At 60.8% G+C, this 40,496-nt stretch carries 43 protein-coding genes (1 of these 43 only partly in view); 23 read left to right on the forward strand and 20 right to left on the reverse strand.

The window, feature by feature from the left end; translation table 11 throughout:
- Nucleotides 1-582, forward strand: the 3' end of a protein-coding gene (locus tag AC2FFD_RS14820) for a BCCT family transporter (RefSeq protein ID WP_170346692.1). The gene continues 1,020 nt to the left of window position 1, outside the view; only the last 582 of its 1,602 coding nucleotides appear in the window; the start codon falls outside the window, past its left edge; it ends in the stop codon at nucleotides 580-582.
- A gap of 342 nt (nucleotides 583-924) precedes the next feature.
- Complete coding sequence (locus AC2FFD_RS14825; RefSeq protein ID WP_496873456.1) at nucleotides 925-1,677, forward strand: class I SAM-dependent methyltransferase; 753 nt, start codon at nucleotides 925-927, stop codon at nucleotides 1,675-1,677.
- Nucleotides 1,678-1,838: 161 nt separating this feature from the next.
- Here AC2FFD_RS14825 and rpsO read toward each other — a convergent pair whose 3' ends face one another.
- The 6 genes from rpsO to rbfA all read right to left on the reverse strand — a co-directional run bounded on the left by rpsO (nucleotide 1,839) and on the right by rbfA (nucleotide 5,980).
- Nucleotides 1,839-2,108 (reverse strand): 30S ribosomal protein S15, encoded by a 270-nt coding sequence (gene rpsO, locus AC2FFD_RS14830; RefSeq protein ID WP_152459381.1) that lies wholly within the window; start codon nucleotides 2,106-2,108, stop codon nucleotides 1,839-1,841.
- A gap of 143 nt (nucleotides 2,109-2,251) precedes the next feature.
- A complete protein-coding gene (locus AC2FFD_RS14835; RefSeq protein ID WP_496873457.1) occupies nucleotides 2,252-3,265 on the reverse strand; it encodes a calcium-binding protein in 1,014 nt (337 codons plus the stop codon).
- A gap of 94 nt (nucleotides 3,266-3,359) precedes the next feature.
- Nucleotides 3,360-3,863 carry a DUF1643 domain-containing protein gene (locus AC2FFD_RS14840; protein ID WP_170346689.1) on the reverse strand — a complete coding sequence of 168 codons (504 nt, stop codon included), beginning with the start codon at nucleotides 3,861-3,863 and terminating at the stop codon, nucleotides 3,360-3,362.
- A gap of 21 nt (nucleotides 3,864-3,884) precedes the next feature.
- Nucleotides 3,885-4,790: a tRNA pseudouridine(55) synthase TruB gene (truB, locus tag AC2FFD_RS14845; RefSeq protein WP_496873458.1), complete on the reverse strand. Its 906-nt coding sequence runs from the start codon at nucleotides 4,788-4,790 to the stop codon at nucleotides 3,885-3,887.
- A gap of 60 nt (nucleotides 4,791-4,850) precedes the next feature.
- Nucleotides 4,851-5,588 (reverse strand): phosphodiester glycosidase family protein, encoded by a 738-nt coding sequence (locus tag AC2FFD_RS14850; protein ID WP_170346687.1) that lies wholly within the window; start codon nucleotides 5,586-5,588, stop codon nucleotides 4,851-4,853.
- Nucleotides 5,585-5,980, reverse strand: coding sequence for a 30S ribosome-binding factor RbfA (gene rbfA, locus AC2FFD_RS14855; protein WP_152459376.1), 396 nt, complete (start codon nucleotides 5,978-5,980; stop codon nucleotides 5,585-5,587). The genes AC2FFD_RS14850 and rbfA overlap by 4 nt, the downstream gene beginning before the upstream one ends.
- A 91-nt stretch (nucleotides 5,981-6,071) precedes the next feature.
- Here rbfA and dapB point away from each other — a divergent pair, with 91 nt between their 5' ends.
- Both dapB and AC2FFD_RS14865 read left to right on the forward strand, forming a co-directional pair.
- A complete protein-coding gene (dapB, locus tag AC2FFD_RS14860) occupies nucleotides 6,072-6,881 on the forward strand; it encodes a 4-hydroxy-tetrahydrodipicolinate reductase (RefSeq protein WP_170346686.1) in 810 nt (269 codons plus the stop codon).
- A gap of 39 nt (nucleotides 6,882-6,920) precedes the next feature.
- Nucleotides 6,921-7,604, forward strand: a complete 684-nt coding sequence (locus tag AC2FFD_RS14865) for a DUF2306 domain-containing protein (RefSeq protein ID WP_257599495.1) — start codon at nucleotides 6,921-6,923, stop codon at nucleotides 7,602-7,604.
- On the opposite strand, the gene AC2FFD_RS14870 is transcribed toward AC2FFD_RS14865, so the two are convergent.
- The 3 genes from AC2FFD_RS14870 to tmpA are packed head-to-tail and all read right to left on the reverse strand — an operon-like array spanning nucleotide 7,591 to nucleotide 9,979.
- Nucleotides 7,591-8,259, reverse strand: coding sequence for an ureidoglycolate lyase (locus AC2FFD_RS14870; RefSeq protein ID WP_496873459.1), 669 nt, complete (start codon nucleotides 8,257-8,259; stop codon nucleotides 7,591-7,593). The two genes, AC2FFD_RS14865 and AC2FFD_RS14870, sit on opposite strands and share 14 nt — an antisense overlap.
- Nucleotides 8,256-8,846, reverse strand: coding sequence for a (R)-1-hydroxy-2-trimethylaminoethylphosphonate oxygenase (tmpB, locus tag AC2FFD_RS14875; protein WP_171117191.1), 591 nt, complete (start codon nucleotides 8,844-8,846; stop codon nucleotides 8,256-8,258). Before tmpB ends, AC2FFD_RS14870 begins: the two co-directional genes overlap by 4 nt.
- On the reverse strand, nucleotides 8,843-9,979 hold the full coding sequence (tmpA, locus tag AC2FFD_RS14880) for a 2-trimethylaminoethylphosphonate dioxygenase (protein WP_496873460.1): 1,137 nt from the start codon (nucleotides 9,977-9,979) through the stop codon (nucleotides 8,843-8,845). Before tmpA ends, tmpB begins: the two co-directional genes overlap by 4 nt.
- A gap of 99 nt (nucleotides 9,980-10,078) precedes the next feature.
- Between tmpA and AC2FFD_RS14885 the strand changes: the two genes are divergently transcribed.
- Entirely contained in the window at nucleotides 10,079-10,933 is an 855-nt protein-coding gene (locus AC2FFD_RS14885; protein ID WP_496873461.1) for a LysR family transcriptional regulator, read from the forward strand.
- A gap of 4 nt (nucleotides 10,934-10,937) precedes the next feature.
- Here the strand turns inward: AC2FFD_RS14885 and AC2FFD_RS14890 are convergent, their stop codons facing one another.
- Nucleotides 10,938-11,120, reverse strand: coding sequence for a DUF1674 domain-containing protein (locus AC2FFD_RS14890; protein WP_496873462.1), 183 nt, complete (start codon nucleotides 11,118-11,120; stop codon nucleotides 10,938-10,940).
- An 88-nt stretch (nucleotides 11,121-11,208) separates the two neighbouring features.
- Here AC2FFD_RS14890 and AC2FFD_RS14895 point away from each other — a divergent pair, with 88 nt between their 5' ends.
- The 7 genes from AC2FFD_RS14895 (at nucleotide 11,209) to AC2FFD_RS14925 (ending at nucleotide 19,681) form a co-directional block, all read left to right on the forward strand.
- Complete coding sequence (locus tag AC2FFD_RS14895) at nucleotides 11,209-12,468, forward strand: RsmB/NOP family class I SAM-dependent RNA methyltransferase (RefSeq protein WP_496873463.1); 1,260 nt, start codon at nucleotides 11,209-11,211, stop codon at nucleotides 12,466-12,468.
- Nucleotides 12,469-12,558: 90 nt separating this feature from the next.
- On the forward strand, nucleotides 12,559-14,298 hold the full coding sequence (locus tag AC2FFD_RS14900) for a heparinase II/III family protein (RefSeq protein ID WP_496873464.1): 1,740 nt from the start codon (nucleotides 12,559-12,561) through the stop codon (nucleotides 14,296-14,298).
- Nucleotides 14,299-14,320: 22 nt separating this feature from the next.
- Nucleotides 14,321-15,910, forward strand: a complete 1,590-nt coding sequence (gene purH / locus AC2FFD_RS14905) for a bifunctional phosphoribosylaminoimidazolecarboxamide formyltransferase/IMP cyclohydrolase (protein ID WP_257599489.1) — start codon at nucleotides 14,321-14,323, stop codon at nucleotides 15,908-15,910.
- Nucleotides 15,910-16,386, forward strand: coding sequence for a signal peptidase II (gene lspA, locus AC2FFD_RS14910; RefSeq protein ID WP_170346676.1), 477 nt, complete (start codon nucleotides 15,910-15,912; stop codon nucleotides 16,384-16,386). The genes purH and lspA overlap by 1 nt, the downstream gene beginning before the upstream one ends.
- Before the next feature lie 50 nt (nucleotides 16,387-16,436).
- The gene (locus tag AC2FFD_RS14915; protein WP_170346675.1) at nucleotides 16,437-16,952 is read left to right on the forward strand and encodes a DUF3035 domain-containing protein; all 516 of its coding nucleotides are present in this window, start codon (nucleotides 16,437-16,439) and stop codon (nucleotides 16,950-16,952) included.
- A gap of 81 nt (nucleotides 16,953-17,033) precedes the next feature.
- On the forward strand, nucleotides 17,034-18,374 hold the full coding sequence (locus AC2FFD_RS14920; RefSeq protein WP_170346674.1) for a M16 family metallopeptidase: 1,341 nt from the start codon (nucleotides 17,034-17,036) through the stop codon (nucleotides 18,372-18,374).
- Nucleotides 18,371-19,681 (forward strand): M16 family metallopeptidase, encoded by a 1,311-nt coding sequence (locus AC2FFD_RS14925; RefSeq protein ID WP_171726087.1) that lies wholly within the window; start codon nucleotides 18,371-18,373, stop codon nucleotides 19,679-19,681. The genes AC2FFD_RS14920 and AC2FFD_RS14925 overlap by 4 nt, the downstream gene beginning before the upstream one ends.
- A 22-nt stretch (nucleotides 19,682-19,703) precedes the next feature.
- On the opposite strand, the gene AC2FFD_RS14930 is transcribed toward AC2FFD_RS14925, so the two are convergent.
- From AC2FFD_RS14930 to deoC, 3 genes are read right to left on the reverse strand one after another with little or no spacing between them, the layout of a single operon-like run.
- Nucleotides 19,704-20,513, reverse strand: a complete 810-nt coding sequence (locus tag AC2FFD_RS14930) for an SDR family oxidoreductase (RefSeq protein ID WP_496873465.1) — start codon at nucleotides 20,511-20,513, stop codon at nucleotides 19,704-19,706.
- Between the two features lie 24 nt (nucleotides 20,514-20,537).
- A complete protein-coding gene (locus AC2FFD_RS14935; RefSeq protein ID WP_496873466.1) occupies nucleotides 20,538-22,871 on the reverse strand; it encodes an aldehyde dehydrogenase family protein in 2,334 nt (777 codons plus the stop codon).
- 11 nt (nucleotides 22,872-22,882) lie between these two features.
- A complete protein-coding gene (gene deoC / locus AC2FFD_RS14940; RefSeq protein ID WP_496873467.1) occupies nucleotides 22,883-23,881 on the reverse strand; it encodes a deoxyribose-phosphate aldolase in 999 nt (332 codons plus the stop codon).
- A 201-nt stretch (nucleotides 23,882-24,082) separates the two neighbouring features.
- Between deoC and AC2FFD_RS14945 the strand changes: the two genes are divergently transcribed.
- The 6 genes from AC2FFD_RS14945 (at nucleotide 24,083) to AC2FFD_RS14970 (ending at nucleotide 31,391) form a co-directional block, all read left to right on the forward strand.
- A complete protein-coding gene (locus tag AC2FFD_RS14945) occupies nucleotides 24,083-25,036 on the forward strand; it encodes a metal ABC transporter solute-binding protein, Zn/Mn family (RefSeq protein WP_171117221.1) in 954 nt (317 codons plus the stop codon).
- Nucleotides 25,037-25,039: 3 nt separating this feature from the next.
- Complete coding sequence (locus AC2FFD_RS14950) at nucleotides 25,040-25,843, forward strand: metal ABC transporter ATP-binding protein (RefSeq protein ID WP_496873468.1); 804 nt, start codon at nucleotides 25,040-25,042, stop codon at nucleotides 25,841-25,843.
- Nucleotides 25,844-25,846: 3 nt separating this feature from the next.
- The gene (locus tag AC2FFD_RS14955; protein WP_496873469.1) at nucleotides 25,847-27,052 is read left to right on the forward strand and encodes a metal ABC transporter permease; all 1,206 of its coding nucleotides are present in this window, start codon (nucleotides 25,847-25,849) and stop codon (nucleotides 27,050-27,052) included.
- Nucleotides 27,049-27,978 (forward strand): metal ABC transporter permease, encoded by a 930-nt coding sequence (locus AC2FFD_RS14960; protein ID WP_496873470.1) that lies wholly within the window; start codon nucleotides 27,049-27,051, stop codon nucleotides 27,976-27,978. Before AC2FFD_RS14955 ends, AC2FFD_RS14960 begins: the two co-directional genes overlap by 4 nt.
- Before the next feature lie 263 nt (nucleotides 27,979-28,241).
- The gene (mutL, locus tag AC2FFD_RS14965) at nucleotides 28,242-30,104 is read left to right on the forward strand and encodes a DNA mismatch repair endonuclease MutL (RefSeq protein ID WP_496873471.1); all 1,863 of its coding nucleotides are present in this window, start codon (nucleotides 28,242-28,244) and stop codon (nucleotides 30,102-30,104) included.
- Between the two features lie 57 nt (nucleotides 30,105-30,161).
- Nucleotides 30,162-31,391, forward strand: coding sequence for a DNA recombination protein RmuC (locus tag AC2FFD_RS14970; RefSeq protein WP_224858362.1), 1,230 nt, complete (start codon nucleotides 30,162-30,164; stop codon nucleotides 31,389-31,391).
- Between the two features lie 3 nt (nucleotides 31,392-31,394).
- On the opposite strand, the gene AC2FFD_RS14975 is transcribed toward AC2FFD_RS14970, so the two are convergent.
- The 3 genes from AC2FFD_RS14975 to AC2FFD_RS14985 are packed head-to-tail and all read right to left on the reverse strand — an operon-like array spanning nucleotide 31,395 to nucleotide 33,163.
- The gene (locus AC2FFD_RS14975) at nucleotides 31,395-31,799 is read right to left on the reverse strand and encodes a hypothetical protein (protein WP_170346663.1); all 405 of its coding nucleotides are present in this window, start codon (nucleotides 31,797-31,799) and stop codon (nucleotides 31,395-31,397) included.
- Nucleotides 31,800-31,845: 46 nt separating this feature from the next.
- Nucleotides 31,846-32,496, reverse strand: coding sequence for a ChrR family anti-sigma-E factor (locus AC2FFD_RS14980; protein ID WP_496873472.1), 651 nt, complete (start codon nucleotides 32,494-32,496; stop codon nucleotides 31,846-31,848).
- Between the two features lie 10 nt (nucleotides 32,497-32,506).
- The gene (locus tag AC2FFD_RS14985; protein ID WP_425080001.1) at nucleotides 32,507-33,163 is read right to left on the reverse strand and encodes a sigma-70 family RNA polymerase sigma factor; all 657 of its coding nucleotides are present in this window, start codon (nucleotides 33,161-33,163) and stop codon (nucleotides 32,507-32,509) included.
- 146 nt (nucleotides 33,164-33,309) lie between these two features.
- Between AC2FFD_RS14985 and AC2FFD_RS14990 the strand changes: the two genes are divergently transcribed.
- The 4 genes from AC2FFD_RS14990 (at nucleotide 33,310) to AC2FFD_RS15005 (ending at nucleotide 35,217) form a co-directional block, all read left to right on the forward strand.
- Nucleotides 33,310-34,128 carry a DUF1365 domain-containing protein gene (locus AC2FFD_RS14990; RefSeq protein ID WP_496873473.1) on the forward strand — a complete coding sequence of 273 codons (819 nt, stop codon included), beginning with the start codon at nucleotides 33,310-33,312 and terminating at the stop codon, nucleotides 34,126-34,128.
- 41 nt (nucleotides 34,129-34,169) lie between these two features.
- A complete protein-coding gene (locus AC2FFD_RS14995; protein WP_152459349.1) occupies nucleotides 34,170-34,487 on the forward strand; it encodes a DUF3775 domain-containing protein in 318 nt (105 codons plus the stop codon).
- Between the two features lie 238 nt (nucleotides 34,488-34,725).
- Nucleotides 34,726-34,953 (forward strand): YjiS-like domain-containing protein, encoded by a 228-nt coding sequence (locus tag AC2FFD_RS15000; protein ID WP_496873474.1) that lies wholly within the window; start codon nucleotides 34,726-34,728, stop codon nucleotides 34,951-34,953.
- A 60-nt stretch (nucleotides 34,954-35,013) separates the two neighbouring features.
- On the forward strand, nucleotides 35,014-35,217 hold the full coding sequence (locus AC2FFD_RS15005; protein ID WP_257599476.1) for a DUF1127 domain-containing protein: 204 nt from the start codon (nucleotides 35,014-35,016) through the stop codon (nucleotides 35,215-35,217).
- Between the two features lie 91 nt (nucleotides 35,218-35,308).
- On the opposite strand, the gene AC2FFD_RS15010 is transcribed toward AC2FFD_RS15005, so the two are convergent.
- From AC2FFD_RS15010 to AC2FFD_RS15025, 4 genes are read right to left on the reverse strand one after another with little or no spacing between them, the layout of a single operon-like run.
- The gene (locus AC2FFD_RS15010) at nucleotides 35,309-36,451 is read right to left on the reverse strand and encodes a saccharopine dehydrogenase family protein (protein ID WP_496873475.1); all 1,143 of its coding nucleotides are present in this window, start codon (nucleotides 36,449-36,451) and stop codon (nucleotides 35,309-35,311) included.
- Between the two features lie 3 nt (nucleotides 36,452-36,454).
- On the reverse strand, nucleotides 36,455-37,510 hold the full coding sequence (locus AC2FFD_RS15015; RefSeq protein ID WP_496873476.1) for a saccharopine dehydrogenase: 1,056 nt from the start codon (nucleotides 37,508-37,510) through the stop codon (nucleotides 36,455-36,457).
- Between the two features lie 14 nt (nucleotides 37,511-37,524).
- A complete protein-coding gene (locus AC2FFD_RS15020) occupies nucleotides 37,525-38,139 on the reverse strand; it encodes a glutathione S-transferase family protein (protein ID WP_496873477.1) in 615 nt (204 codons plus the stop codon).
- 18 nt (nucleotides 38,140-38,157) lie between these two features.
- A complete protein-coding gene (locus AC2FFD_RS15025) occupies nucleotides 38,158-38,808 on the reverse strand; it encodes a histidine phosphatase family protein (RefSeq protein ID WP_170346653.1) in 651 nt (216 codons plus the stop codon).
- A gap of 136 nt (nucleotides 38,809-38,944) precedes the next feature.
- On the opposite strand from AC2FFD_RS15025, the gene AC2FFD_RS15030 reads away from it, so the two are divergent.
- Entirely contained in the window at nucleotides 38,945-40,132 is a 1,188-nt protein-coding gene (locus AC2FFD_RS15030; RefSeq protein WP_480685896.1) for a Zn-dependent hydrolase, read from the forward strand.
- The last annotated feature ends 364 nt before the right edge of the window (nucleotides 40,133-40,496 follow it).

Below are 40,496 nucleotides of genomic sequence, written 5' to 3' on the forward strand. Positions count from 1 at the left end.
TATTTCCACGGTTGGACGACCTTCTACTGGGCGTGGTGGATCGCATGGTCACCGTTTGTTGGCATGTTCATTGCCCGCATCTCGAAGGGGCGAACTGTGCGCGAGTTCATAATCTGCGCGCTGCTGGCGCCGACAGCCGTCTGCGCCCTGTGGATGTCAACCTTCGGCGGCGCCGCCATCGACATGTTGAACGCAGGCGGAGCGGAAGGCGTCCGCGCGACCGTGATTGACAGCTACGCCCCCGAGGGAGCGTTGTTCGGCTTCCTGAAGGAACTGCCGCTGTACAGCATCGTAGCCCCGATCGCGCTTGTCCTGATCGTCATCTTCTTCGTCACTTCGTCCGATTCAGGGTCGTTGGTGATCGACACGATCACCGCAGGCGGCAAGATGGACGCGCCCGTGGTTCAGCGTGTGTTCTGGTGCACATTGGAAGGCCTGGTTGCCATCGCATTGCTGTTGGGAGGCGGACTGTCCGCATTGCAGGGCGCGGCGGTTTCAACCGGCATCCCCTTTACGCTGGTGGTTCTGATGATGTGCTACTGCCTGTGGCTGGCGTTGAAATCAGAAAAAGCGAAAATGTGAAGGCGCGCATTCTTCCAGGATCGAGGCGCCCATCGATTGGTGGGCGCCTTCGGTTTTGTGAAGCCAGCGTAAGGTGAAATGATCTGCGCGGTGTCTTGACCGCAATCATACACCCGCCAGCGCGAACAAAACCGCAAGGGTCGGGCGCAGCGTTGGATGCCGGATGCCGAACACCCGGGCGCAGGTTGTCATTGAAGCCGGGAAGCTGCCAACTTTGCGTTGACCGGGAAAATGCCCGCTTTGCCGCGTGTTCCGGGACGCTGCTATTGCGTTGACATTGAATACTCAGAATAGGACGTTCACGCGAAGAAAACCGCTTTCAGCCACCCTTCGGAGGAACAAGTGTCAATTGTTGATGTCCTGGCTGCGCGCCTGATCGAAGATGTCAAATCCAATTACCTGTCAGGACGCTTTCTGATGCTGGGGCGGCAGGATTGGATCGGTGCGCGCCGGTCTACGTCCGCCGCATTGTTCAGGGAAACCTTGCAGAAATACCTGCCCGGAGTGGCCGAAGCTGACCTTTGCAACCCGGATGATGGATACTCGGAAACATTCTTTCGAAAACTTGGATTCTCGGAAGTGGATTCGCTGGATTTTTCGGACTTCGAAGGTGCGAGCATCGTTCAGGATCTCGCGGGGGATTTGCCTGAAAATCTGGTTGGTCGGTTTGACGTTATCTATGACGGTGGAACCTGCGAGCACGTGTTCGATTTGCCGACCGCCTACCGGAACATTGACAAGATGCTGAAGCCCGGGGGTGTGTTTATCGCACATTCGCCATCGAACAACTGGATCAATCACGGCTTCTATCAGATTTGCCCAGAGATCGTGTACGGCTTTTGGGTAAACGCCATGAACTATGAGGCTCTGAAATGCGTGTGGCAGCCATTGAGGCCATACGCTGCTCGTGACGTGGTGAAAATGACGGACCCCAACAAGACAAAGAAACGTCCGCGACCGCTGGGAACTTTTGGTCCGGGATTGCCTGTTCTTCTGGATTATGTGGTTCGAAAACCTGTTGCCGGCACCAAGACAAGTGCAAGTGTGTCGCAAAGTGACTATGCCACGCGTTGGGAAAACACGCAGAAAGCCTAAAACCAAGTGCCGCAACGGACATTCCCTGACCGTCGGGGAATGTCCAGCTGCTCTGGCAAGTTAAGGGGGGTATCGCTTGCGGTGGATCCAACGGAAAACGCCCGCCGGTTGGCGGGCGTTGAACCGGAATACCCGGTTTCATGTCATCTGCAAAAAAGCGTTTAGCGGCGGATGCCCAGCTTTTTGATCAGGTCCTGGTAACGTGCTTCTTCTTTGCCTTTCAGATAGTCCAGCAGCTTACGGCGCTGGGCAACCATCTTCAGCAGACCGCGACGACCGTGGTTGTCTTTCTTGTGGGTCTTGAAGTGCTCGGTCAAAGTGGTGATGCGCGAGGTCAGGATGGCAACCTGTACTTCAGGCGAACCGGTGTCGCCCTCTTTGGTTGCGAATTCTTTCATGACGCGTGCTTTTTCTTCAGCAGTGATCGACATCGGGGTCTCCTTCAAAGGTTAGAGTTGATGGCGCAGGCCGGGATGTCGTCCAGCACAGGCCCATGGAGAATACCGCACCGATTCCGATGCGGATGGGCGCGTATAGGCGCATTTTCACCAAATGGCAAAGGGAATTTGCGGGATCAGACCATCTGCCCGTACTGGGCCAGTTGCGCTTCGGTGATCAATTGAATGTCGGCCACCGACATACCTTCGGCCCCGTATACCTGCGCCACTTCCTGACCGTTGATCATGACCCGCGTCAGGTTGGCATTTTCCGCGTCGGGTTCCACCTCAATCTCCGGGGCGGCCTCATCCTCCCAGGTGACAAGCAGCTTGTCCTCGCCGGGTTGGAAGCCCATGACGGTGACGTCTTCGTCACCCGGGCTCAGCACGATGTCATCGGCGCCCTGCCCACCGGTCACCACATCCCCGCCGCCTGCCACAATGGTGTCGTCACCGTCGCCGCCGTTCAGGAAATCCTTTTCGGCTGCGCCCTCTTCGATGCCAAAGACAAAGTCGTCGCCGTCGCCGCCAAAGACCGTATCTTCACCTGCGCCACCGTTCAGCGCATCGTCTCCGAACCCGCCCTGCAACGCGTCATCATCGGCCCCGCCCGTCAGAGTATCGTCACCCTGACCGCCGTAAAGCTCGTCTTCGCCTTCGCCGCCATCCAGGGTGTCGTCCCCGAAATGGCCGAACAGGGCGTCGTCCCCCTGATTGCCGAACAGAAAGTCGTCATCCGCCTCTCCGTGCAGAACATCATCACCCTGACCGCCCGCAATCGTGTCCGTACCGCCGCCCCCGTGCAGAACGTCGTCGCCCTGGCCGCCGTCGATGGTGTCATCGCCGCCAAACCCGTTGACCTGGTCGACACCGTCCTGACCGGTGATCTGGTCCGGGCCATTGCTACCGGCAATCACGAGATCTCCTTCGAATTCAGAGATTACGGTTCCAGTGGATGGGGTTTCGATGTCGGGGTTTACCGGGTCTTCGACGTTTTCGCCAATCTCAAGAAACTCTCCGGTGTCGGGTTCAGTTTCTGCGTCATCATTGGGGTCGTCCTCTGATACGTCCTCGTCTTCGATCAGCATGTCGCTCATCGCGTACGCGGCACCGCCGATGGCGGCGAGTCCGATCAATCCGGCCAGAAACATGACACCTCTCCGATCGCAGAATGCTCCGAGGGTGAACATCCCACGCAATCGGCGGTCGGGTCAAAGTCAAGTTATTGAAATGGTTAATACTTTATCACCATTGCTCGGGCTGTTGGCTGTAGGCGATATAAAGCGGGTGCTTGGGGTGGCCGTCTTTGGTCAAGCCCAGATGGAACAGCGGCTGGCCGGTCCGGCGCAGCAGGGTTTCCACCGCCGGGCCCCGGTCCAGATGCGCACCATGGGTGCCCCAGGCGGCGATGACCTGATCGGCCCACCGAACACCTTCCAGAATGGCGGCGTCATTTTCCGGGCCTACCGGATCGGCAGCGGCACGCATCTTGCGCGGATCGGTGTCGCGCCAGGCAAAGATGTTGGTCACCTGAAACGCGCCGAACCCCAGCGCCCGGGCACGGCGTTCGCAGCGTTCCACCGTCGGGTCGTTCTGCACTTCGGTCGCGGTAGACGGGTTCAACATGACAAACAGCGCCTTGCGCCCTGCCGGGTCCCACACACGGGTCAGGCTATAGCGGTATTTCTCGCAGTCGGAATAGATGGCGGTCGAGGGCGCATCGCCCTTGGTGTGCGTTCGGGTGATCATGCTTTTCGCCTAACACGTGGTTCAGGCGGCGAACACCCGGCTGGGATGCAATTCGCCCGATTTGTAAACCCCCACGGCCACGGCCTTGCCATCCAGCGAGGCCCATGCCTCGTCGCCGTATTCAACATCCGAGGCCAACACCATACCCGGGTTGCCATTGCGCAGGCGGGTTGCACCTTCGGGGGTGCATTTGAGCTCGGGCAGGTCCGACAGGCCGGCTTCCAGCGGGTGCAGATAGTCGTCCAGCGCCGTGGTCTTTGCCATTTCGTCGATCTGTTCGATGCTCAACCCGTCTTCGGCCTCGAACGGTCCGGACCAGATCCGGCGCAGTTCCCGGACGTGGCCGTGGCATCCCAGCGCTTCACCCAGATCGCGGGCGATCGAGCGGACATATCCGCCCTTGCCGCAGGTCATCTCCAGCACCACGTGATCTGCGTCGGGGCGGTCGACAAGGATCAGTTCCTCGACCCAAAGGGGCCGTGCTGTCAGTTCAACGTCTTCGCCATCGCGGGCCAGTTTATAGGCGCGCTGGCCGTCGATTTTCACGGCGGAAAACTTGGGCGGAACCTGCATGATGTCGCCCAGAAACGGGGTCAACGCCTGCTTGATGTCTTCATCTGACGGACGCGCATCGCTTTCGGCAATCACTTCGCCCTCGGCATCGTCAGTGTTGGTGGACTGACCCAGACGGACAGTGAAGGTGTAAGCCTTCAAAGCATCCGTGATGTAGGGAACGGTCTTGGTCGCCTCACCCAGGGCCACGGCCAGAACGCCGGTGGCCTCGGGGTCCAGCGTGCCCGCATGGCCTGCCTTCTTGGCATCCATCGCCCAGCGCACCTTGTTGACCACGGCGGTCGACGTCATGCCCGCGGGCTTGTCCACCACCAGCCAGCCGGAAATGTCGCGACCCTTGCGTTTGCGTCCCATAAAGCACCTTCAATCTTGCTGAGGCGCGCGACCTAGCGGATCGCCATCGCCCTGTCAATTTCAAGGTGCGTCTTCGACCACACCCACGATCGGTCCCAGCGAAAACCCGACATCGGACCGATTGTTCGCGCGGTCATACATGCGAGAGATATTGCCGTCGAAGAACAGCGCATTCGGAGTTTCCAGCACGTCCCGGAACAGGCGGCCGAATTCGTGGAATGTGACGTAATCTTCGGAAATCGCAAACACCGCCCGGGTGCCATCGGCGCTGGTGCCCACCCCGTTGCGCACATAGTGCGAGGTCGAATCGGGCAGGAACCGGGGATGCAACTCGCCATCGATCACCAGCATCGGGCCGGATTGGCTGGCGAACCGGCAGTCGGGGGCCTGATCGAGGAAATCCAGCGTCTCGAACACATCAGCCCGGCCCTCGCGGATGCAGAACACGCCGTTGGGCAGCAGGCCAAAATTGCCGGGGCCGGGGTTGGAGATCACCCGCATGACCTCTTTGCCGTTCTCGACATAATGGCCGACGGGCGACCGGTCATCGTGATACATGCCCGCGTTCATGGCAAAGGCCAGACGCTTGCCGCCGGGGGCCAGCGCCTCGTTCACCGACGAGAAATGCCCCAGCAGATCCCCGTTTTCGTCGTTGAGAAACAGGCGCAGGTCTTCGTTTGCCGCGTCGACTTCGCAGACGGTATAGCGCTTGTCATCATAGGTCAGCTTTTCGCAAGTGACCGCAGAGGCTTGCGCGGCCCAGACAACCGCGCCCAATGTGACAAGTGCCCGGATCACTCGTCCAGATCGCGGCGCACCGCGTCCTGTTCGAACATGCGGCGGGTGTCGTCCAGACGGTCGAACGTGTCATCAAGGCGGAACCGCAGATCGGGCGAGAATTTCAGGCCGACCTTCTTGCCAACCATGCGCCGAAGTTCACTTTTGTTGCGGGCGAGCAGATCGATCACGTCCTCCTGCCCCTTGCCGCCCAAGGGCAGCACATAGGCGGTGGCGATTTTCAGATCGGGCGAGGTGCGTACCTCACCCACTGTGATCGACATGCGGTTCAGGTCGGGGTCGTGGACATCTCCGCGCGCCAGAACCTCGGACAGGGTGCGGCGGATCAGTTCGCCGACGCGCAGCTGTCGTTGGGACGGGCCGGGGCCATCGTGGAATTTGTTCTTTGCCATAATCCCCGATCTAAGCGCAAACCGGGGCTTTGCCAAGCGGGCGCGAACGGGGTAGGAGGCTTTGAGCAGTTTGCAGCAAGGGAATACCGCCATGACCCATATTCCGGGGATCGTCATCACAGGGGCTTCGGGCCGTATGGGGCAGATGCTGATCAACACCGTAACCGACAGTGATCAGGCGCGTCTGGTCGGCGTGGTCGAGCGCACGGGGCATGACTGGGTCGGTCAGGATGTGGGCGAAGCCATGGGTGGCCAGGCGCTGGGCGTCAAAGTTACCGATGACCCGCTGGAAGCCTTCGCGCAGGCACAGGCGGTGATCGATTTCACCGCACCCGAGGCGACGCTGGGCTTTGCCGCTTTGGCCGCGCAGGCGCGTTGCGTGCATGTAATCGGGACAACCGGCATGACGGATGAGCAGATCGCCGCGCTGGAACCGGCCTCGCGCCACGCGGTGATCGTGCGGGCAGGGAACATGAGCCTTGGCGTCAATCTGCTGGTGCAACTGACCAAGAAAGTCGCGGCTGCACTGGATGAGGATTTTGATATCGAAATCATCGAAGGGCATCACCATCACAAGGTGGACGCACCATCCGGCACTGCTCTGATGTTGGGCGAGGCCGCTGCCGAGGGACGCGGCGTCAAACTGTCGGAGGTGTCCGACCGGGGTCGCGACGGCATCACCGGTCCCCGCAAACGCGGAGATATCGGTTTTCATGCCATACGCGGCGGCGACATCGTTGGTGAACATGACGTCCTGTTTGCCGCACCCGGAGAGCGCATCGTCCTGCGCCATCTGGCCAGCGACCGCGCGATTTTTGCCCGTGGTGCGCTGAAGGCGGCGCTGTGGGGGCAGGGGAAGGCGCCGGGCCAATATGACATGGTGGATGTGCTGGGGCTGTGAGCCATAGACGAAGCGGTCGCCGACGCTAAGCTTTGATTCATGAGGATTCGGCGCTCTGGACTGGCAACCGGCATTTTGCTTGCGGTGTTCTACCTGACACTGCTGCCTTTCGTTGCGCATGGCGTTGGAATGATCGGCGATGGCCTGTCGCAGGACGCCGCCCGGCGCAGCTATCTGTTCGCTGATGGCGAGAATGTCGGCAATGCCGCGATGTTGGTGCACATTCTGGCAGGTAGTTTTCTGGTCGTACTCGTCCCGCTTCAACTGCTGAAGGGGCTGCGGCTCAAGTACAATCGGTTTCACCGCGTGATGGGAGCCTGTCTGGTGGCGCTGGCATTGATCACCGGGCTGGCAGGCATGAGTTATATTCCCCTGCGCGGAACCATCGGCGGGCCGCTGATGTCTGCCGCCTTCTTTCTGTACGGGCTGTGTCTTTTCACGGCCGCGCTGATGGTGGCGCGCAGGGCTTTGGAAGGGGATCGCGCAGGACATTGGGCATGGGGATTGCGGCTGTTCTGGCTGGCGCTTGGATCCTGGCTTTACCGCGTGCATTACACATTGTGGTATCTGCTGACCGGCGGGTGGGGGTCAGAGCCCGATTTCTCGGGCCTGTTCGATCTGATTCAGAATTTCGCGTTCTTTGTACCGTATCTGCTGGTCGTACAAATCTGGATCGCCCGCAACCGTGCCACTCATCAAAATGCCCTGGTCACAGGTTCCTGATCTTGTCGGCCCGCAGGGGACACGCGAGGTAGACGCCGAATTCTGTGCCGATATCGGCGCTGACCCGCGCGTGGACCCGGCTCTGACGATCCAGAAAACGCTGGTTGTCCTCAACCGGGAAAATCCCTTCGTGCCATATGCCGGGATGGATATAGAGCCCCCTTGATCCGTCACACCAGAACGCGACCACCTTGTCCGGGGTCAGATTGTCGCCGGGCAGGGCCACAGGCACGATGAAGGGCTTGTTGTCCAGCGGCCAGAACATCTGCCCGCCGTCGGGGTGATAGTTCATATGCCACAGCAACACTTGATCCCGCGGTGCTGTTTTCCGGTCGGTTTGTGCCTGTTGGGGGTCGGCGGACCAACCCAGCACGTAGTGGCCTTTGACCGCATCGTTCTCACCGTAAAGCACGTCACCCTGCCAGTCGCATTTGAACGTGCCTTCAACCCAGCCGCCTTCGTCACCCGTGCCGTCGTCAATCGGTCGCCAGCCCTGCTGCGGCCAGCGTACGATCTCGATTTCAAAGGTTTCGGGGTCGTCGACCAAACAGCCGTACCCCTTGACCGATGTGTCCGTCGCACGGATCAGGGGAACTTCGTGCCACGGCAGCGAGGGTTTCGAACTGGCCTCGAAGATGTACTCGGGTGCGGTCATGATGCACCCAGATGCTTGTCGACCATGCGCTGAACCATCGGTGCAAAATGGGCGAAATCCGGTGTCTCCATATCCGCGCGTTTGCCGGCCTCATCCAGATACCGGACCTGAATGATCTCTTTCAGGTTCGGATTGGATTCGAACGCGGCGACTTCTTCGGCGCTCATCGGGCCGCCTTGCAGCTCCAGGGTATGGACCGAGGCGGCGGAGAGGCGGTTGAAATATTCGGGCTTGGTGGCGCAGAGATACCGCTTGGCGGCCACGTGATATCGACAGCAATCGGTGATGACCGAAGGGAAGAACTGCTCCAGCACCTCAGCACCCGCATCCTCGTGGTGGCGGTCTTCGGTATCATCGGGGTGGTAGGTTCCGAATTCGGACGTGAAATGGCCGATATCATGCAACAAGGCACCGACGATGATCTCTTCAGGCTGGCCGTTCTGTTCGGCGATGGTGGCGCCTTGCAGCATGTGCTGGGCCATGGTGACGGGTTCGCCAAGATATTCCTCACCGCCGCGGCGTTCGAAGATATCCCCGATGAAGGCGACGATATTGTCCCGGTTCAGTGTCGAGAAATCGGGCTTCATTCCGCTGCCTCCGGTTGTGTCATCTCCATCGCCGCCAAAGTCGACAGCAACCCGTCCTTGTCGGCGTAGCACCCCTGCAACCAGCGCGACCCCGCACCGGAATAGCCCAGCCTTGCATGCAGAACACGGGTGTTGTCGACGATGAAACTTTCGCCCGGCTCCAGTTTGAACGACACGCCCATGGCCGGGTCGTCGATGATCTCGCCCAGTTGGCGGTAAGCCGCATAGTAGGCTTCCATCCTGTCGAAAGGCACGTCCACGAAAGGCGCGGAGGAGCGGTTGTTGAACCGGATCCCGACCAGTTCGCCATCCGGCGACAATTCGATCATCGGACGGCGAGATCGCAGGCAGACACCGTCAGACCCCTTGTATTCAAACCGCGCCGGGTAGCCTGCCAGCAGCGCAAAGCCTTCGGGGTTCTGCGCACGCAGCTTTTCGGCAGCGCGAAAGCCGTCGACAACGATCGAGTCGCCCCCTTCGGCGCTGTTTTCCAGACAATAGAGGATTTGCAGCGTCGGCACAGGGTCGCGATAGGGGTTGTCGGTGTGGGCCTGCAAGCCAAGCCCGGTATAGGCGAGGTTGGTCGGGTTCACTTCCGTCCGAACCTCGAAATAAGGGCCATAATTGGTTTCGCGGACATAGCCGAACAGGGCGGCCACTTTCAAAAGCGACTCTGGTTCGGTTGGCCCGCCCGTCAGCCTGGCAAAGCCGTAACGCGCCACAGACGCCAGCCAGTTGCGTTTGGCCGCAGGGCTGGCATGAACCTCGTTCCAGTCGCCAGAGGGTGCGGCGATCCCGCCTTCCCAGGTGATGATGCCGGGGCCGGTGCGGCCCAGCGTATCGTCCCGTTCGCAATCATAGTTGTGTTCGGCCAGCCATTCGGCTGGGAAGGTAACGGTTTTGTCTTCGGGCTGGAACGTGACCTGAAGGCCGCCCGCGACAACCTCGGCTGAACTGACCGAGATGTCAGCAGGGATATCGCCGATGGTGATCAGCCGCTGGCCGTTGCCCGGGGCACGGGTTTCCGGGTCCAGCGCGTTGTCGCGCAGCCAGATGGCGTGAAAGCGGGCTTGCGTTCCTGTGTCGAACGCGACGGTGACGACCGAACTGTCATGGGTGGCGGTGCGCAGCATTTGGGGTCTCCTGTTCGGCGCGAGCTTTGGTTGAGCAGATACGCTGTTCATGGCATTACGACAATTAATCCTTATTTCGGCTGAGGCTTGGAAAATCTAATGGCTAAGAAAAAGATCGGTCTACCGCCGTTGGACTGGTTGCGCGTGTTCGAGGCAGCCGGGCGTCTTGGTGGGTTCTCGGCAGCAGCCAAGGAGTTCGGGCTGACGCAGGCCGCTGTCAGCCAGCGGATCGGCAATCTGGAAGCCTGGCTGGGCCGATCCCTGTTCGTGCGCGAGGCGCGGGGCGTGTCACTGACGGTTGAAGGTGAAAGCTATCTGCCTTTGGTGCAGGACAGCCTTCGCGCGCTGGAGCGCAATACCGAGGATCTGTTTGGCAAATCCCCGCGTGAGCTGCGCGTGGCCGGGTTGTCGTCGAACATCCACGCATTGGTTCTGCCGGCGCTGACCCGGTTTCACGACATGCAGCCCGGGGTTCGGGTGATGACCGACTCGGTCGCGCGCCGGTCGTCTTTGGACGAAGAACGAACCTGGCTGCAAATCCGATATGGTCGGGGCATCTGGGCCGGGCGTGATGCCGCCCTGATCGCACCCGAGGTCCTTGCCCCCATGTCGCCGCCGGGCGTCGACTGGGGTGACCCATTGATCGATCTGCGCGGAGAACGCCCCGGCTGGAGAGAGTGGAGCCAGAAGAACGGCCAGCAGGACCTGCCGCCTTCAAAAATCAGCTTTGATTCGATGGAACATGCGATCTCGGCTGCGCGGCGCGGCATGGGTGTGGTGTTGGGATCGGTTCCGTTGGCCCTTGCCGACCTGCAAGAGGGGCGGTTGCGACGGCTGGATTTACCCGAATTGCACACCAAAGACGGGTACTGGCTGACCTGGCCTGAAGACCGGGCGCAGTCCAGAAAACAGCGTGCCCTGATCGAGGATTTCCTGAATGCGCTGCGTGGTTGACCGTTCAGAAGTCGATGGCGATGCCCTTCTTTTCCCAGTCACCATAACGGGCGGGGTCCGGCCCGTCTCGGCCACCCAGCTCTTTCGGCAATTCCTGGGCCTGGGCCGCGGCTTTGCGGCGGCGTTCTTCCGCTTCGGCCAGGGCGCGCCGGGCGGCGGGGGGCAAGTCTTTGCGGTCGTCAGTCATGACATCGGGTTCCTTTCCGTGCACAGCCTTGATATACGCCCGCGTCCGCCATTGGCAATGCGGGCGCAGGTCACATGAAGGCGGTACCATGTCTAACAGCGCAACAGCAGCACGGCGCAGCGCAATCTATCTTCTGGATCAGGTTCTGGGCGAAGGTCGCCTGCTGGCCGAGTGTCTGGCGGCGGGCGCCGTGGATCGGTTGGAGCCCGAGGACCGCGCACGCGCTCAGCGCCTTGCTTTGGAAACGCTGCGTGGGCTGGAACGGGCCGACCGCCTGTTGGACAATCACCTGAACCGCACACCTGCGTTGACGGTCCACAACGCACTGAGACTGGGGGCGGTCGAGCTTTGTAATGGCGAAGCCGCGCATGGCGTCGTCAATTCCATGGTCGAGATCGTCAGCCGTTCGCGCAAGCATGGTCGCCTCAAGGGGTTGGTGAACGCCGTTCTGCGCAAGGTTGCGGCAGAAGGCCCCGAGGCGTGGCCAAAGATGCGCGTTCCGCGTTTGCCGGAGTGGTTGCGTGAACCTCTGATCGCGGCGTGGGGCACGGATGCTGTTACCGGAATGGAGCAGGCACATTTCGCGGGCGCACCACTGGACCTTACCTTGAAACCAGGGGCGAAAGGCCCCTCAGGCGAGATCCTTCCGACCGGGTCGGTGCGTATAAAGGACGCGAGTCAGGTCTCGACCCTGCCGGGGTACAAGGCCGGAGACTGGTGGGTGCAGGACGCCGCTGCGGCTTTGCCGGTTCGCGTTCTGGCCCCGAAGGCGGGCGAAAAAGTGCTGGATCTCTGCGCGGCCCCAGGTGGAAAAACGATGCAACTTGCGGCCGCAGGGGCTGATGTCACGGCACTGGATGTGTCGGAATCACGGATGGAACGGGTGCGCGAAAACCTTGCAAGGACCGGCCTGAAGGCGAAGGTCGTTGTTGGCGATGCGCTGGAACACGAGGGCCAGTACGACGCGATCCTGCTGGACGCGCCGTGCTCGGCCACAGGTACGATCCGCAGGCATCCTGACTTGCCGTTTGCCAAGGACGGTTCGGAATTCGGCGGTCTGATTGAACTCCAGTCGCGCATGTTGGCCCACGCGTGGGGCTTGCTCAAACCCGGTGGGCGTCTGGTCTATTGCACGTGTTCCCTGCTGCCGGACGAGGGCGAAGTTCAGGTTGAAGAGGCGCTGGACATGTATTCGGACATGAGCGCGGATCGCGACGCGCTGAACGTACCCGGTGTTGAAACGGATTGGATCACTGAAGAAGGCGGCATGCGATTGCGCCCTGATTATTGGCCGGATCGGGGCGGTATGGATGGGTTCTATATCGCGTGCCTGACCAAATCCGTCTGAACGCACGCTTTTCGATGACTTGACGATCGGCGCGGTCTATCGTTGGGTCTCAAGCGCCAGCAGAGCGCAAGGGGCAGAGTAACACGCGTCATGTCGAAATCAGACACCATGACCAGCCGGTGGATGCGGTTTCAGAACCGTTTCTATGCGCGCCTGAGCCAGCGGCAGAAGGCGGTCACAGGGTTTGTTGCGCAACCGGATCCGCGCTCGGTGGGTTCGTTTGCACGTGGGCGGCAACTGGTTGCCGGAAACCTGTTGTTCGCAGGCTATCTGGTCGAGGCCGAAGATACAGGGCTTTGGGACGTCACCGCCCCCAGTGCCGGATTTGACGAAGAACGTCACGGCTTTGCGTGGCTGGATGATCTGGCTGCGGTCGGAGACATGCGTGCGCGGGAAAAGGCGCAGCGCTGGGTCTGGGGATGGATCGAGGCGCACGGGCGCGGGCAAGGGCCCGGCTGGGTGCCTGATCTGACCGGACGACGGGTGATGCGCTGGATCAACCACGCGCTTTTTCTGCTGCGAGGGGCGGATGAAAAACAAAGCAAACTGTTTTTCCGCTCGCTTGCTCAACAGACATGGTTTCTGTCCAAACGCTGGCAGGCCGCGACCCCGGGTCTGCCCCGGTTCGAGGCGCTGGCTGGGCTGGTACAGGCCGGGCTGGCGCTGGAGGGGCTGGAGCACATGGCCGACCCGGCCCTGCGCGCCCTGGCCGGAGAATGTGACCGTCAGGTCGACGCGCAAGGCGGCATTCCAACACGCAATCCGGAAGAACTGCTCGAGGTCTTCACATTGCTCAGCTGGACATCGGCGGCGCTGAGCGATCTTGGGCGCGGCACGCCTGCCGCTCAGGCCAATGCGATCAAACGGATCGCGCCGACCCTGCGCAGCCTGCGCCACGCGGACGGGGCCTTGGCACGGTTCCATGGTGGCGGGCGCGGTGTCGAGGGACGTCTGGAACAGGCTCTTGCGCAAAGCGGCGTCAAACATAAGGCGGCAACCGAATTGCCGATGGGCTATGCCCGGCTGGCAGCCGCACGCACCACGGTGATCGTGGATGCCAGTGTGCCGCCTTCCGGAGCGGCCTCGTACAATGCGCATGCCTCTACTCTGGCGTTCGAGTTGACCTCGGGGCGGCGGCCGCTGATCGTGAACTGCGGGTCGGGGGCCAGTTTCGGACTGGAATGGCGCCGCGCCGGACGGGCGACGCCGTCGCACTCGACGCTTTGCCTGGATGGGTTCTCAAGCGCCCGGCTGGCCAGCCCGGTGCCGGGGCGTGAAGCTCAGGCGCTGGTTGACGCACCGCAAGAGGTGCCCGTTGATTTCGAGGATGCGTTCGAGGGCATCCGCTTCATGGCCGGGCATGATGGATACGCAAAGGTCTTTGGCCTGACCCATGCGCGTACATTCGAATTGCGATTTGACGGTCGGGAACTGACCGTTGAGGATATTCTGCTGACCGCGACCGACAAGGCGAAGCGACAGTTTGACAAGGCGATGGATGCTTCGGGCCTCAGGGGCATCGGCTATGACATCCGGTTTCACCTGCATCCGGATGTCGATGCGGCGCTGGATTTGGGCGGGGCGGCGGTGTCGATGGCGCTCAAAAGCGGTGAAATCTGGGTTTTCCGCCATGATGGCGTTGGAAAATTGTCCGTCGAGCCAAGCGTTTACCTTGAAAAAGGGCGTTTAAAGCCACGCGCGACAAAACAGATCGTTCTATCCGGGCGCGCAATGGAGTATGCGACGCGCACCCGGTGGACTCTGAGCAAGGCACAGGACACAGCCTATGCCGTGCGCGATACGCACCGGGACGAGCCCGATTTAGACTGACGCCAAAAGGACCTTTGGACCCATGACCGATCTTCACCCCGTGCGCCGCGCGTTGCTTTCCGTATCCGACAAAACCGGGCTGATCGAGCTGGGCAAGGCGCTGGCCGAGCGCGGGATCGAACTGCTGTCGACCGGCGGCACGGCCAGGGCGTTGCGTGATGCAGGGCTTGCGGTGAAGGATGTCAGCGAGATCACCGGCTTCCCCGAGATGATGGATGGTCGGGTCAAGACCCTGCACCCGATGGTGCATGGTGGCCTGCTGGCGCTGCGGGACAACGACACCCATGTTGCTGCGATGGAAGAACACGGCATCGGTGCGATCGATCTGCTGGTTGTGAACCTCTATCCGTTCGAGGCAACCGTGGCCAAAGGCGCGGGTTATGACGAATGCATCGAGAACATCGATATCGGCGGTCCGGCAATGATCCGCGCGGCCTCCAAAAACCATGCCTTCGTGAATGTGGTTGTGGATGTCGAGGACTATTCCTCGCTGCTGGATCAACTGGAAGAAAACTACGGCAAGACTTCCTATGGTTTCCGTCAGTGGCTTGCGCAAAAGGCGTATGCGCGTACCGCGGCCTATGACACGGCTGTGTCCAACTGGATGGCCGACGCGCTGGAGCTTGAAGCCCCGAAACGTCGCGCCTTTGCCGGTGAATTGAAACAGACCCTGCGCTATGGCGAGAACAGCCATCAGCAGGCGGCGTTCTACACCGACGGCACAAACCGTCCGGGCGTTGCGACCGCCGTGCAGCATCAGGGCAAGGAACTGAGTTACAACAACATCAACGACACCGATGCGGCCTTTGAGCTGGTGGCCGAGTTTGACCCCCAGCAGGGCGCCGCCTGCGCCATCATCAAACATGCCAACCCCTGTGGCGTGGCCAGGGGTGCAACCCTGCTTGAGGCCTACAAGGCTGCCTTCGACTGCGACCGCACCTCTGCCTTCGGCGGTATCGTGGCGTTGAATCAGCCTCTGGACGCCGAGACCGCGCAGGAGATCACCGGGATTTTCACCGAAGTCGTGATCGCTCCGGGCGCATCGGATGAGGCCAAGGCAATCTTTGCCGCCAAGAAAAACCTGCGCCTGCTGACGACCGAAGCGCTGCCGGATGTGACCGCCGGTGGGAAAACCGTGCGTCAGGTGGCCGGCGGGTTGCTGGTGCAGGACAAGGATAACGGCTTTGTCGGCATGGATGATCTGAAAGTTGTGACCAAGAAGGCCCCGACCGACGAACAGATGCGTGACCTTTTGTTTGCCTGGAAAGTGGCCAAGCACGTCAAGTCCAACGCCATCGTCTATGTCAAAGACGGCGCCACCGTAGGCGTCGGCGCGGGCCAGATGAGCCGTGTGGACTCGGCCCTGATTGCCGCCAAGAAAGCCGAACGTATGGCTGACGTGCTGGGCTTGGCCCAACCGCTGACCATCGGCTCGGCCGTTGCGTCGGACGCGTTTTTCCCCTTCCCTGACGGCCTGATGGAAGCGGCCGAGGCGGGCGCAACCTGTGTGATCCAACCGGGTGGGTCCATGCGTGACGATGAAGTCATCGCCGCCGCGGATGAGGCGGGCCTTGCCATGGTCTTTACCGGCATGCGCCATTTCCGCCACTGATGCGGTCACGCCTGCTTCTCTGGGCGGCGCTGGCCGCCTTTGCGATCGACCAGATCAGCAAATACCTGGTCGTTCACGTCATGCGCGTGGCCGATCAGCCCGGCGGCATCGATGTTGTGCCGCCGCTGCTGGTGTTCAAATACGGCGAGAACCGGGGCATCAATTTCGGCCTTTTCCAAGGAAACTCGGAGGCCGCGCGCTGGATTCTGATCGGCGTTTCCGTGGCGATCTGTGTTGGCGTGCTTGTCTGGCTCAGCCGTGCAGCCCATTCAAGGCTGATGCTGTTTTGTGGCGGCCTGCTGATTGGCGGTGCGCTGGCGAATGTGGTGGATCGGGTTCTTTACGGCTTTGTTCTGGATTTCCTGAACATGTCCTGTTGCGGCATCAACAATCCGTTTGTTTTCAACCTCGCAGATGTCTTCATATTTGCAGGAGCCATCGGGCTGGTGCTGTTTGACGGCAAAAAGGCCTCGTGACGCGCGGAATGATATGCGATAAAAGCGCCTGAAACAGGCTGGAGACACCAATGCGGATGCCGCGCGCCCTATTTGTTTTGACTGTTGCCGCTGCGGTTGCGGCGTGTTCGAATCCGGGTCTTCGGGATCTGGAGCCTCCGGGTCCGGGGCCGGATGAGTTTTCCGTGCTGCCGGTCAAGCCGCTGACCCAACCTCAGGACTATGCGTTCTTGCCTGCACCCACGCCGGGTGGCGCGAATCTGACGGATCCGAACCCAAATGCCGATGCGGTGGCTGCGCTGGGCGGAAATGCTGCTGCGCTGAACCCGAATACGGCTGTGCCATCCTCGGATGCAGCGCTTGTCACGGCCTCCAGCCGCTATGGTGTTTCCCCCGATGCGCGGCAGGTGGTCGAGGCTGATGACGCCGCGTTCCGCAAACGGCGGGGGCGTTGGACCGGTCTGCGCCTGTTCCCGGTCGACCGCTATGGTCAGGTTTACGAAAAACAATCGATCGATCCGTTCGCGGAAACAGAAGCTGCCCGTCGGGCCGGGATCGAAACCCCTTCTTCGCCGCCGGGTGAATAATTCTTAACTTTCCGTCATCGGGCTTGAACCCGGGCCGCGTCACCGTAGTTTGAATACCAGAAACGAAACGGAGGATGCCCCATGGTTCGGGCCCTGGCCTTGTCGGCTGCCCTGATCGCTGCCACCCCGGTTTTTGCCGAGGACGGGAAAGAAGCGGTCACCACATTCACATTGGACAACGGAATGGATGTCGTCGTGGTCGAAGACCACCGCGCACCGGTCGTACAACACATGGTCTGGTACCGTGCCGGATCCGCAGATGAGCCGATCGGATCCTCGGGTGTGGCGCATTTTCTGGAACACCTTCTGTTCAAAGGCACCGACACGCTGGCCCCGGGTGAGTTTTCGGCCACCGTCGCAGCCAATGGCGGCAACGACAACGCCTTTACCTCGTATGACTACACCGCATATTTTCAGCGTGTCGCGGCCGACAGGCTAGAGTTGATGATGCGGATGGAATCCGACCGGATGCGAAACCTTCGGCTGAGCGAAGAGGATATTCTGACCGAACGGGACGTGATTCTTGAGGAACGCAACCAACGTACCGAAAACAACCCGCGCGCCCTGTTCGGCGAACAGATGAGTGCGGCTCAGTATCTGAACCACCGCTACGGCGTTCCGATCATCGGTTGGATGCACGAGATGGAAGATCTGGACATGGAGGACGCGCTGTCGTTCTACCAGACCCATTATTCACCCAACAACGCCATTCTGGTGGTCACGGGTGACGTTGATCCCGACGAAGTCCGCGCGCTTGCCGATCAGTATTACGGTGTGATTCCCGCCAATCCGGACCTGCCCGAGCGGGTGCGGTCACAAGAGCCGCCGCAAACGGCCGAGCGTCGCCTGACCTTCAAGGACCCGCGCGTCGCCCAGCCTTACGTTCAGCGCAGCTATCTGGCCCCGGAACGCGATCCGGGCGAACAGGAAAAAGCGGCGGCTCTGTTTCTGCTGGCTGAATTGCTGGGTGGAAGCACCACCTCTTATCTGAACGAAAAGTTGCAGTTTGATCAGCAGAAGGTCGTCTATGCCGGGGCGTTCTATCGTGGTGTTTCGCTGGATGACACGACCTTCGATCTGATCGTCGTTCCGGCCGAGGGTGTTTCCCTGCAAGAAGCCGAAGACGCCATGGACCAGGCCGTGGCCGACTTCATCGCCGAAGGTGTGAACGAAGACGACCTTGAGCGCATCAAGATGCAGCTACGCGCCGCCCAGACCTATGCGCGCGACAATGTGGACGGCATCGGCAACCGCTATGGCCGGGCCCTGACCAGCGGTCTGACGGTCGAAGATGTGCAGGCCTGGCCCGAGATCCTTCAGGCCGTGACCGGTGATGAGATCATCGCCGCAGCCCGCGAAGTTCTGCAACCCGAGGCGTCTGTTACCGGCTGGCTGATGCGCGATGACGAGGTGACGCAATGAAACGGTTTATTGCAACGCTGGTTGCCTGCCTGGTCGCCCTGCCGGCTTTGGCCGAGATCGAGATCGAAGAAGTGACCTCGCCCGGTGGCATCAAAGCCTGGCTGGTCGAGGACCATTCCATCCCATTCACCGCGCTGGAACTGCGGTTCCGTGGCGGCACGTCGCTGGACGACCCTGACAAACGCGGCGCGGTCAACCTGATGAGCGGGCTGATCGAAGAAGGCGCGGGCGATATGGATGCGCGGGCCTATGCGCGTGAACTCGAGGCTCTGGCCGCTTCGTTCCGATACAATGCCGGCGACGATGCAGTTTCGATTTCCACGCGTTTTCTGTCCGAGAACCGGGATGAAGTGGTCGATTTGCTGCGCACGACGATCCACGAGCCGCGTTTTGATCAGGATGCGGTTGATCGGGTGCGCGCCCAGATTCTGTCGGGCCTGCGCTCGGACCAGACTGACCCGAACGAAATCGCAAGCCTCACCTTTGCGCAGATGGCCTACGGGGATCACCCCTATGGATCCGAAGGGAAAGGCACCATCGAAAGCGTCTCAGCCCTGACCCGTGACGACGTGGTCGCGGCTTATGAAGGCGTCTTTGCCAAGGATCGCCTGTACGTGGGGGCCGTTGGCGATATAACGGCAGAGGAACTGGGGATCCTGCTTGATACACTGCTCGGCGACTTGCCGGACACCGGCAAGCCCATCCCCGGCAAGGCCGAGGTGAACATTCCCGGTGGCGTCAGTGTTGTCGAATTCGACACGCCTCAGTCCGTGGCTTTGTTCGGTCAGGCCGGGATTGATCGGGATGACCCGGATTTCTTTGCGGCCTTCGTTCTGAACCACATTCTTGGCGGCGGCGGGTTTGAAAGCCGGCTGATGCAGGAGGTGCGCGAAAAGCGCGGCCTGACCTATGGGGTCGGGACTTATCTGGTGCCCAAGGATCTGGCCTCGGTCTATCTTGGGTCCGTGTCCTCTGCCAATGACCGTATCGCCGAAGCCATCGACGTAATTCGCGATGAATGGGCGCGCGCGGCCACTGAAGGCGTGACGCAAGAGGAACTTGACGACGCCAAGACCTATCTGACCGGCGCCTATCCGCTGCGGTTTGACGGCAACGGACAGATTGCCGGGATCATGGTTGGGATGCAGATGGAAGGCCTGCCGATCGACTATATCGCCACCCGGAATGACAAGGTGAACGCGGTGACATTGGAAGACGTAAACCGCGTTGCTGCCGAACTGCTTGACCCGGACGGTTTGCACTTTGTCGTCGTTGGCAAGCCGGTTGGACTGGAAACAACGAACTGAACCTGTGGGGGTAAGCTGCGGCTTACCCCTTTTTCATGCTGCGCAGCATGTCTCCCATCATCTGGCCGAACTTGCCTGAGCCACGCTGATACAGCGCCCCGTCCACAGCCAGAACCGTACCGCTGATATAGCTGGCCATGTCCGAGGCCAGAAACAGGCAAGCGTTGGCCACGTCCTGCGGCTGACCCCAACGGCCCAGCGGCACGTCGCGGCGCAAGGCCTCGCCGGCATCGGGTGTGGGGGCAAGGCGCTTGGCGCCTTCCGTGCCTTCGATGAAACCCGGCACCACCGAGTTCACCCGGATGCCTTCCACGCCCCATTCCATCGACAGGGTGCGGGTGATCTGGTCGACCCCGGCCTTGGCGGCACAGACATGGGCCTGGCCCTCGTAGGGCAGATAGGATTGCGGGGCCGAGATGTTGATGATGTTGCCGCCGGGGCGTTTCAGATAGGGATAGGCCCCTTTCATCACATGCACGGTGCCCATCAGGTCGATCTCGACCACGGTGCGGAAGGCGTTGACCGACATTTCCGCCATCAGCGCCGGAAAATTGCCCGCCGCACCCGAGATCAGCACATCGAAATCACCAAATGCGTCGTGGAACTGCTTGAGGCCAGCCGCCACCGCATCAGGGTCACGCACATCGAACGCTGCCCCGATCGCATCCTGGGCACCTGCGGCTTTCAGCGCGGCGACGGTGTCATCCACCTTGTCCTGCGACCGGCTGGCCACGGCCAGTTTGGCACCTGCCGCCGCGAAAGCCTCGGCAATACCGCGGTTGATACCGCTGGTTCCGCCGATGACGATGACGGTTTTTCCTGAAAAATCCATGTAGGCCTCCCTTGGCGGGGAGCCCTACTCGCCGTAGGGCACCCAGATGTTTTTCACTTCGGTCGAAGCCTGAAGGAAGCGGCGGGAATGGTCCATGCCCCAATCAAATGCCGTCGCGTTATTGACCCATGTCCGTTTCAGGTTCCCGGCCGAGACGACCTCGATCTCCTTCGACAGGTCGGTGGACGAGAACGACCAGACCGCATCCACATTCAGGTGTGAGGCCAGCGGTTTCGCCAGTTCTGCATGGCTGCCGGTCAGGATGTTGACCACGCCGGCGGGCACGTCCGAGGTGTCCAGCACCTGATAGAAATCGGTGGCCGCCAGCGGATAGGGCTCGGACGCCACCAGAACCACCCGGTTGCCCATGGCGATCGCCGGCGCCATGGCCGAGACCAGACCCAGCAGCGGCGCCTCGTCGGCGCACAGCACGCCGATCACGCCCACCGGTTCCTTCATCGCAATCGCCACGCCCCGGATCGGAACGCCATGCACCTGGCCGTCATACTTGTCGGCCCAGGCGGCGGCGGTGAACAGGCGCCGGATCGCGGCGTCGACCTCTTTCGCGCCATCCTTGCGGCCGGTCATCGCGTCGATGCGCCCGGCGAATTCATCCGCGCGGGCCGAGAGGTTCTCGCCGATATAGTACAGGATCTGCGCCCGCAGATGGCCGGTGGTCTTTGACCAGCCCTTGGCCCCCGCCGCGGCCTCGACCGCGTTGCGCACGTCCTTGCGGTTGGCAAGGCCCACGTGGCCCAGCAGCCCCGCCTTGCCCCAGACCGCGCGGGAATAGCCGCTGTCAGGCCGCGCCTGCTTGCCGCCGACATACATCTTGGCCGTACGGTCAATCGGATCTACCGGCGCACCTTCGCCAGTGACTGCTTCGACCTTCGCCAGCGGTTTTGCCTTGCCTTTGGGCTTGGTATAGGCGCTCAGCCCTTCCCAGCCTCCTTCCCGGCCAAAGCCGCTTTCGCGTACACCGCCAAACCCGGCGGCGGCGTCGAACAGGTTGGTGGCGTTTACCCAGACCACGCCCGCGACCAGCTTGGGCGCGATGTCCAGCGCAAGGTTCACGTTCTCGGTCCAGACCGTCGCGGCCAGCCCGTAGCGGGTGTTGTTGGCCAGCTCGACCGCCTCGGCCGGGGTGCGGAAGGTGGACGAGACCAGAACCGGGCCAAAGATCTCCTCCTGCATCAGAGGGTCCGAGGTCTCCAGGCCCGAGATCAAAGTCGGCGGATAGTAGCAGCCGTTGGCAGGTAAACCACACGCGGCTTGGTGAACGTGACCAGCGGTGTTGCTTTCGACCATGCCTTTTATGGTCTGCAACTGCACCGGGTCCACCACGGCGCCCACGTCGATGCATTTGTCCAGCGGGTTGCCGACCCGCAGCTTGTCCATCCGCGCGCGCAGCTTATCGTAGAACCGCTCGGCGATGCCTTCCTGCACCAGCAGGCGCGAGCCCGCACAGCAGACCTGACCCTGGTTGAACCAGATCGCATCGACCAGCCCCTCGATGGCGCTGTCGATATCGGCGTCGTCAAAGACGATATAGGGCGACTTGCCGCCCAGCTCGAGCGTCAGGGCCTTGCCCGACCCGGCGGTGGCCTCGCGGATGCGGCGGCCCACTTCGGTCGAACCGGTGAATGCGATCTTGTCCACGTCGGCGTTCACGATCATCTCGCCCACCGCGCCGTCGCCGGTGACGATGTTGACCACGCCCTTGGGCAGCCCGGCCTGCATGCAGATATCGGCAAACAGCAGCGCCGTCAGCGAGGTGTATTCGGCGGGCTTCAGAACCACCGTGTTGCCCATGGCCAGTGCAGGCGCGATCTTCCACGCCAGCATCAGCAAGGGGAAGTTCCACGGGATGATCTGGCCGCAAACCCCCAGCGCCTCAGCGTCGGGCAGCTCGGTTTCCATCAGCTGGGCCATGCCCGCGTGATAGTAGAAATGCCGCTGCACCAGCGGAATGTCGATGTCGCGCGATTCCCGGATCGGCTTGCCGTTGTCCAGCGTTTCCAGCACCGCGAACAGGCGGGCGTGTTTCTGGATCAGCCGCGCGATGGCATAAAGGTAACGGGCGCGGCCAGCGCCACCCAGTTTTTCCCACTTAGGTTGCGCCTTGCGGGCGGCGGCAACGGCGGCGTCCACATCGGCCTGCGTGGCCTGGGTCAGCTTGGCCAGAACCTCGCCCGTGGCCGGGTTGCGGCTTTCAAACCCCTTGCCCGGCTTGGTGAAGGCCCCGTCGATGAAATGGCCGAACGTGTCGCCCTGATCGACCAGCCATGCCAGGGCCTCGGCGGCACTTTCCGGGGCGGGTCCGTATTCCATGGTCTCGAAAATCTCTTTGACTGTCATTGTTCCTGTCCTCAGCCCATCGGGTGCCGGTAGCCGGCCGAGTATGCCCCGGTGACGAAATGCTCCAACTGCCGCTCGATATCGCCCAGCAGCGACGAGGCGCCAAAGCGGAACAGGTCGGGTTGCAGCCAGCGGTCGCCAAGCTCGTCCTTGATCAGCGACAGGTAGACCAGCGCGTCCTTGGCCTTGGAAATCCCGCCCGCGGGCTTGTAGCCCACGCGATGGCCGGTGTGCTCGTAATAGTCGCGGATGGCGCGGATCATCACCAGCGACACCGGCAGGGTGGCGTTGATGCTTTCCTTGCCGGTCGAGGTCTTGATGAAATCGGCCCCCGCCATCATGCAGACCAGCGAGGCGCGCGCCACGTTGCGTAGGCTGCCCAACTCGCCGGTGGCCAGGATGGCCTTTACATGCGCCTCGCCGCAGGCTGCGCGGAACGCCTTCATCTCGTCATACAGCGCCTGCCAGTCGCCCGTCAGCACATGGCGGCGCGAGATCACGATGTCGATCTCCTCGGCCCCGGCCTTGACGCTTTCCTCGATCTCGGCCACGCGCAGGTGAAAGGGCGACAGGCCCGCCGGAAAGCCGGTGGATACGGCCGCGACCGGAATCCCGGTGCCTTTCAGCGCCTCCACCGCCGTTTCGATCATGTCGTGATAGACACAGACCGCCCCGGTGGTGATCGGCGGCATGTCCAGCGCCTTCAGCAGGGCGGGCGACACCGGCTGGCGGGCCTTGGCGCACAGGCGGCGCACGCGGCCTTCGGTGTCATCGCCCGACAGGGTGGTCAGGTCGATCATGGTGATTACCTTCAGCAGCCAGGCTGCCTGATATTCCTTTTTGACCGACCGGCGGCCCGGCAGGGTCGCGGCGCGGCGCTCGATAGCCGAGGTATTGGCCTGAACGGCGCGCACCCAGTCCAGATCCAGATCCATGCCGGGATTCCGGGCTTCGGTCACTTGCGGCAGATGCGCGGTGCGCACGGGGCTTTCTGAGCTCTGCGTATCCATTGTCACGTCCTTTGGGAGGTTTGCGACAAAATCGCACGGGAGACCGGGGAATGGAAGATGCAGGCATGCAATGTTTGGATAATTTTTGACCAAATGGACAAAATGCGACGACTTTCTTGCGAATAATTCGCATTAGCGTTGACTTACTTGCGAATGGTTCTCATATTCAGCTCACACAGGAAGCAAAAGCTGAGGTCGAAGATGATTCGCCGGAATTTTCTTGCAGTATTGGCGCTGGCGGTATCCCTGCCAGTCACGGCCTGGGCCGATGCACCCCTCAAGGTGGTGGCCACGACGGGCATGATTGCCGACGCGGCACGTCAGGTCGGTGGAGATCATGTTGACGTCAGGGGGCTGATGGGGCCGGGCGTCGACCCGCATGCCTATCGCCAGACCCGCAGCGATATCGTGGCGATGACCCGTGCGGATCTGATCCTGTGGCATGGCCTGTACCTCGAAGCGCAGATGGAGGATTTCTTCCATGACCTTGAACGCAAGCGGACCGTGGTTGCAGTTGCCGAAGGTATCGACAAGTCGAAGCTGCGCGCGCATGATGATTATGCCGACAAATATGACCCGCATGTTTGGATGACGCCCGAGTTGTGGCGGGACGTGGTGCTTGAAGTGCAGGCAGCCCTCACCGAGGTACGTCCTGAAGCGGCCGAGGTTTTTGCAGCGAATGCGCAGGCACACCTGGCGGATATCGATCGTCTGACAGACTATGCAGACAAAGCTCTGGCGTCCGTTCCGGACAACAACAAGGTTCTTGTCACCGCCCATGATGCCTTTGGGTATTTTGGTGAAAGCTTCGGGTTCGAGGTTCTGGGAATTCAGGGCATCTCGACCCAGTCCGAGGCGGGCCTGAACCGGATAGGCGAATTGGTCGATCTGCTGGTTGACCGCAAGATCACGGCTGTTTTCGTCGAAAGCTCGGTCTCGGATCGGTCAATCCGCGCGCTGATCGAGGGCGCGGCTGCCAAGGGACATGAAGTGCACGTGGGAGGCGAACTGTTCTCGGATGCCATGGGTGAAGAAGGAACCTATGAAGGCACTTATGTTGGTATGCTGGATCATAACATTACGGTCATTGCCAGTGCTTTGGGTGGTGATGTGCCGGATCGTGGAATGGACGGAAAACTGTCGGCGGGGTTTTGATCGATGCTGGGTCTGGTCAGCAATGAAGGTATGACCGTTGGTGACGGGGGGTTGGTCGACAGCCCCCTTGCCCTGCGCGGCCTTACGGTCTCTTACGGGCAGAAACCTGCGGTGTTTTCAGTCGACATGACCGTACAGCCCGGGGCGATGACCGCGATCATCGGACCGAACGGGGCCGGAAAATCCACATTGCTCAAGGCGGCGCTTGGTATCGTTTCCCCCCTGTCAGGTCAGGTGACCGTGTTTGGCCAGCCATTGGACACGCAGCGCGCACGCATTGCCTATGTACCTCAGCGCGCCAGCGTGGATTGGGATTTTCCAACACGCGTCATCGACGTGGTTCTGATGGGCCTGTCGCGCGAACTTGGCTTGCTGGGCCGTGTGCGTGCCCGCCACAAGGCGTGCGCGATGGATTGTTTGCACCGCGTGGGAATGCGGGATTTCGCGAATCGCCAGATCGGGCAGCTGTCCGGCGGGCAGCAGCAACGTGTCTTTCTGGCGCGCGCGCTGGCTCAGGGCGCTGATCTGTACCTTCTGGATGAACCTTTCGCAGGCGTGGATGCCGCCACCGAGAAAGCCATCATCTCGGTGCTGAAATCCCTGAAAGAGGCGGGCAAGACGGTCGTCGTGGTGCATCACGACCTTGCGACCGTGACCGATTATTTCGACCATGTTTTCCTGATCAACACCCGCAAGGTGGCCGAGGGGCCAGTGGCCGAGGCCTTCACGGCGGAAAAATTGCAATCAGCATATGGCGGTCGACTGGCAACCGCGCAGATCGATCAGATATCGCGCGCGCTGGGGTAACGCATGCTTTGGGATGCTCTGACCCTGCAACTTGGTTACAACGCCACGCTGGTTGCCATCGGTGCAACCTTGCTGGGTGTTTCAGCCGGTGTGACGGGGACGTTTCTGTTCCTGCGCAAACGCGCTTTGGTCAGTGATGCAATCAGCCACGCAACCCTGCCAGGCGTCTGTCTGGCTTTCATGGTATTGGTCGCACTCGGAGGGGACGGGCGCAACCTGCTGGGCCTGTTGGCGGGATCGGCCATCTCGGCCTGGATCGGCCTTCTCTGCATGAACTGGCTGACGCGTCACACGCGTTTGGCCGAAGATGCCGCCATCGGAGCGGTCCTGTCGGTCTTCTTCGGCTTTGGCATCGTTTTGCTGACGGTCATACAGACGATGGGCGTAGGCCGTCAGGCCGGGCTGGAAGGCTTCCTGCTTGGGTCCACGGCCGGGATGCTCTGGGCTGATGCGATGATCATTGCGATCGGTGGCGCTGCGACGCTGCTGATGGTGCTGATCATTCGTCGCCCGATGATTCTTGTGGCCTTCGATCCTGAATATGCCGCAGCCCGCGGGTTGCCTGTGCACAAGATCGATCTGGCCATGATGGGGCTGGTCATGGCCGTGACTGTGGTTGGCCTGAAAATCGTGGGTTTGATTCTGATCGTGGCTTTGCTGATCATTCCTGCCGTGACCGCGCGGTTCTGGTCCGAGCGCTCGGACCATGTCGTTCTGCTTGCGGGATTGGCCGGCGGGTTGGCGGGGTACATTGGCGCGGCCATTTCGGCCTCGGCGCCAAACCTTCCGACGGGGCCGATTATCGTTCTGGTCAGCTTTGCCTTCTTTGTCGTGTCTTTGTTTCTGGCGCCGATACGTGGCGTTTTGGCGGCGGTGCTGCGCCATCTGCGCTTTCAACGTCGGGTGCATATTCGTCAGGGTCTTTTGGCCTTGGCGCAGGGTCAAAAGATCTACGAACCCCTGACCCTGCGCTTGCTGCGCCGCGCTGGGCTGGTACGCGCGGACGGCGTTGCGACCGACATTGGCAAAGCCCGTGCGGCCAAGGCGCTGCGGGATGAAAAGCGCTGGGAAATCGTGCGCGCAGATCAGGCGCATGAGGCAACAGCCGCGCTATATGATGGGTTGCGGGATATCGAAACCGTCCTGACCCGCGATCAGATCGCCGAGATAGACCGCCGCATCGGCGGGCCAATGGGGGTGCCGGTATGAGTGGTGAAGAATTTGTCCCCCTGTCTCTGACGCCGTTGTTGATCGGTACATTCGCGGCCATTGCCTGCGCGTTGCCCGGCAATTTTCTGGTGTTGCGCAAACAGGCATTGATCGGAGACGCGATCAGCCATGTGGTGCTGCCGGGAATCGTCGTGGCGTTTCTGATCACAGGGACGATATCGACCTGGCCGATGATGCTGGGCGCGGCAGGCGCTGCCGTTGTGGCCGTGGTGCTGATCGAAGCCATTCGCCGATTGGGTCAGATCGAACCCGGGGCCGCCATGGGCGTGGTTTTTACCACCATGTTCGCTGTGGGCGTCCTGCTGCTTGAGCAGACGGATACGTCGACGGTGCATCTGGATGTGGAACATGCGCTTTACGGCAATCTCGAAAGCCTGATCTGGCTGGACGCCACCGGATGGTCGTCCTTGCTGGACACAGAGGCGCTGTCCGGATTGCCCCCGGAATTACCTCGCATTGCGCTGACACTGGTCGGTGTGTCTTTGTTTACATGGCTGTTCTGGCGGCCGCTGAAGATCTCTACCTTCGACGAGGGCTTTGCCCGGACCGTTGGCATTCGCACCGGCGTTCTGGGCATGGCACTGGTCATCACCGCGGCAATTGCGGCGGTGGCGGCTTTTGACGCGGTGGGCTCGATCATCGTGATCGCCATGTTCATCTGCCCGCCCGCCGCGGCGCGGATGTTGACCAACCGACTGGAAGCGCAGATTGCATGGAGCGTTGTGTTCGCCATAGCCGCGGCAGTGTCGGGTTATGTGCTGGCAGGTTATGGCCCGCTGTGGCTGGGCGGCGCGGATGCCGTCAGCGCGGCGGGCATGATCGCCACGATGTCAGGCTTGATTCTCGCTGCGGCAGCGATGTTCGGACCCTGCCGGGCCAGGATCGGCGTACGCACATCGGGCTGATCAGGCATTTTCCCGCCACACTTGCCCGCACGTCATCGGCCAATCTCTGCCAAGAAACTAAGCGGGAGAATCTTAAGCAGATTTTCCGACACGTGCATGATACATCCTGCCCCATTGATTAGCTGAAACACACCACTCACTTGGCACGTCCGGGTGATCCGGAATGAATTCTCGTTCGCGGACACCCGGGCGCCCCCTCTCTTCCAAAAAGTGCGGTTCAAACCGGTGGCAGAATCGTGCGCGGCTATGCTAGGTATAGGGGTATGGCGCAGGTAAACCCCAATATCGGCGAAAAACGCCCCGTGATTAAGCAGCTCGACGATGCCGCAATCAACCGCATCGCGGCTGGTGAGGTGGTGGAACGACCGGCCTCGGCGGTCAAGGAACTGGTCGAGAATGCAATCGATGCCGGGGCCACGCGGATCGCAATCGATGTCGCAGATGGCGGCAAGACCCTGATCCGGGTCACGGATGATGGCTGCGGTATCGCGGCGGAAGATCTGCCGCTGGCCTTGTCCCGCCATGCCACGTCAAAGATTGACGGTTCGGACCTGCTGAACATCCACACTTTCGGGTTCAGGGGTGAGGCGCTGCCATCCTTGGGCGCCGTTGGGCGTCTGACCATAACCAGCCGCGTTCCCGGTGCGGATGCGGCGCAGGTGCACGTCGCGGGTGGCAAGATGGATGCGGTCAAACCCGCCGCCCTGCGCGCGGGGACTGTGGTCGAACTGCGCGATCTGTTCTACGCCACGCCAGCCCGCCTGAAATTCATGCGCACGGACCGGGCCGAGGCGCAGGCGATCACCGACATAGTGAAACGGCTGGCCATGGCCGAACCTTCCGTGACCTTCACCCTGCGCGATGTGTCCGGTGGCGGCGAGGGTCGCGTGACCTTTCGCGCGGATCGCGAAAACGGGGATCTGTTTGATGCGCTCCACGCCCGACTGGCCCGCGTGATCGGGCGCGAATTTGCGGAAAACTCCTTGCAGATTGATGCCACGCGTGAGGGCATCCGACTCTATGGCTATGCTGCCCTGCCGACCTATTCCCGGGGCGCTGCGGTGGCACAGTACCTTTTCGTCAACGGACGTCCTGTGCGCGACAAGATGCTGACTGGCGCGCTGCGGGCGGCCTATTTCGACTTCCTGAGCCGGGATCGCCACCCGGCGGCAGCTCTGTTCATCGACTGCGACCCCACGCTGGTTGACGTGAACGTCCACCCTGCGAAATCCGAGGTTCGGTTCCGGGATCCCGGTGTCGCGCGGGGGCTGATCGTGTCCAGCCTGCGCCATGCTTTGGCCGAGGCCGGGCACAGGGCGTCCTCGACCGTTGCCAATGCGACGCTGGGCGCAATGCGACCGGAACCCGCACAGCCTGCTCCGGCGCGGGTTTATCAGATGGATCGCCCGTCCTCTGCCGCGCGCACGGCGGCGTATCGCGCACAGGCACCGGGATTTGCGGAACTGGCCAATGACTACAGCGGCAGCTTCGTCGAGCCGACCCCGGTTGCACAGGTCGCCGAGGTGCACGAGCCTCAGGCGCAGGATCTGCCGCTTGGTGCTGCTCGCGGGCAGGTGCACGAGAATTACATCATAGCCCAGACCGCCGATGGCATGGTGATCGTAGATCAGCATGCTGCACATGAACGGCTGGTTTATGAAAAGCTGAAAACGCAGATGGCCGAGAATGGCGTCGCGGCGCAGGCCCTGCTGATTCCGGAAATCGTGGAATTGTCGGAAGGGGATTGCGCCCGCCTGATGGCCGTCACAGATGACTTGACGCGCCTTGGCCTGACCATCGAACCTTTCGGCGGAAGCGCCATTGCCGTACGCGAAACCCCCGCCATTCTGAGCGAAGTCGATGCGCGCGCGATGATCCTCGATATCCTGGATGAACTTGCTGATCAGGGCGAAAGCCAGATGGTTCAGTCAAGGATCGAAGCGATCCTCAGCCGGGTGGCCTGTCATGGGTCGATCCGATCCGGCCGTCGGATGCGGGCCGAAGAGATGAATGCCCTGCTGCGCGAGATGGAGGCGACGCCGCATTCCGGCCAGTGCAACCATGGGCGACCAACCTATGTGGAACTTAAGCTCAGCGATATCGAACGCCTGTTCGGACGCAGTTGATCTGGTTTCAAACACGGTTTAACAAGATAGAAACAAAACGAGAACAAACTGACCCCCATGATCCAGATTGCAGGCACTGAAATGGCGTTGAATGATCCCGTGATTCTGACCGTGGGTGGTGTGGTGGCGTTGATTCTGCTGCTGCTGTTCCTGTCGTTGCGGGCGGCCAACCGCTCGGCCCGGATGGCGGAACCTCTGGCGCGGCAGATGGCGCATCTGGGTCAGCACGTCCAGCAACTGGGCCAGGGCCAGGAACAGTTGCGCGGCGGCCTTCAGCATGTCTCGGACACTCAGGCCAACGCGCAGATGCAGGTGATTCAGACGGTCGAGGCGCGGTTGGCTTCGGTCCAGCAACAGATGAATGACCGGCTGGCGGATAATGCGATGAAATCGGCGCGTGCGCTTGCCGAGATGCAGGAACGGATGAAAGAGACGTTGCATGGATCGTCGAAACAGACGGCGACCTCGCTGACCCAGTTGCAGGAACGTCTGGCCGCCATCGACAAGGCACAGGACAATATCACCAAACTGTCGGGCGATGTGCTGTCTTTGCAGGATATCCTGTCAAACAAGCAAAGGCGCGGGATGTTCGGGGAAATCCAGCTGAACGATATCGTGTCCAAGGCGCTGCCCGCTGACAGTTATTCGTTGCAGGCCACTCTGTCGAACGGCAGGCGGGCGGATTGCCTGATTCACCTGCCGAACCCGCCCGGACCGATCGTGATCGACGCGAAATTCCCGTTGGAGGATTTCGAGGCGCTGGCCGCTGCGCAGACAAAGGCGGATGTGGATAGATGCCTGCGGGCCTTCGGTGCTGCGGTGAAAGTGCATATCAAGGCGATTTCCGAAAAATACATACTGGACGGGGAAACCGCAGACGGTGCCTTGATGTTCGTGCCTTCCGAGGCGATTTATGCCGAACTGCACGCGCGTCTGCCCGATGTCGTGCGTGAAGGGTTCGCCGCGCGGGTCTGGATCGTGTCCCCGACGACATGCATGGCCACGCTGAATACCATGCGGGCGATCCTGAAAGATGCGCGTATGCGCGAACAGGCCGGTGCAATCCGCAAAGAGTTGGGGCTGCTGCACAAGGATGTGGACCGCCTGGGTGATCGCGTCTCGAACCTGGATCGTCATTTCGGGCAGGCGGCCAAGGATATCTCGGAAATCAAGATCAGCGCCGAAAAGGCTGGCCGACGTGCGCAGCGTCTGGACAATTTCGACTTTGAAGAAATCGAGACCAAGGCCGAAACCGGCGTTGTGCCCCTTGCTCGACACGAAGGTTGAAATCTATTGGATGGACAGGTCCAGATTGTACCCCACGGTTTTACCGGTATCCCTGTCATTGCCCATCAGATAGACGCGGATCGTATAGTCACCATCGTCGGGCAGGGTGATCCGGGCCGTATTGCCGTCAATCGACCCGTTGTAGATCGCCACACCATCGCTGCCCGGCGGCAGGATGTTGAAATAGATCACGCCATTACCATTGGTGTCGCTGACTTGAAGATCGGCAAACATCTCCTGTCCGGCTTTGGCGCCAAGCGTATAGTCGAAGTACGCATCTCCTGAGATGGTCCCACTGACCATCGTTCCATAATTGCCGGGCTGAAACTGAACCTCGGCCGACATTTGGGCCGAGACGACGGGCGCGACTGCAACGAGAAGGACGGATACAAGAAGTCTTCCGAACATGATCATTCCTTTCAAAACACGCCGTTCGCGGGCCCCGTAGGCAAACTCAGATGCGCAGGAAGGGTTGGAACAGGCGCGGCATCAACCTGGTGAATTTCAACGGTGCATCGGTAACCGCCAGGCAAATGCAGTCTTCCGAAATGTCCGCCACGGGCGTGTGTTCCAGATCCTCGTCCGCGATCTCGACGTCGCCACGGGCGAAGCGATCCACTTCATCCGAGAATGCGCCCTGAAGCACCATCGTCAATTCTATCCCGTTGTGGCCATGATCTGGTACAGCCGTTCCGGCGGGAATGAACAGCAACCGGGCCGAGGCCTCGCTTGTGGTTGGCAGGATGGCTTGCTTTACGCCCATGCCGATCGGTTTCCAGCGGATATCTGAAACCGTACCGCCGACATAATCCTGCAACGGGGCCGGCAATACCGGGCAGTTCGGACGCGCCGGTTTGGCCGCTGGCGCGCCTTTGGAGATCAACGCCATAGTAGAGGCCAGAGATGTATCACTCATGGCGATGGAGTCCGTCTGTTCCTCCAGAACATGCCCGCCCACGGCATCGTAGCTTTCCGCCCGCGCACGGCAATGGTCGCACAGCGACAGGTGCGTCGCGACCATCAGGTCGAAGGCTTCGGGCAGATTGCCTGCGGCATATGCCATCAGCAGGTCATCTGTCAGGTGATGTTTGATCGATTTACTCATCGTACTCATCTCAGTTCATCGCATGGCGCAAGCGGTCCAGCGCCAGCCTGATTCGTGATTTGATCGTTCCCAGGGGCAACCCGGTCTGAGACGCAATTTCCCGATGACTCAGATCACCGAAATACGCCTTTTCGATCAGCTCTCTCTGCGCGTCCGGCAACGCTGTCAAAGCGGTGCGCAGCTGCGCGGTTTCCTGTTGCAGCATGATGACATCGTCCTGTTCAGGCTCGGCCTCGGGACCCCACCACAGTTCTTCGGGTTCGGGGCGGCGTTGCTTTCGCAGAACGTCAATGCGCTTGTTCCGAGCGATGGTGAACACCCAGGTGGCCACCGTTGCCCGCGTCGGGTCGAACAGATGGGCTTTGTGCCACAAGGTCGCCATCACCTCCTGGGCGCACTCCTCAGCCATCGTGGCGTCTGATCCTGACTTCATCAGGAACGCCTTGATTCGTGGCGCGAAATGCTGGAACAGTTCGGCAAAAGCCGCCTGATCCTGCGCCTCGCGGATGCGCCTGACGTGATCCACCCATTCGGTTCTGGTCTCGCGCCTGCCGTTTCTTCCGTTCACCCGTCTACCCTTGATGCGTTTCTTTTCGCGCCGAGGCTGAAGGACGGCCGGTTCAGCCGCAGGTTCGTCCAAGGTCACGGTATCAATCTCGGTAAACATAACCTCATTACGGCGCGTTCCCCAAGCCGGATCACTTTATCGGGACATTATGATCCAAATTGTGCAAATTGCCGTATCAGAATTACCAGCATCTGAAGGAAATCAGTGCAGTTCAAGGCGTTTACGGGAAGTCCAGAAAGCAGCGGATGACGCAGGAAATAGACCATATCGCGGGTCATACCTTTCACGGGCGCAAGGGTGCGATTGAAAATGCATTCCGATACTCGGTAGATTACATCCTGCTGGATCCCGAAGCAGAGCTGAACACCCCTTTTCTGTTTTCGGTTGATCGCGCAAACGTAACGAACTGGCGTACCAGAGATCATGGGGGAGAGCCAGGTCGGGGCGAAGGCGCGCTTTGGCTACGTGCGCGATTTGATGAAATGTCGGTGCAACAACCGGCGCGTTTCAAGTTGCTGACGCAACCCCGTGTTTTGGGGCACGTTTTCAATCCAGTCAGTTTTTGGTTCTGTTTTAATGACAGCGATCACCTGTATGCCGTGGTGGCCGAGGTCACCAATACCTATGGCACCCGTCACAGTTACCTGTGTCACAAACCTGATTTCTCGGTCATCGAACCGACTGACAGGGTGGTGGCGGACAAGCTGATGCATGTCTCACCGTTTCAGAAAATCGAAGGCAGCTATACGTTCCGCTTCGACTATCGCCCGGATCGGGTCGGTGTATGGATTGATTACGGCCGCGCTGATGGTGGGCTGATCGCGACGCTGACCGGACCGCGGCAACCCCTGACCAACCGGGTGATCCTGTGGTCCTTGCTGCGACGGCCATTCGGCGCCCGGAGAACCTTTGCACTGATCGTCTGGCAGGCTTTCAGGCTGTGGTTGAAAAAAGCAACCTTTCGCCCGTTTCGCAGGCAACCGGTACCGGACGAACCTGTTTCACGGGCGCGGCACGAGGGCCGTTGTTTGCGTAAGATCAAAGACTCGGCTGGTGTTCGGTGATTGTGATGGCATGACAACCGCGAACACGAGGAACATGATCCATGTTGGAAATATCGGCAAGAAAGGTCGCTCAGATTGCCATGATGGGGCGCGAGCTGAACCGGGCAGAAGGTGAAATGCGCGCCTTCATCGAACGTATGAGCGAAGACGAGCAAGCCGAACTGGTTGCCATCATGTGGATCGGCCGCGAAAGCTTTTTCCCCGAGGATCTGGCCGAAGCGATTGCGACTGCCAAGGCCGAGGCCTCGACCCCCTGTGCTGACTATCTGATCGGCACTCCGCACATGTCCGACCACCTTGAAAATGGCCTGGATGCGCTGGGGATTTCGGCCGAGGACGTCGAAAACGATCTGATGTGACCTGCCTGCATAGGGGCGTTTTCTGCGACGGGTCGATATTCGCGTTATCTTGATCCGCCCTTGAAAGGACATGTCGCGGGCCTGGATCGAAGTTTGCAATCAACGCGTCGGTCCAGCCGTAACTTTCGCTCCATACCAGTCTTAACAAACCTTAATGATCCGGTTTTGCAACGTTAAGGCAGGCTTCCCAAATTTGATGTCAGGAAGACAAAGACATTGAGTTCAGGAGGAGAAAGACATGTCACATACACAAACATTCGAAGGCCGGGGTGGCCTGCTTGACGGTCTGTTTTCAAACTATGCGGAAGCAAAGGTCGAACATTTCCGCCGTCGGATTCTTTCGAAAACCGTGCGGGATCTGGAAAAGCTTGATGACGTGCAACTGGCCGACATCGGCATCCAGCGGGATCAGATCAAAAGACGCGCATATGAAAATGTGTATCACAACAAGCCATACCGGCAGTGATCAAGCATTCAGCGTGAACTGAAAACAATCCCCCAAAAGCCTGTCAGCGAGGTTACCAGAATGTTCGACGCCATACCGCCCACCAATGAACCGGCTCCGGCTGTCAGCGCGCTTTTGCTGTTCGACCGTGCCATGCGAATCCGTTCGATCAGCCCTGATATCGTCCGCGCAGCCCAGCATCTGAATGCTTTGACCGATCATCAGTTGTCCGAGCTGGGTATCAACCGCAGTGATATCGAAGATACCATCCAGCGGTATATCTGAAGGCCGGGTGAGGGAAACCCGAACGAGGACAACATGCGTAATGTAGAACAATGAAAGCCATTCCAGACAGTCTGGAATGGCTTTTTTGAATTCAGGCCGTATGATCGACGATTTGCAGATGCTGGGCCAGCTTGTCGATTTCAGCCATCCATCCCTGCACCAGCTTTGGATCGCTCGGGGCCGCGTGAACCCCGGCCGGGATGGCGCGGTTCAATACGGCCTCGACGGCAAGTGAGACCGGAATCGACACCAGACGCGCCATTGCCGTGCCACGCGCGTCGCCCCAGGCATCCATGACATAGGTCTTGTGCCAGACGGGGATACCGTCTTTCTCGGCCTTCAACCCCACGCACAACACAACGCGATCAGGCTCGCCTTCGTCATAGGCGTTTTCCTCCCAGAACTGGTCCGACATCTCTTTCAGACGCGCATCCCCTTCCGGGCCGGACAGGGTTTCGATCTCGGTGAACACATCCGACCATGCGTCGGCCCAGCCGTTCAAGCGCAGGGTGCCGCGGACGAATTCCTTGACCGGCCAGTGATCCTCGAAATGGTACTGCGCCATGAAGGGAATCGAGTCGCGGTTCGGGTAGACCTCGAAGCTTTCCGGTGTCGGCAGCGGGGCGATGTAGCTGCTGATCGCATCCCAGGGGCGGGCAACGTCCAGCGGCGCGTAATCGCGGATCGATTTCGACGGCGACCTCAGCGCTTTCAAAACGCCCAGCGGCGACCAGCTGAATTTATAGCGGAACGGGTTGGGGTTCTTGGGAATGCCGCCGCAATAGGAAATGAAGCTCAGGTGGTTCTCCGGGTCGAACGCATCCGAGCCGCGGTAGTCGTCGATCAGGGCATGTGCCATCAGGTGATCGATGCCCGGGTCCAGCCCGACCTCGTTGACCAGTGCGACACCGGCCTCGCGCGCCTTGTCATCCAGCGCGCGCATCTCGGGCGCGATATACGAGGACGAGACGAAATGCGCGCCCTTCTCGATCGCCAGTTCCGCCAGCGGCACATGCCAGTCGCCCGGCAGCATCGAGACGATCACATCGCCCTTCTCCAATACGGCGCCAAGCGCGTCGATGTCGAAGGCGCGGATGTCGTCGGTCAGGTCTCCGACCTCGGCCCTGGCCTTTTCGATTGTCCGGTTCCAGACGGTGACCTTATGGCCACCTTCGATCAGGCGACGCAGGCCGGGAATGGCCGAGAGGCCGGTGCCACACCAATGAATGGTCATCGTTCAGAGTCCTTCAATATGCGTTTTGTAAGTTGCTTCTGCCCGACCCCAGACACCGCTGTCCAGATCGGTCAGGGTCAGCAAGGACGGCAGAAGCTGCGCCGCGTAGTCTTCCGAGCTTTCGACCGGCAGCATCGACGGCAGGTTGTCGATCGCCATCACGTCCATCACCGGGTCGGTGGCCACGCGCAGGGCGGGTTCTTCCCATGTGGTGGCGCGGTCATAGACGGGCACCGGGTTGTAGTCGCTGTCAGGGTCGCAGGCCACATCGCCGATGGCGGTCAGCTTGCGCGGGGCGGTCAACGCCTCGCGCGGGACAAAGACAGGCGTTCCGGGCCGCGCGAAGATGCAGTTCAGGAACAGATCATGGTCAAGGATTTCGGGGAACGGTCCGCCGCTGGCCGTCTCGGCCATGTCCCATTTGGTGACTGCGACGCCCATTGCCTCACACAGGTCTGCGGCACCGGTGCCCACACGGCCCAAAGCTCCGATGACGATGGCGCGGGGGCGGGGTGCGCCGGTGGCGTCCAATTCTGCCAGAAGTTCGGCGTTCAGCGCGTCCTTGCCGGGATAGACGCCGACGGGGCCGCAGATCCCGCCCCGTTGCTGCGCCGCCCAGGTCTTGAGCGTCACCGCCGCGCCCGCGTAGCCTGCCCAATAGCCGAATGCCGCGACCCGGCGACCATCCTCATCCACGAGGTATTCCAGATCATAAAGCGTGCCGCCGCCGGCCTTGAACCGTTCCAGCAGAGTCCGGCCCGAATGCTGGCCCTTGAAGGCATGGCCGAACATGATGTGGCGGTGGGGCAGGGGCGTGCCGTCGTCGGGCAGTTCCTTGAGGCCGAAGATGATCGCGTCCAGCGGGGCCTCGGGCCAGGAATTCTCGGGCGCGATCTCGCAGCCTGCGTCCTTGTAGCCGTCGATCGGGATGGCGCGGGCATGGCTTTCCTCGACCGTCACGCGGATGCCGGCCGCGATCAGTGCGGCGGCGCCTTCCGGTGTCAGCCCAACCCGTTCTTCGTTCGGGCGCTGTTCTGCCCGGACCCAGAGATGTGTCATCTTACTTCCTTTTGTCAGAGCATTCCGGCGGCCCGCACCGCCTGAACCGAAGGGCGTGCCTCCATCGCCTCACGGAAGGCGACGATTTTGGGAAAGGCCGAAACGTCCACGCCATCGCCTTCCAGCCAGCTGCACACCACGAACAGGTAAGCATCGGCCAGCGAGAACGCCTCGCCCAGCACGAATGGTCCACGCAGGCTGTTCGACGAGATATAATCGCATGATGCGGTCATCGTCTGCGCGACCTTGTCTTTCATGTCTTTCCAGCTGGATTTCTTGTCGGCCCAGCGGTGCCCGCGCAATTTGTGCGCGTGGTTCACATGCATGGTCGAGGCAAGGTAGAACATCACTTCACGCATCCGGGCCGCCATCACCGGGTCGGTCGGCACCAGGCCGGCCTCGGGGGCTTTGGCGGCGACAAATTCCAGCAATGCCCCGGTCTCGGTCAGGATGCCTCCATCAACGACCAGTGCCGGAACGCGGCCCTTGGGGTTGATCTGTTTGTAGGCCGGTTTCGTCTGTTCACCCCCGGCGAAGTCGAGCTTGACCGCTTCGTATTCCAGCCCGGCCTCTTCCAGTGCGATCGCAACAGCGACCGAGATGGTTCGGGGTGCATAGTAAAGCTGCATCAGGCGTCTCCGGTCTGGTTACAGGTGGGTCTGCGCGAACTGCCGATCAGGTGCTTCCAGATGCGGAACGGCGTTGAAAAGAACCGGGCTCAGCTGAGCACCAATCGGATGCAGACGATGCATCGACGTGTTCATGATCGCAAGGGCCACCCGTGCCATTGACGGGATATCCAACCCCATCGCCTGCCGCACCACCATCGAAATCAACCCGCCCGAGGTCACGACAATGGCCGGTCCGCCCTCGGTTCCGATCTCGTGCAGCGCGTCGCGCACGCGCGTCTCGAATTCTTCGAAGGTTTCGGGCGGGTTCTCGATTTCGCCGTTGGCCCAGGCCGCAAAGGTTTTGGGCAGATGTTCGACGAAACCTTCGCGGTCCGTGGGGATCGCAACACCGTGTTGGTCCTCGAACAGTTGCGCCAGCGTGAAATACTCGATCTCGTTCAGTCGCGCGTCACGAATTGGATTGGGCAAGTCCATACTGGCCGCCGTCTCGGCGTGGCGGGTCAGGGTCCCGCAATAGACCCGGGTATAGTGGCTGCGGGTATCACGCAGATGCGCCCCCAGCCAGCGCGCCTGCTGATGCCCCAAGTCGCTGAGCCTATCGTAACTTGCCTCGTCTCGCGCCGTTGTGTTCGCCTGCCCGTGACGCACCAATGTGATATGTGACATGTCGGTCCCTCTTGCGCCGAAGTCTTAGGGCAGGTTCCCCTCCTGTGCCAGAGGGGTTTCACGCCTGTCGAAAAAAACCTCGCCCCTTTTCTGTTTCTGGCTATGGTTCGCCCCGTACAAGCCTTCGGAGGGGTTTATGACCGTCGATCACACGCGTTTTCTGACCGACCTGCATAAGTTGCGTGAATTCGGTGCCTCGGGTGTGGGCAAGGGGGTTGTCCGCCCCGCCTATTCCGACGCGGATATCGCCGCGCGCCAGTGGCTTGCCGGACGTATGCGCGAAGCGGGCCTGACCCCGCAGTTTGACCCGGTGGGAAACCTGTTCGGATTGGCGTCCGGTCCTTCGCTGCTGATGGGATCACATTCCGACAGTCAGCCCGAAGGCGGTTGGCTGGACGGCGCCCTTGGCGTCATTGCCGCGCTGGAAATCGCACGTTCCAGCGACCGGCCCGTTTCGGTCGTCAGCTTTCAGGACGAAGAGGGGCGGTTTGGTGTGACCACCGGTTCTGCTGTCTGGTCGGGCGGGGTGTCTCTGGAAAAAGCCGATGTGTTGATGGATGGGGCCGGTGTCAGCTTTGGCCAGGCCCGATCCTCCATGGCAGACTTGTCCCGGGGCTTCGTGGACCCGTCCCGTTTCAACGGCTTCATAGAGATGCATATCGAACAGGGACCCTCTCTGGACGCGTCCGGAGACCAGATCGGAGTCGTCACCGATATCGTTGGCATCCGCGATATGCCGATCACCTTCGAAGGTCAGCAGAACCACGCCGGCACCACCCCCATGCACCTGCGGCGCGACGCATTTCAGGCCCTGTCCCTGTTCAACACCCGGCTCAATGAGCGGTTTCGCAATGTTGTCACCCCGCAGACTGTCTGGACCATCGGGCGGGTCGACCTGCATCCAAACGCATCGTCCATCGTACCGGGACGGGTTCGGTTCTCGATGCAATGGCGCGATGCTGATGCAGACCGTTTGGCCCGGATGGAGGAAATCATTCGGGCGACGGCACAAGAAACCGCTGAGCAAATGGGGATGAGCCTGGATTACGGTCCCATGCTGGGGCTGGATCCCGTCGCCATGGATCAAACCTTGCGCCGCGCTCTTGAACGCGGTGCGGAACAGGTTGCACCGGGTCGGTGGCGCAGAATGCCTTCGGGGGCCTTGCACGATGCCACCAACGTGTCGCGCCTGATGCCGGTCGCGATGCTGTTCACGCCCTCGATCGACGGAATCAGCCATGATTTTGCAGAAGATACGGCAGAGGTCGATTTGATTGCGGGGCTCGAAGTTCTGGTGCGTGCCGTACGGTCCCTCTCTGTCTAAACGCCACTTTGCAACAAAAAATCGCGAGGAAGGTGTTGCATAGACGGTGAAATCCCCCCCGGCATCCGGCAGGACGCCGGGAATTTTACGCGATGGAAACGAGGGTTGTTGCCTAACGGAAAAAAGTTTCCTATAGGAACATTCATGATGCATGCGTCTGTATACCGCCTCTTCTTCGGATCGGTGTTTCACTAAAAACCGGGTGGAATCATTGCATTCTATGCGGCTTGGGGCAGACTGACGGTTATGCATTTTGACCTTTGGATAATCGGAAGTTGGACCGGATCATGACCACACCGAAGCGCACGCCCTTGTATGACCTTCACGTCGCACTTGGCGGCAAGATGGTTGATTTTGCTGGGTG

The sequence above is a fragment of the Ruegeria sp. YTSC002 genome (genome assembly GCF_059609845.1).

Excerpts from the sequence above, each read along its gene's own strand:
- rpsO (WP_152459381.1), bottom strand. The coding sequence starts at position 2,108 with ATGTCGATCACTGCTGAAGAAAAAGCACGCGTCATGAAAGAATTCGCA.
- AC2FFD_RS14835 (WP_496873457.1), bottom strand. The coding sequence starts at position 3,265 with ATGTTTCTGGCCGGATTGATCGGACTCGCCGCCATCGGCGGTGCCGCG.
- AC2FFD_RS14840 (WP_170346689.1), bottom strand. The coding sequence starts at position 3,863 with ATGATCACCCGAACGCACACCAAGGGCGATGCGCCCTCGACCGCCATC.
- truB (WP_496873458.1), bottom strand. The coding sequence starts at position 4,790 with ATGGGACGCAAACGCAAGGGTCGCGACATTTCCGGCTGGCTGGTGGTG.
- rbfA (WP_152459376.1), bottom strand. The coding sequence starts at position 5,980 with ATGGCAAAGAACAAATTCCACGATGGCCCCGGCCCGTCCCAACGACAG.
- dapB (WP_170346686.1), top strand. The coding sequence starts at position 6,072 with ATGACCCATATTCCGGGGATCGTCATCACAGGGGCTTCGGGCCGTATG.
- AC2FFD_RS14865 (WP_257599495.1), top strand. The coding sequence starts at position 6,921 with ATGAGGATTCGGCGCTCTGGACTGGCAACCGGCATTTTGCTTGCGGTG.
- AC2FFD_RS14870 (WP_496873459.1), bottom strand. The coding sequence starts at position 8,259 with ATGACCGCACCCGAGTACATCTTCGAGGCCAGTTCGAAACCCTCGCTG.
- tmpB (WP_171117191.1), bottom strand. The coding sequence starts at position 8,846 with ATGAAGCCCGATTTCTCGACACTGAACCGGGACAATATCGTCGCCTTC.
- tmpA (WP_496873460.1), bottom strand. The coding sequence starts at position 9,979 with ATGCTGCGCACCGCCACCCATGACAGTTCGGTCGTCACCGTCGCGTTC.
- AC2FFD_RS14885 (WP_496873461.1), top strand. The coding sequence starts at position 10,079 with ATGGCTAAGAAAAAGATCGGTCTACCGCCGTTGGACTGGTTGCGCGTG.
- AC2FFD_RS14890 (WP_496873462.1), bottom strand. The coding sequence starts at position 11,120 with ATGACTGACGACCGCAAAGACTTGCCCCCCGCCGCCCGGCGCGCCCTG.
- AC2FFD_RS14895 (WP_496873463.1), top strand. The coding sequence starts at position 11,209 with ATGTCTAACAGCGCAACAGCAGCACGGCGCAGCGCAATCTATCTTCTG.
- AC2FFD_RS14900 (WP_496873464.1), top strand. The coding sequence starts at position 12,559 with ATGTCGAAATCAGACACCATGACCAGCCGGTGGATGCGGTTTCAGAAC.
- purH (WP_257599489.1), top strand. The coding sequence starts at position 14,321 with ATGACCGATCTTCACCCCGTGCGCCGCGCGTTGCTTTCCGTATCCGAC.
- lspA (WP_170346676.1), top strand. The coding sequence starts at position 15,910 with ATGCGGTCACGCCTGCTTCTCTGGGCGGCGCTGGCCGCCTTTGCGATC.
- AC2FFD_RS14915 (WP_170346675.1), top strand. The coding sequence starts at position 16,437 with ATGCGGATGCCGCGCGCCCTATTTGTTTTGACTGTTGCCGCTGCGGTT.
- AC2FFD_RS14920 (WP_170346674.1), top strand. The coding sequence starts at position 17,034 with ATGGTTCGGGCCCTGGCCTTGTCGGCTGCCCTGATCGCTGCCACCCCG.
- AC2FFD_RS14925 (WP_171726087.1), top strand. The coding sequence starts at position 18,371 with ATGAAACGGTTTATTGCAACGCTGGTTGCCTGCCTGGTCGCCCTGCCG.
- AC2FFD_RS14930 (WP_496873465.1), bottom strand. The coding sequence starts at position 20,513 with ATGGATTTTTCAGGAAAAACCGTCATCGTCATCGGCGGAACCAGCGGT.
- AC2FFD_RS14935 (WP_496873466.1), bottom strand. The coding sequence starts at position 22,871 with ATGACAGTCAAAGAGATTTTCGAGACCATGGAATACGGACCCGCCCCG.
- deoC (WP_496873467.1), bottom strand. The coding sequence starts at position 23,881 with ATGGATACGCAGAGCTCAGAAAGCCCCGTGCGCACCGCGCATCTGCCG.
- AC2FFD_RS14945 (WP_171117221.1), top strand. The coding sequence starts at position 24,083 with ATGATTCGCCGGAATTTTCTTGCAGTATTGGCGCTGGCGGTATCCCTG.
- AC2FFD_RS14950 (WP_496873468.1), top strand. The coding sequence starts at position 25,040 with ATGCTGGGTCTGGTCAGCAATGAAGGTATGACCGTTGGTGACGGGGGG.
- AC2FFD_RS14955 (WP_496873469.1), top strand. The coding sequence starts at position 25,847 with ATGCTTTGGGATGCTCTGACCCTGCAACTTGGTTACAACGCCACGCTG.
- AC2FFD_RS14960 (WP_496873470.1), top strand. The coding sequence starts at position 27,049 with ATGAGTGGTGAAGAATTTGTCCCCCTGTCTCTGACGCCGTTGTTGATC.
- mutL (WP_496873471.1), top strand. The coding sequence starts at position 28,242 with ATGGCGCAGGTAAACCCCAATATCGGCGAAAAACGCCCCGTGATTAAG.
- AC2FFD_RS14970 (WP_224858362.1), top strand. The coding sequence starts at position 30,162 with ATGATCCAGATTGCAGGCACTGAAATGGCGTTGAATGATCCCGTGATT.
- AC2FFD_RS14975 (WP_170346663.1), bottom strand. The coding sequence starts at position 31,799 with ATGTTCGGAAGACTTCTTGTATCCGTCCTTCTCGTTGCAGTCGCGCCC.
- AC2FFD_RS14980 (WP_496873472.1), bottom strand. The coding sequence starts at position 32,496 with ATGAGTAAATCGATCAAACATCACCTGACAGATGACCTGCTGATGGCA.
- AC2FFD_RS14985 (WP_425080001.1), bottom strand. The coding sequence starts at position 33,163 with ATGTTTACCGAGATTGATACCGTGACCTTGGACGAACCTGCGGCTGAA.
- AC2FFD_RS14990 (WP_496873473.1), top strand. The coding sequence starts at position 33,310 with ATGACGCAGGAAATAGACCATATCGCGGGTCATACCTTTCACGGGCGC.
- AC2FFD_RS14995 (WP_152459349.1), top strand. The coding sequence starts at position 34,170 with ATGTTGGAAATATCGGCAAGAAAGGTCGCTCAGATTGCCATGATGGGG.
- AC2FFD_RS15000 (WP_496873474.1), top strand. The coding sequence starts at position 34,726 with ATGTCACATACACAAACATTCGAAGGCCGGGGTGGCCTGCTTGACGGT.
- AC2FFD_RS15005 (WP_257599476.1), top strand. The coding sequence starts at position 35,014 with ATGTTCGACGCCATACCGCCCACCAATGAACCGGCTCCGGCTGTCAGC.
- AC2FFD_RS15010 (WP_496873475.1), bottom strand. The coding sequence starts at position 36,451 with ATGACCATTCATTGGTGTGGCACCGGCCTCTCGGCCATTCCCGGCCTG.
- AC2FFD_RS15015 (WP_496873476.1), bottom strand. The coding sequence starts at position 37,510 with ATGACACATCTCTGGGTCCGGGCAGAACAGCGCCCGAACGAAGAACGG.
- AC2FFD_RS15020 (WP_496873477.1), bottom strand. The coding sequence starts at position 38,139 with ATGCAGCTTTACTATGCACCCCGAACCATCTCGGTCGCTGTTGCGATC.
- AC2FFD_RS15025 (WP_170346653.1), bottom strand. The coding sequence starts at position 38,808 with ATGTCACATATCACATTGGTGCGTCACGGGCAGGCGAACACAACGGCG.
- AC2FFD_RS15030 (WP_480685896.1), top strand. The coding sequence starts at position 38,945 with ATGACCGTCGATCACACGCGTTTTCTGACCGACCTGCATAAGTTGCGT.